Below are 57,671 nucleotides of genomic sequence, written 5' to 3'. Positions count from 1 at the left end.
TCTGACATTTGATGGAATGGTGCACTGAGGTTAGGCTCGATCATTACCGCATTGAAGCATATATGCCCGATAACAAGTTCAGAGCAGGCCTTGAACGCCCTTGAAGAGCATGAACAGGGCGAGGGCGGTGAGGATCAGCTTGAAGATCTTGCGGAACAGTTTCTCGTCCATCACGCGCAGGATCTTGCCACCGGTAATCGTGCCAAGATAACCGGTCGCGATCATCGCCACAATCAGACCGAGCCACGTTGAGAAAGCAAAGCCGACCATGCCGAAGGCGATGATCTTGAGACCATGCTGGATGGTCATGGCGGTGGCATGAGTGCTGACGACGCCCTGACGATCATCGGCCTTTCCCGCCACGAGCGCCGCAACCAGAGGGCCGGTGGCCCCCACAAACATGCTGCCCAAGGACGAAATCGCCCCGCCAAACGCATTGGTCAAAGCACCGCCGCGAATGAATTTCGGATTGGGTGCCCAGACCAGCGCCAGAATGAACAGGGCCAGAACCACTTTCAACAGCGCGTCTGGCAAGGCGATGACAATCTGCGAGCCGATGGCGGTGCCGATCAGGGCTCCGAGTGAGAAGGCGGCAATGAACGACCATTTGACATGTTGGCGCAAATGCCAGGCCCGACCGGCGTTGGAGCCCATCTGTACCATGCCATGAAGGGGAATGAGCGTGGTGACCGGAATGGCCATGCTGAGGATGGCTAGCAGCGCGACCCCTCCGCCGATGCCAAATGCGGCGGTGAGCGCAGAGGTGAAATAGCTGGCAATGACAAGGGTCCACAAGGTGCCCTCGCCAAGGCCGGTATTGGCAAAAAACGGCAGGGTTTCGAGCAAGGTGTCATCTCTCCCGGTTGCAATGGCGCATGAAGAGGCAAGTCTGCCTTTGCAAACGTGATTTGTCCAGCCAGTCAATCGACAGGGCAGGTCAACGACACAGGAAGGCAGACGAACGGGAAAGAAAGGCAGGCCCACTGCACAGAAAAGCAGGTCCATGGCACACAAAAAGCCGGGTGTGGGAAGAAACAGGCAGTTCGATTCTAGAGGAATTTGCCCCTTTGCAAGGTGCTTGTGACCCTTTTGATATGGGCTTTCATGGCATGTCTCGCCTTGCGCTTGTCGCCAGACTTGAGGGCTGAGAGGATATCATGGTGATCCTCGATCCAGCCAAGACGCAGGGAAGGATTACGGATATGCTTTTGTAGCGCCTGCCACATCGGATCTTCCATTTCCTTCCAGATCCCCACGACCACATCATAGAGCATCGAATTGCGGGCCGCTTCGGCAATCAGGCGATGGAATTCCCTGTCTCCCTGTTCGGTCTCCGTTTCCTTTGTTTGCTCGTCATGCATGACGGTGAGGCATTTGCCGATCGCTTCGAGCTCCTCGGGCGTTGCCCGCTCTGCGGCAAGGGCGCAAAGCTCGGGTTCCACAATCAAACGGGCTTCGAGTATTTCGCTGGGGCTGCGCTCGTCGGTGCGGACTTTCTCACTCGATGGCAGAACAAACACGCCCGAGCCGACACGGATGGAAACAAGACCGGAAATCTCCATCGCCAGCAAGGCCTCGCGAACACAGGTGCGCGAAACGCCATATTCGGTTGCAAGCGACCGCTCGGTGGGGAGCTTTCCTCCTTCGGGAAATTCTCCAGCCACTATACGATCCTGAAGATCGTCAGCCACTTGCCTGTAGACACGAACCGGAGCAGCAATACGGCGATTAGTCATTGTCATAATACTTCGAGGGATCGGCGAGTGGAACTTCAATATCGAAGTCCACACGATAGGACGCAAGAGTTGCCATGTCAAATTCAACACCCAGTCCCGGAATGGTCGGCAGAGTGACCTCACCATCCTTGATTTGCATGGTTTCAAATGCGATTCCTTGATCGACAAAGCTGCCGCCGTCGATATTTTCCACCGAAAAGCAACCCGGTATCGCGGGGGCAACGATCACCGAGGCTTCCAGCGCTCCGTGCGGAGCAATGAACAGATTGGCGCAATTGCCCAAATGGGCCAACTTGAGCCATTCGCTTATACCGCCAACCTTGAGAACATTGGGCTGAAGATAGTGAACGGCGGCGGCCGAGACATAGTTCCAGAATTCGAACCGGGTCGAGACTTCTTCTCCCAGCGCAATCGGTACCGGCGAGACCGCCGCCAGCCGAGCATGGCTGCCGGCATCGTCGGAGGCCATGGGCTCTTCCATCCAGACAGGATTGAAGCGCGCATAGGCATTGATCCGCTGCAAGGCTTCACCCGGTTTGAAGCGCTGGTTCGCGTCAAGCATCATGGGCAGATCGCCGATGACGTCGCGCACCGCAGCAATCCGGGACAGGTCTTCGTCGATATTGGGCCGTCCGACCTTGATCTTGAATTTCCTGTTGCCCGCATCGAGAAATTCGCGGGTTTGTTCAACTAGAGCCTTTTCGCTCAAATGCAGATTGACCGCGCTTGCGTAGATCTCGATCTTGTCGCTCTCACCACCGATCAGATGGCGCACCGGCATGCCCGCAAGCTTGCCACGCAAGTCCCAAAGGCAAAGATCAAAGGCGGCAACGGCCAGCGAGGCGATACCGCTCGGACCAGGCTGATGGCTGCGCCGCCACAGATTATTCCACAGAATTTCATGTTCATAAACGCTGCGCCCGATAAGCATCGGAGCCAAATAGCTTTTTGCCAAAGCGGTGACTGCGAGACCGGCATTTCCCATGGTGGAGGTCCAGCCGACACCCTTAACACCATTTTCCAGCTCGATTTCTACCAGAATATGTTCGTGGTGCGTGATGGCGTGAGCCGCAGAAACCCAAGGTTTTTTGAGCGGTACCCGATATGCGGAAACGTCTATATTCGCAATCCGGGTCCTTTTGGATAAATGGGACACTTGCTCCTCCTTGATGAAAAAATTGGTCAACCGGTCCAACCAATTTGTTGACACCAGCTTGTTTATTTGTCAAGTCTATAGTGTGCCGTCCGGTGGGGCGGTGGTTATCTAGGAGGAGTACAAACATGTCCAAGAGCGCAAAGTTGGCTTTGACGCGCCGCCAGTTGCTCAAAACCAGTCTTACCGGTGCTGCCATTTTGGGAGCCCCTGCAATTGTATCCGCAAAGTCCGCCGTAACGCTGCGCGCAGCGCACATTGAATCTCCGGAAAGTGCGACCCACAAAGGCTATCTTGAATTTGCGAAACTGACCAAAGAGGCCACGGGAGGCGCGGTTGACGTCAAGGTCTTCCCTGCCGGTCAGTTGGGAAATCTGCGCGATCTGTATGAAGGCCTCAAACTTGGCTCGGTCGATATCACCTCTTCAGGTCCCGACTACAGCGCCAACCTTGCGCCCATCATGGTGACCGCGGCCCTTTACTATTCCTACCGCGATGATGCCCACGTGGACAAACTGCTGGAAGGCGAATTTTCCGAACATCTGTCCGAAGCGATGTTCAAACAGGCTGGCATGCGCATTCTTGCCTGGGGTGAATTGGGATGGCGCTCTGTCTTCAACACCGTGCGCCCGATCACCGGCATTGAAGATTTCAAAGGCCTGAAATTGCGCGTTCCGGAAGCCAAGCTGCATATCGAGCCGATGAAAGCCCTTGGTGCTTCCCCGACACCGATCCCGTATTCCGAGGTTTACACCGCCATGCAGACCGGCGTCGTGGACGGGGCCGAAGGCACTCCGGCAGCGGTAACGCAACAGAAATTCAATGAAGTTTCAAAATTCTACTCATTGACCCGCCACCAATATAATCCCATTCATATGGTGATTGGCAAATTTGCATATGGGAAGCTCTCCGCAGACCAGCAGAAAGCCGTTGAATTGGCAGCCCGCGAAGCATTCCGAAAACAAAGAAGCGTTGCCCGTGCTGACAATGCCGCCTCACTCAAGGCGCTTGAAACGGCTGGCCTCAAAGTGAATGAGCTCAATACCGACCCTCTTCGGGAAGCCGTGCTGCCGGTTTGGGATCTGCTCACCAAGGATCTGGGACCAGACGGCAAAGATCTTGTGAAAATGCTGATTGCCTGATGTTGACCAGCAGGTCGGCAAGCCCATCGGCCGCCGGCCTGTTCATAGGAGTATGAAACATGCGCTTCCTTGAGCGATTCCTCAGCTGGATCATCACCGCCCTGTTTGTCTTTTTTGTTTCCATTACATTCATGCAGGTCGTGTTGAGATATGCCTTTTCCAATTCCCTTGGCTGGATTGATGAGATTTCGCGATACAGCTTCATCTGGATGGTTTTTCTGGCCGCGGCAGTGTGTGCAAGGCAGGGGACCCATATGGCCATCACCATTCTGGAAGAAATCCTGGGTGCCAGAGCCGAGCGCGTGTTGCTCACAATCGCCGATCTGGGGCTGATCGTCTTTGCCAGCGTCATCGGCATCGGTGGCTGGCAACTGATGCAGTTGAACTGGACCTCGACGTCGCCGGCAACAGGGTTGCCCATCGCCTGGGTTCAACTTGCCTTGCCCCTGTTCGGATTTTTTACCGTGATTTTCGCCTTTGAACATCTTGTCGGGGTCTTGCGTGCTCCTGCCGGGCAGGCCGGACAAGACAATGTCGCTGCCTTGGGCGAAGGAGAGTAACATGCTTCCCTATTTGCTGATTTCCTTCGTTGTTCTTCTTATTCTGCGCGTGCCGGTTTCCGCCGCCATGGGCCTGTCCGGTGCATTCGCGCTGTTGACTTCGGACATGCAAATCCCCTTCGCCGTGGTCCCGCAACGGGTCTTCGTATTGCTCGACAGTACGTCCCTGCTGGCCATTCCCTTCTTCATTCTGGCCGGTGCCATCATGGAGCAAGGCGGCATGGCCCGGCGCATGATTTCCTTCGCCGAGGCCATGGTGGGCCATTGGAGAGGCGGCCTGGCGCAAGTGGCCGTGCTGGCCAGTACCATTTTTTCGGCTCTTACAGGTTCGAGCGCGGCAAGCGCCACAGCCACCGGCTCGGTTCTCATCCCGGCGATGAAACGGTCCGGCTACTCGGCTGGCTATTCCGCTGCGCTTCAGGCCTCAAGTGCCGCCATCGGCCCGATCATTCCCCCCTCGATCATCATGGTCGTTTATGGCTCACTTGCCGGGGTCTCTGTTGGCAACCTGTTTCTGTCCGGCGTTGTTCCCGGCCTCTTCATTGCGATCGGTCTTTTCATCGTCAATGCCATCATGGCCCGGCGTCATGGCTGGGGCGGTGGCGAGAAAACGCTTTTCAAGGATCGCGTGACAGCGGCCAAACATGCCGCCGCCGCCTTGCTCGCCCCGATCATCATCGTCGGCGGGATTCTGGGTGGCATTTTCACGCCGACAGAGGCGGGGGCGGTTGCGGTTGTCTATGCCTGTATCGTCAGCCTTGTGCTTTATCGCGAGATCGGCATCAAGAAGCTGGGGCAGGTCGCCCTCGATGCTGCGCTGACCACGGGCATTCTGGGTCTGATCATCGCTTCCGCCGGGATTTTCGGCTGGGTGCTGGCGCTTGAGCAAGTGCCACAGATGGTCGTTGACTGGGTGCAGAGCGTGACTTCCAGCCCCAATATCGCCATTCTGCTCGTGGTGCTGTTCATTCTCGCCGTCGGCTGTGTGGTCGATGTGACTGCGGCAGTGATCATTCTGGTCCCGGTCTTTGCCCCGCTTGGCGCCAGCTATGGTTTTGACGCTGTGCATTTCGGCGTCATCATGTGCCTTTCGCTGGTCTATGGCAACGTCACGCCACCGGTCGGGCTCCTTCTCTTTATCACAGCCTCCATAGCGAAATGCCCGGTGAGCGAAGTGATGAGACATCAGTTGCCATTCTATCTGGTGCTCACCCTCGCTCTGGCCGCGACGGTTGCCTTTCCCGGGCTGGTGATGATCCTGACAAAACTGTAGCTCTCTCAGTTCCCCTCACTGAGCAGCTTAGGCCCAGACGCGGACTAAAAACCCCGCCTCTGGGCCTTTTTACCGGCGAGGAGAAGAAGGCGAAATGGCAGGGATTTGATGAAACGTCTGGCTCTGGTCGGGTGGGCCCGTCTTCCGCCTTAGGGGGCGGGCGATGGATGGAACCGCGAAAAGTCCCCGTCATCGACGCCTGAAGGCGACGCAAAGATTGTTGGCGGGCATATCGGTGACACTCTCCAGGGCAAAACCGAAATCGGCAGCAAGGCTTGCCACATCCTCAAGCTTGCGAATACCCCATTCCGGGTTGCGGGCGCGCAGTGAAGCATCAAACGCTGCGTTGCTGTCGACAAGGACCCTGCCATCTTGCCGATAGGGGCCATAAAGCACCACAGGTGCCCCGGAGGTCAGCAGTCTGCTTGCCCCCCTGAACAGGCCCTCGGTCGCAGCCCATGGGCTGATATGGATCATGTTGATGGCAATCATCGCGTCGGCCCGGTCTATCGGCCAGATATCGCTTGTCGTGTCGATATCAAGCGGTGGCATGATCGTGGCAGAGGCTGTCTCATCGAGCCATGCCGAAACCGAGGCCCGCGCTTCGGGCGAAGGATCGGAGGGCTGCCATGTGAGGTTGGGAAAGAGCGGGGCGAAGTGAATGACATGCTCGCCCGAGCCGCTGGCGATTTCGAGAACCGTTCCTTTCTCAGGCAGGATATCGCGTAGCCGATTGGCGATTGGTGCGCGATTGCGGAGGGCGGAGGGGCTGGAAAATTTCGAGTGTATTTGCGACATGTCCTGATCCTGACAAGGGGTGGCCTTGCCCGTATTTGATAGGTCTCTGAGGCATGCTTAGCAGAGAAAGAGCACCAAGGAAACGCAAAGCAGAATCAAGAGGTCTGGTTTGCCCGGGATGCGCCGACCAGAGAAAAGATTGCAAACAGGTCGGCAGGCGGCGTGGCGAGAATGACGGGCCCCGAAAAATGGCACAAGAGAACCCAGATGCAAGGAAGGCTTATGAGGCCTTCTTGAAATTCAGTCTTTCTTTTCGTTTGGGTCTGAACAGCCATTCCTCGATCTCGTGTCGTGGCACGGGTCTGGATATGAAATAGCCCTGGATTTCGTCACAATCGAGACGCCGCAATTTGTCCATCTGGGTTTCGGTTTCCACACCCTCGGCGATCACGCGAATGCCCATGCGTTGCGCCACTGTGATCATGGCCGAGACAAGGGTTTCGTCGGTGTTCGATGCGGTGATTTCATTGATGAAGCAGCGGTCGATTTTGAGTGCATCAGGATGGAAGCGTCGCAGATAACTCAGGGAAGACTGCCCGGTGCCGAAATCATCAAGAGCAATCGAAATGCCCATCTGCTGAAGACGCATGAGCGCCGTGCTGGCATAAGTGACATTGTTCAGAATGGCAGTCTCGGTAATCTCCAGCTGCAATTTTTGCGGCGGCAGGTTCGATTCCATCAAGATCGCATAAAGGCGCTCCATGGCGTCCCGGTTGTTCAATTGGACGGCGGACAGGTTGATGGAAATGCGCGGCAGATCAATCCCGGTTTCATACCATGAAATGGCCTGTTCGAGCGCCGCTTTGGTGATCCACTCGCCCAGACCGATGATCAGGCCGGTTTGCTCGGCAACGGAAATCACGATATTGATCGGAATGGACCTGAGGCTTTCACTGTTGCACCTGAGCAGGGTTTCCACACCATCAAGATGACCCGAACGCGCATTGATGATCGGCTGGTAATAGAGCTCGAACTCATTCTGCTTGATCGCGTCGCGGATACCTGCCTCGACAGTCAACTGTCGACGGGAATTCTCGTTCATGTCCTGGGTGAAAAACTGATAATTGTTGAGACCCTCATCCGTGCGAGCATGTTGGGCGGCAATCGCAGCGCGTTTGATAAGCAGCTCGGAGCTTTCACCATCATCGGGATAAAGGGCGATGCCGATGTCGGCACTCGGGTAGAAATGGCCCTGACTGAGGCTGATCGGAACTTCAAGGCTCTCGAACAGGTTCTTCACGATCCATGTGATCGGGCTGGTGTCCTGCAAGTCCGGAATTTCGACAATGAACTTGTCCTCGGAAACCTGAATGGGTGAGGGCAGGCACTCCGCACTGCCAATGAGCGAGAGGATTTCAAACTGGTTGAGCGCCAGTGCCAGACGGGTCTGGATTGTCTCGGTCACCTCTGTGCCTGAATCATTGTCGATGAGATCTGCATACTGATCGATCAGTTCGATCGAGATGGCCAGCACGGCAATTTTCCGATTGCCTTTCTGTGCATAGCTGATCGCATGGTCCAGCCGCGAGGAGAAAATGTCTTTCGCAGTGATATTGTCCTGTTCCGTCGCGATGTCTTTGCTTGTCTGCTGTTGCGGCACGATCTGACTGATGTGAGGAGAGGTGGTGTGGATGATCTCGTCTGTCTGCACAGATGGCAGACGCCTGTCATGAGGCTGGTCGTTCTCCTGCGCTTCAAGCGACAGACTTTCGATGGAAAGCTCTTCGTCCTTGTTCCAGACCACAACCTTGTTGCGCCCTGTTTCCTTGGCTTCATACAGGGCCTCGTCGGCCTCATCAACCAGAGCCTTGACGCGGCACTGCCGACCTTCCAGAAAAGACACCCCGATACTGGTCGTGACCGTCTTGTCACATCCCAGCCAGCCGCTTGAGCGCCGGATTACATTCTGCCGAATGGTCTCGGCCCAGCCGAGGCTTTCCGACGGGCTACAGTCAAACAGAATGATGCAGAATTCTTCCCCACCATAGCGACCGACCAGATCGCTGCGGCCCGTGCTTTCGCGCAACAGGGTACCAAGGCCCGAAATCACCTCGTCGCCTATGCCGTGGCCATATTGGTCGTTGATTTTCTTGAAATGATCGAGGTCGATCATGATACAGGTTAGGCTGATCTGTTTTTCAATTGCCTCATCAAGATAGCTTTCGAACCGCTTGAAGAAGGCACGACGGTTGAAACAGCCGGAAAGCGGGTCATGATCAGCCAGAAACTGCAATTCCCTGTTATGGCTGGAAATGGCCTCTTCCGACAGCTGCAACTTGCGAACAACCTGCACCAGGTCGTCGTTTTTCTGCTGAAGTGCCGTGACGTCATCAAAGGTCACGATGACCCCGGAAGCCTTGCCCTTGCCATTGAGGATGCATGTGGCGTTGACCATGAAGCTTCTCAGCCCGCCGGAACAGTCCTTGAGCGCGATTTTGGCATCGGTGACTTGCTTGCTGTCTCTGATGGCGATCTTCCAGGGTTCCGACAGGGAAGAGCTTTCGCCCCATGGGCGCCAATTCAGGTCATTCACATGCATACCCAGCAGGTCATCGGCGCTTTTGCCGACCGTTTTGGCAAAATTCTCGTTCGAGAGCAGGATAACCTGGCGCTCGTCAAGAATGAGCACCCCTTCAGCCAGGGTATTGAAAGCCGTCTTGACCCGCTCGGGCACCACGCCGGAAGGGTCGAATTCACGCAAGGTCCGGTGCAGGATGAAGCGAAAACTCGGGATGCTGGCAAGGACCATGAAGCCGGCAAATACAATGAAAGACAGAGGCAGGCCCAGAACCGGAGCGCTGCTCGAAAGCGGCTTGAAAGCGATTTCCACTTTGCCCCAGTTCTTTTCGCTCGATTTCAGCGGGACCTGCACATATTCGATTGTCGACTGCTCGTCATGTGGCGGTTTCCAGAATTTTGCATGATCCCCCGCCTGCATGATGATCGTTCCGTTCGCATCCCGAACGGCAATGGAGTTGACATCGCGGTTTCGCTCGACCACCGATAACATGGTCGCCTGCAACAGATCCGTATAGTCAAGGCTCACCGAATTGGCCAACTGGATGGCCAGCGCTTCTGCTGTCACCACGCGGGACTGCATTTCGAAGCGCGTCTCGTCAGGAATGATGTGCAATACGTCAGCAATGAGCAGCAAGCTGGCCGTTATGCCTGCAAGCCCCAGGCTAATTCTGGATAGGGGGGTCAGGGATCTACTCATTGTCTGCTTGCCTTGCTTGCTTGTCGGTGTGGGAGGCTTCGTCGAAAATGCGTTCCACTTGTGACGGATCCGCCTCCTGATCATCATCGTCACCTTCCCGGACGTCCTTGTTGGACATGACCACAAGCGGGTCGAAGCCCTGCCAGACCGGAACGCTGGTAAGGAAGGCCGTCGTCAGAACGCTGCTGCGGATCACCCAACTGACAAAGCCCGCACTCAATGCGGTGCCGAAGCTCAAGACGACGCTGTCGACATCGACATATTCAAGAGCTTCCTTTTTGTGAATGGACGCGAATGTCTGGTCAATTTCCCTGATGATGGCCTTTTCGCCAAAATCAATGAGCCCGAAGGAATATTGGGTGGTCTCGATCGAGGTAGGATGAAGAGAAAACGGCTCGATATTCTGGTTCGCTGTCGCTCTGTCACTGGAAATGGAAATATTATTATCCAGGAAAGTCTCTTTGTCCGGTCGATCACCTGCGGAATGATCTGATGCATCGGATTGAAACTGGAACCATCCGTTGGCGCTGCTTCCTTTTGCTGCGAGGCCATTCGGGGTGGCCCCTGAAGTACCCTGGGTGTCACTCGTGGTGAGGGATTCGCCTGTTCCGCTTGCCGAGAGCCCAGCCTGTGCATCGTCCGAGCCGGTTTCTTCCTGCTCCGAATTATCCTCGTCCCCATCACTCTCATAGGCGTCCTGCTGATCGGCATCCTCGCCCGAAAGATCCTCTATGATGACATGCCCCGTCTGGCTCTTGGCTTCTGCCACCTTGTCGGTCTTGGTCGAAGTGAGGCTTTCCTGAGTACCATGAGCGTCGTTATAGGACACTTCGACCGTTATGGCCGCGCCGACGTCATCGCTTGTAAGGGTGTAGCTTGATCCTGTCGCGCCACTAATTGCCGACCCATCCCGGTACCATTGATAGGCGAAGCTTCCCAACCCGTCGATGTCAGCGATCGAGGACGCATCGGCGGATAGCCGTTCTCCCTCAGTCGCCGTGCCGGAGATGGTCACCGACCCGGTCGGTGCGTCATTGACATTGGCAATGGCAGCGGTTGCATCGGAGGTGAGACTCTCTGGTGTGCCATACCCATCGGTATAGGATACACTAGCCGTTATTGTTGCCCCGACGTCATTATCTCCGAGCCTGTAAGTTGCGTTCGTCGCGCCGGAAATTGCCACGCCATCGCGATACCACTGATAGGAGAAGACCCCAAGACCATCCGGATCGGCAATGGTCGAGGTATCAGCATAAAGAAGTTGATCCTCAACGGGAGACCCCCAGATGATGACCGCTCCAGAGGGCTCTTCATTGACATTGGTCACAGCAGCCGTTGCGTCGGATGTGAGACTTTCCGCCGTGCCATTGGCGTCGGTGTAGGAGACACCAACCGTGATGGCTGCGCCAACGTCATCATTGCTGAGGGTATAGGTCGAGTTCGTTGCCCCACTGATCGCTACACCATCGCGGTACCACTGATAGGAAAAGGCCCCGAGACCATCGGCGTCGGCAATGGTCGAAGTGTCGGCAGACAGAACCTCTTCTTCGGTTGCTGTGCCGGAAATCGTCACCGACCCGGTGGGATCATCATTGACGTTGGTCACAGCAGCGGTCGCGTCGGAGGTGAGACTTTCCGCCGTACCATTGGCATCGGTATAGGACACACCAACCGTGATGGCTGCGCCAACATCATCGTTGGTGAGGGTATAGGTGGACCCGGTTGCCCCACTGATCGCCACGCCATCGCGGTACCACTGATAGGAAAAGGCCCCAAGCCCATCGGCGTCGGCAATGGTCGAAGTGTCGGCAGACAGCGTCTGATCCTCGGTTGCCGTGCCGGAAATCGTCACCGACCCGGTGGGATCATCATTGACGTTGGTCACAGCAGCGGTCGCGTCGGATGTGAGACTTTCCGCCGTGCCATTGGCATCGGTATAGGACACGCCAACCGTGATGGCTGCGCCAACATCATCATTGGTCAACGTATATGTCGACCCGGTTGCCCCAGATATCGCCACGCCATCGCGGTACCACTGATAGGAAAAGGCTCCAAGCCCATCGGCGTCGGCTATGGTCGATGTATCGGCAGTCAGAACCTCTTCTTCAGTTGCCGTGCCGGAAATCGTCACCGACCCGGTGGGATCATCATTGACGTTGGTCACCACAGCGGTTGCGTCGGAGGTGAGACTTTCCGCCGTGCCATTGGCATCGGTATAGGACACGCCAACCGTGATGGCTGCGCCAACATCATCGTTGGTGAGGGTATAGGTGGACCCGGTTGCCCCACTGATCGCCACGCCATCGCGGTACCACTGATAGGAAAAGGCCCCAAGCCCATCGGCGTCGGCAATGGTCGAAGTGTCGGCAGACAGCGTCTGATCCTCGGTTGCCGTGCCGGAAATCGTCACCGACCCTGTGGGATCGTCATTGACGTTGGTCACCGCAGCGGTCGCGTCGGAGGTGAGACTTTCCGCCGTGCCATTGGCATCGGTATAGGACACGCCAACCGTGATGGCTGCGCCAACATCATCATTGGTCAACGTATATGTCGACCCGGTTGCCCCAGATATCGCCACGCCATCGCGGTACCACTGATAGGAAAAGGCTCCAAGCCCATCGGCGTCGGCTATGGTCGATGTATCGGCAGTCAGAACCTCTGATCTTCAGTTGCCGTGCCGGAAATCGTCACCGACCCGGTGGGATCATCATTGACGTTGGTCACCACAGCGGTTGCGTCGGAGGTGAGACTTTCCGCCGTGCCATTGGCATCGGTATAGGACACGCCAACCGTGATGGCTGCGCCAACATCATCATTGGTCAACGTATATGTCGACCCGGTTGCCCCAGATATCGCCACGCCATCGCGGTACCACTGATAGGAAAAGGCCCCAAGCCCATCGGCGTCGGCTATGGTCGAAGTGTCGGCAGACAGCGTCTGATCCTCGGTTGCCGTGCCGGAAATCGTCACCGACCCTGTGGGATCGTCATTGACGTTGGTCACCGCAGCGGTCGCGTCGGAGGTGAGACTTTCCGCCGTACCATTGGCATCGGTATAGGACACACCAACCGTGATGGCTGCGCCAACATCATCATTGGTGAGGGTATAGGTCGAGTTCGTTGCACCAGATATCGCCACGCCATCGCGGTACCACTGATAGGAAAAGGCTCCAAGCCCATCGGCGTCGGCTATGGTCGATGTATCGGCAGTCAGAACCTCTTCTTCAGTTGCCGTGCCGGAAATCGTCACCGACCCGGTGGGATCATCATTGACGTTGGTCACCACAGCGGTTGCGTCGGAGGTGAGACTTTCCGCCGTGCCATTGGCATCGGTATAGGACACGCCAACCGTGATGGCTGCGCCAACATCATCATTGGTCAACGTATATGTCGACCCGGTTGCCCCAGATATCGCCACGCCATCGCGGTACCACTGATAGGAAAAGGCTCCAAGCCCATCGGCGTCGGCTATGGTCGAAGTGTCGGCAGACAGCGTCTGATCCTCGGTTGCCGTGCCTGAGATGGTCACCGACCCTGTGGGATCATCATTGACGTTGGTCACCGCAGCGGTTGCGTCGGATGTGAGACTTTCCGCGGTGCCATTGGCATCGGTATAGGAGACACCAACCGTGATGGCTGCGCCAACGTCATCATTGGTGAGGGTATAGGTCGAGTTCGTTGCCCCAGATATCGCCACGCCATCGCGGTACCACTGATAGGAAAAGGCCCCAAGCCCATCGGCGTCGGCTATGGTCGAAGTGTCGGCAGACAGCGTCTGATCCTCGGTTGCCGTGCCGGAGATCGTCACCGACCCGGTGGGATCATCATTGACGTTGGTCACCGCAGCGGTTGCGCCGGAGGTGAGGCTTTCCGCCGTGCCATTGGCATCGGTGTAGGAGACACCAACCGTGATGGCTGCGCCAACATCATCGTTGGTGAGGGTATAGGTGGACCCGGTTGCCCCAGATATCGCCACGCCATCGCGGTACCACTGATAGGAAAAGGCCCCAAGCCCATCGGCGTCGGCTATGGTCGATGTATCGGCAGACAGCGTCTGATCCTCGGTTGCCGTGCCTGAGATGGTCACCGACCCTGTGGGATCATCATTGACGTTTGTCACCGCAGCGGTTGCGTCGGATGTGAGACTTTCAGCGGTGCCATTGGCGTCGGTATAGGACACACCAACCGTGATGGCTGCGCCAACATCATCGTTGGTGAGGGTATAGGTGGACCCGGTTGCCGCAGATATCGCCACGCCATCGCGGTACCACTGATAGGAAAAGGCCCCAAGCCCATCGGCGTCGGCAATGGTCGAAGTGTCGGCAGACAGCGTCTGATCCTCGGTTGCCGTGCCGGAGATGGTCACCGACCCGGTGGGATCATCATTGACGTTGGTCACCGCAGCGGTTGCGTCGGATGTGAGACTTTCCGCCGTACCATTGGCATCGGTATAGGAGACACCAACCGTGATGGCTGCGCCAACATCATCATTGCTGAGGGTATAGGTGGAGTTCGTTGCACCAGATATCGCCACACCATCGCGGTACCACTGATAGGAAAAGGCTCCAAGCCCATCGGCGTCGGCTATGGTCGATGTATCGGCAGAAAGCGTCTGATCCTCGGTTGCCGTGCCGGAAATCGTCACCGACCCGGTGGGATCATCATTGACGTTGGTCACCACAGCGGTTGCGTCGGAGGTGAGACTTTCCGCCGTGCCATTGGCATCGGTATAGGACACGCCAACCGTGATGGCTGCGCCAACATCATCATTGGTGAGGGTATAGGTGGACCCGGTTGCCCCGCTGATCGCTACGCCATCGCGGTACCACTGATAGGAAAAAGCCCCAAGCCCATCGGCGTCGGCTATGGTCGATGTATCGGCAGACAGCGTCTGATCCTCGGTTGCCGTGCCGGAGATGGTCACCGACCCGGTGGGATCATCATTGACGTTGGTCACAGCAGCCGTTGCGTCGGATGTGAGACTTTCCGCCGTACCATTGGCATCGGTATAGGACACACCAACCGTGATGGCCGCGCCAACATCATCATTGGTGAGGGTATAGGTCGAGTTCGTTGCCCCACTGATCGCCACCCCATCGCGGTACCACTGATAGGAAAAGGCCCCAAGCCCATCGGCGTCGGCTATGGTCGATGTGTCGGCAGACAGCGTCTGATCCTCGGTTGCCGTGCCGGAAATCGTCACCGACCCGGTGGGATCATCATTGACTTCGTAGATGGTTATCGTGAGGCTATTGGAGTCACTGGGGGTTTGCAGGGCCAACGCAGCTATCTCATCGGCACTGAGCGCGGAGGAATAAACCCGGATGTCATCGACCTGGCCATCCAGATTGACGGTGGTCTTGGTGCCGTGAATGCCGATAAACGAGCTGGTCACCCCACTATAGGAGATGGAGACCGTCTCGCTGAGCGACGCAACAGCGACACCATCGATGTAAAGCGTTTGCGTGTTGGAATCGGCATCGAAGGTAAATGCGATATAATGCCAGCCAGTCCCCTCGATCGTAGTATCGGATTCAACATGGTGCCACTCTGTGCCATCGTAGAAACTGGCGACAACACCGCCCTTTATCGTGTCAAGGCGAAGCAGGACATTGCCTAGGGAAATCAGTTCACTACCCGAATTCCCCGACGTTTCCAGATTGACCCAGCCGGCGAGTGTCAGGCTCTCAGGGCTACCATATGTGCCGGAAATGGAACCGTAGTCGCCGGCGTCAAGGTCAAGCACACTGCCTTGATCATCGTCTGTGCTGCTTGCTCCGCCATATATCGTGATATCGTTGCCATTCCCGCTTGAATCCGCGCCAAGATCACTTGAATCGTCGAAGGTATAGCGAGCCACAAGACTGGCGTCATTTGTAGCCTGAAGCCATAAGGTGTCCTGAACCGAGATATTCAGGCTCGCACTGCCGACATAATCAAGGCTTGGTACGTAAGTGAGACCTTCAAGCGCGGCGTTGACATCTTCGACACTGCCGACAATCGTCAGGGATGCGCTGCCGTTGCTGCCTTCAGAAATTGTCAGGCCGGTCGTTTGAGACAGGGTCAGGGTCCCATTTTCGACGCTGAGGGTGACAGTCACACTCGAACCGGATTCCGCATCAACCGTTATTGCGTTGCTATTGCCTGAGCTGAAAGTGACGGTGTTGTCTTCCGCCAGTGTAAAGGAAGATGGGAGCGAGACAGTTGGCGCCTGGGTTTCATTGGTTACCGTTATCGTAAGGGTCTGGCTATCGGTGCCGCCTTCGCTATCGGAGACCTGCACAATGACCTCATAGACATTGTCGCCGTCGCTATCGGTTGGGTTTTCATAATCAGGAGAGCTGACAAAGGTCAGTGCGCCGGTTTCGCTGTCAATGGTGAACAGGTCCGCGTCCGCGCCGCCTGTGATGGAATAGGCAAGTGTTTCGTCTGTTTCCTCGTTGGTCGCGGTAACGGTTGTGACCCCTGTTTCCCCTTCTGCAAGGGAGAGAGTGGCGCTGTCGCCACCATCATCGGAGGTGATGACCGGATTTGACGTTGCGACTTCAAATGCGCCAATGTCTGCACTCGCGCCGCGCGTCACCCCGCGCTGGTCGGTGCTTGGTGCGCTGATGCCACTGGCATCATAGGCAATGGAGCTTTCCGTGATGGCATAGGTGAGGGTGTCCCCGCCATTATCCGAGAGGGTACCAAGGCCGGGGTCTGTGCCGGTTATGTCGGTCGCTTCGGTACCGCTCGTTCCGGTCGTATCCTCGATGATGTTATAGCCAAGGGACGTAATCGCTCCGTTGATGTCATTCGTGCCGTTGGACGCGCTGTTGTCCGCGACAATCGTGGCTCCCAATGTGAGAGTGCCTTCATTATGTATGCCGCCGCCACCTGTCGTGGAAGCGGTATTGTTGGCAATGGTCGAATAGGTGATGGTCACTGTCGAACCGCTATAGAGTCCACCACCAAAGTAATAGGCCGTATTGCCGCCAATGGTGCTATTCGTGATGGTCGCCGTACCGCTTGATACATAGATGCCGCCACCGCTGACACTTGACTCGTTGTTCACCACAGCAACGCTATCAAGCGTCATGGAAGCATTCAGGCTTTGAATGCCACCGCCGAGACCGCCGGTTATCGAGTTGTTGCGTACATAGCCACCGGTCATGGACAGGGTGCCTGTATTGCTGATACCGGCACCGCCGCCTGACGTCGTGATGGTATTGCCATTGACATCCACAGATGTCAGCGTGGCCGACGCTCCGGACTTGATCTTCAGACCGGCACCGAGCCCGTTGGACAATTCGCCACCGGTCAGGGTCACATCACTCAATTCAAGTGAGCCGCTACTGACTTCCAAGACACGGTCGATGCCGTTGGCATCAATGATGGTGGAGCCCATTCCCTCGCCCAGAATGGTAACGTCGTCCACAACGTCGAGATCGCCAGTTGCGCAGAGATCTTCGCTTTCACCTTCGATGCTTAATGTATAAGTGCCGCTTGAAAGGATGATCGTATCTGACCCCGTTGTATTATTGGCGGCGATAAGCGCTTCTCGCAGGGAGATCGCTCCATCATCGCCCATGTCGCTCAAAAGCGCGGAAATCGAGGATGTATCCCCATCCACAGTATCATCTGTCGTGGTGACGGTGATCGAACCTTCGAAGCTGTCGTCTGTCACGGTGACCGCCAGTGCCTGACTGTCTGTGCCGCCATTGCCATCGGAAACGGTCACGGTCACTTCATAGACATTATCCGTACCGCTATCTGTTGGACTTTCATAATCGGGCGCAGTGACAAAGCTGAGTTCACCCGTCTCGCTGTCGATCGTGAACAAGCTTGCATCCGCACCGCCGCTGATGGAATAGGTGAGGGTATCGTCATCATCGCTTGCCTCGATGGTCATGACACTTGTCGTGTTTTCCTCGAGGCTGATGCTGGCAGATTTAGAGCCGCTGTTCGATGTTATGGCTGGCCGATTGTTGAACTGTGTTGCAGCGCTGGTGACCGAAATGGTCTGGTCGGCAAATTGCAGATAGTCGACACCCGTGAGATAATCGGTGCCATCGTCCCCGGTGTTGTCCGTGACGATGATATATCCGGTTTCACTGTCATAATTGATTGTATAGTCGGAATAGTCATTGGTGAAGACAACGGTATCGTCGCCTTCTCCGCCAAGGATCAGATCATCGCCGCCACCCGATGTCAGCGTGTCATCACCATCAAAGCCATACAGAACGCTGTCATTGCTACTGTCTGCGGACAGACTGTCGGCTCCGTCCGTTCCAATGTCTATGCTGAAGCTTTCGACATAGCTGTTGCTGTTTGCATCCGTTGCCTGAACGGCAATGTCAAAGGACTGAGTGGTCGATATGTCGAAATCGGAACCGCTCCAGGAGACTTCGCCAGTATCGGAATCAATGGAAAAATTCCCGGAAGCATCATTTGTCAGCGCGTAGGATATTGTGTCATCCGCATCCGCATCCGTGGCATCGACATTGAAGGAAAGGCCTTCATAATCATAGGCAATCCAGCTTGCCGACGTATCATAGACCGTCAGGTCATATCCATTGACTGTGGAATCCGAGACCGTTTCGCCCGAGCCTTCGGTGAATTCATACAGTGCCAGAAGATTGCTTTCATCTCCATCAAGGTCTGCGCCCAGATAGTTTGAAATGTCAGTGGCACTCAAGGCCGTGTCCCAGATCCGGATTTCGCTGACCTGCGTTTCAAGTCCGGAGAAGAAATAAAGGTCCGCAGTGCTGTCACTCATGGCGGAGGATTCGGTGCCGTTGGCGACAAGAGTGCCATCAATATAGATAGAGACATCCGCCCCATCCACGACCAGCGCAATGGAGTGTTCTCCTGTCGTCAAATCTCCCACATCGGCCTTGATGGCCGTTGAAGAGTCGTTATTCTGGATGTAGGTCAGTTGATTGTCATAGATGTAGAGGTAGAAACCGGCATTTTCGGAGGTCGAATATTGTTCAACGATATTGCCTGCCCAGCCTGACGAGGAAAGCGTTTCAAGATTGATGGTTGTTTCAATGGTGAAGCTTCCCTGACCATCCACATCAAGCTCTTCGCTGATCAGAGCAGTGTTGTCTCCCGATGTGTCAAGGGCATATTGGGTTTGAACATTCCCACTTTCTGCGGTCAGGTCGGATGGGGAGCTGTCCAGCAGATAATCCCAGTCGCTGGCCGTATCACTATCCAGAATTTCATCCGTTTCGATGGATCCGCTCTCGACCTCCAGATCCCAATCGCCCCCCAGTTCGCTGGCCCCGGTCAGATCGTCCGAGGCTGCGATGTCGGCTCCGGTCAGCGCAGACAATTGCGCAACGGCCTGCTGTCCCACCTCTCCTTGCGCGAAGTTGCAGCCATAGACGAGAATGTCGGCATCATCCGTCAGCGCATCGCCGATGGCGGCAAGCTCGTCGGCATACTCGCCAGACATGCTGTCGATATCAAGGACCGCCGTGCCCAGATACAGTGTTCCCGCCTCGCTGTGACTGATGATATGGATCGAGTCTATATCGCTTCGGGAAGAGAGAATATCGGCAATCAAGTCGACGCCGTCGGTCTCGCTGTCAATGATGACAAGCTCGCAGGACGAGTCGATATCGGCAATCAGATCCTCGATATTGTCGACGCTGGAATCAATGAATACGATGCTGGTGGCTGTGTCGCTCTGCTCGACAAAGTCGGCCAGCGCGACATCCATGAGCTGATCCACCGCGCTTTCCTCGGAAGCTTCGGCGTTTTCGCCCGCATCAGCCGCGCTGCCAGCGTCATCCTGCTCTGCGTGGCTGGCATCAGAATGCTCCGCTGTATCGGCTCCCGCGTCCGTGCCGGAATCATCCGGAGATAGGCCATCAATACCAAGCGCATCGACGGTCACGCCAAGGGCTGCATCGAATACGATCCGGGACTCAAGTTCACGGTAAACAAAAGAGGTAACCCCTTCATCCCATGATGAGGGTTCTTTGCATTTCTTCGAACTGGTACCAAGACGCGAAAAACTGACCATACGCTCACTCGTGCCCACAACATTACAAAAAGGCAGCGATAGGGATTTCCTATAGTGAATCCATATATTTGAATATAAGGGTTAATTCAGTGGTAATTTTCGATATGTGCGCACAGAAAATATGCAACTTTTTGTATCTAAAACGCTCTCTTCCGTCCGTGGTTTGTCAACCCCTGCGGCTTTCTAGATGCCCAGTTCCTTTATCAACACCTGGGCAATGTGGCGAAAACTGTTTGAGGCAAGGCTCTCCCGACGAGCGTTCATATTGACAATTCCGCGGATCATGCGGTCGGGAACAAAATCGCTGGACAGGCACGAAAACTCGACCAGAAACTGCGCGCTGCGCGGGATGAGATGGTTCTTTTCATCTGGCTCGGCTGTGACGTCGCCACCAAATCGCGTTGTCAATTCCGGAAGGTCAAGCCGCGGGCTACTGGTCAGGTTGATCCTTTCGAGCCGCACCTTGATGGCCTTGCCAATCGCAAGATCGGGGATGAACAAACCGGTTTGCCCCGTTTTGAGCCGCGCGACAGCATATTCATCGACATATCCGTGCAATTTGGTCTTCCTGTCCTGGGAGATGATGGCGAGCAAATCATTCTCGCCGACCCAGCGACCGGGATGAAGATTTTCAGCAATTTGCAGGATGGAGGAATCGGGCGCGGCATAGATGTCCAGCCTTTCTCTTTCCCCGCGCAAATGCCCCAGTTTTGTGCCAATGGTGCCAAGCTCCTGTTCAAGAATGAGGCGTTCTTCAAGATGCTTTTCGTCGGTCTGGATACGGGCCAGCTCTGCCTTTATCTGCGCAAGCCGGATTTGGGAAAGCTTTATTTCCTTGTCAAGATCGGGCGCGGCAAGAGAGAGAATCCTTTTGCCATGGTCGATTTTTTCGCCTTGAGACAAGTCCACGAAAGTGATTTTCCCTGAATGCTCGGGATAAATCTGAATGATGTCGGCAGCTGTCGAAATGGCCGGAATGTCAACACTCGACTTCCAGGGGACGACAAACATCAGAAACACCACCGACAGACCAAGAACAGAGAAGGCCAGCCGATTGATTGAAACCACGTCCTTGTCGATTGAACGCCATTGCAGCAGTTCCTTGCCGATTGGCCGAATGAGCAACGACCAGAGTGTCAGCGCGAACAGCACAATGCCGAGGAGCTTGAAGGTGTAGGTATAGAAGAAGATGGCGAAGGCCCAATAGACCAGAAGCCTGTATCCCCAGGACATCCAGGCATAGGCGACAAGCAGCGCCTCTCTGTCTTTGGGAACATCTTCGGGTGCTTGAAGGGTCGGGCCGATCAGCCATTGGCGCAACTTCCAGCGACCGAAAGCATAGGAACGAGGGCGCAGATTGTCGATGCCCAGCCAGTCAGAAAAGATGAAATAGCCATCGAACCGCATCAGTGGATTGAGGTTGACCAGCAAGCTGGACACAAGACCGGTGGTCGCAAACACGAAAGCCGTCGTGCGATAGACTCCATCAGGCAGGAAAGGCCACAAAAAGAGGGCGATGATCGCGACCGCCAGCTCCGTGAGCAATCCCGCCGCACTGATCAGAATCCGGTTTTTGCGCGAGGGTATCCGCCATGCATCACTGACATCGGCAAACAGCATCGGTGTCATGAACATGAAGGCAATGCCGATGGCGGGAACGCGGCAGCCATAGTGAACTGCCGTGAAAGCATGACCCAGTTCGTGCAGGGCTTTCAGGCATACGAGAGCGACCAGCATGGTCATGATGCCATGCCGCGACATGAAGTGAGGGAAGCTGGCGAGAAACGCCTCCCACTGCCTTGAGGTCATATAGAGCCCCACCAGCAACATGGCGCCCAAGAGGAGGGCAGTTCGCCGGGTGATGATCGATTCCACTGTGGGCAGCAGGGTTTGCAAGAAGGCCTGCGGATTGAAAAGCGGAACCTTGAAGAAAAAGATCTTTTGTGGCAGTTGCTTCAGGTGCATCTTGTGGGTCGCATCAGCCTTGGCCGACAATCCCCGCCAATTGATGTTTTCGTCTTCGGCCGTCAGTCCGTTGCGGCGCAAGAAGGCAATCAGAGAGGTTATTTCACTCTCATCCACCTTTATTCCCGATTCAGCTTCAAAGCTGGTGCGCAAGTCTTCGGGGCTTTTGCACGATGGCCATGCCCTGACAAGCTGCATGGTAAGATCGCTGATCTGGAAATAGCGATGCTGAACGGGATCATGAATGATCCAGTTCTCGCCTGGCGCATTGTCTGTCCCATCTTTGTGAATTTCCAGTTCCTGACGCAGAGCCGGCAGGCTGTCCAAAGCCAGTGAGCTGCTCATGTCACAGCCCTGCCCATTGTCTGAAAGCGGAAATGGGGCGCCGGAACAGGAAGAGTCCAAGAGCCGTTTTGCCACCATGGATCTGAGCCACTCCGCGACTTCCTATTCGGGGCGGATTGGAGCTGTCGCCTGTCAAATGCGCTATGGCGCTGAACGCCATGGTTCCGTTGGCTGTCTCGTGAGCCTTGTAATCGGCCGAGACGATGCGAGCGCTTCGGGCATTCAAGGGATCGGTATCGAGATAGACTTTCACTTCGGCATCATTTTTCAGCACGATCGCATCACGGACCGGGATATCGATCCTGATATCCACGGTGCTCGGATCCGCCACTTGCATGATCTGATCCCCGGTCTTGACCGGTTTGCCTATAAGCTCCTGCTCGTTGGCAAATACGGCGATTCCGTCAAGTTGCGCCTTTATGCGGGCCTGCTCGAGCATATCGCGTGCAAAGGCCTGCTCCACCTCTTTCAATTCCTGATCCGCCATCGCCTGGCGCAATTGCTGTCGTTGCGTGTCATCGCCAAAGGCCAATTGGCCGATTTTTTTCAGACGCGCCTTGGCAACCTCGACCTCTCGGGTCGCGACATCATAGGCCTTGCGCAATTTTGTCTCGGACAGATTGAGAAGGGCCTGTCCTTTTTTGACCTTTTCGCTGGGATGGACAAGCACCGCCTCGATATTGCCATCAAAGGGCGCGGTGATGATAAAGGGCTTATGGGCGGTCACCTCCATGGGGGCCATGGTGGTGAGAGCCGTGGGATAGAGCATCAACTCGACAAACAGAATTGTTCCGACTATCAGGAAAAAAATGTTTTTTCTCAGACTCTTGAAGATGGATTGCCGGGCAATGATGGGCTTGCTGGACAAGAGCTGGATGGAGCGGGCAAAGGCTTCTGATACATGCGAGGCAGTGGCGATCTCACCTTTTTTCCAGTCCTGCTCCTTGGTCAGCAGCATCCCCCCGATCATCTCCCCGTCCTGGGTGGTGAAGGGGATCCAGAGCAACTTGTCAAACGGATAGGTCTGAAGCAATGAATGATGGGGCTTGGCCAAATCGGCTTTCTGGAAGCTCAGAGCGGTTTCAAGTCCGTGCCTGTCTTCCACGAGCTTGAGCAATGTACGAATGTCCTGTACGAGCTGAGAATTCTGATTGACCTCCGCCAGACCGGAAATAGCCTCCAGCTTGAGATGGGTTTTCTGACGAAAAACAAAGATCTGCCTGGCGCGATTGAGCTTGCGTGTCTCGTTGGCAATCAGGAAATTCAACGCTTTGGGCGTTGTTGCACGTCGACATTCCGCCTCGATTGCCAGTATGAGGCGCAAAAGGGCAACCTCCTCGGAGCGCACAACCGAAGGATCTCTGCTCTTGGAAGGGCCTGAGGCTGGAGTGTCTGCCTTTTTTGCTGGTCGCCTGATTTCTTGCTTTGTTGTGGGAGCAGAAGAGGCGAGCGCTTCATTTGTGTTGTTCACGGGCTTGCTCTACTCGTTCGGCTTTGTAAATTGTGCCACCCCACTCATTCCTACCAGAATGTTCGATGTGTCCGACGCAAAACGGGCATAGGCCTTGATCGTCTGGCTGCCTGCTTCGATTTTGGCTCCGAGCCGGTCAACAACCGCCCGAAACGTGTCCTGAGTCTCATCGACGCGGAACTCGAACTCGGTGCCCATTTTCAACCAGGCAAGCCAGTTCGAGGGTACGATCAACTCGATATAGGGATTGTTTTTCGACACGATGCTGAGCAATGGTTTTTCCAGCGCCGTCATTTCGCTTTCCATGATATTGAGTTCATAGACAGCCCCATCAAACGGAGCCTTGAGATTGCACTGCTCGATTCTGGCACTCAGAATCGCGACCTGCGCCTTGGCCTGTTCGAGCCGGGCTTCGGAGATTCCCAGCTCCTGCCGGCTGCCAGCTCCTCTCTTGACCAGAAAGGCGGTGCCATCGCGCTGCAATTGCGCCTCTTTCTGTTGCGCTTTGGCTGCCTGAAGCTCCGCCCGAGGTCCCCGACAGTCCAGCTCGATGAGACTGTCTCCTTTTTTGAAGGATTGCCCTGCTTCAAAGGCAATGCGGTTAACCCGTGTTCTCAACTCGGTTGAAAGTTTGGCTTCCTTTTCGGCGCGCACGACACCGCGGATTGGCATCAACGCCTCGGGTGGCATTTCAGGCAGGGCAGCATTCGTATCCTGAGCTGCACCAATCGAGAGATGCACAGTGGTGAAAAAGAGTGCGACACAGATCACTCCAAGAAGGATGGCACCGGACAGGCGTTGCTTTTTGTGCTTCAACATCAGCGTGCTTTCTTTCTCGGTTCAGAGGAAACCTGTTGGGGTTTCTTGGCCTTCATGTCCAGCTGGGATGTTGTCCAGGCGCGTTCAAGCTGAGCGGATAACTCCTCGACGCTCTTGCGGGAATCGTCGGGATGGCACGGGTCCCATCCGATCGATCTGAAAATCTGGGCATATGCACTCTGTAGGTCTGCATAGGCAAGGTCATATTTCGTTTCTGCGATCAAGCTGTTGAGTTCTTCATGCAGCAACTTCTGTTCCCCGACACGGTTGGCCTTGAACTCCAGGCGGATCTGGCGCAAAAGGCGGCGCTGAACATTGAGATATTCCGAAGCGATCTTGTAGCTCTGGCGTGCCTGCTGATACTGGATCTGGCTGATATGAACCTGCGACAGGATGCTCATGCTGAGGGCTTTGGTCTGCATGTCCAGCAGCTTGTCCTGTGCCTTGAGGCTGCGTCTCTGGGCCGGATACTGGAAAACCTGCAACAGATTCCAGCTTGCCGCCGCGCCCCAGTCGACCCAGTTGGCATTGACGAGGAAGGAATTGCTGCTTGAATTCTGGCCCGTATAAAGCTTGAGGCTGGGCACGAGCTGCAACACGGCTGCCTGCGCCTCTTGCTGGTTGATCCGTTGCTGGTAAAGCTTTTCGTGGATTTCGCTGCGGTCCCTGAGGGCGATCATCGTCAACTCGTCAGGGCCGAGGGGCAATGCCACCGGCATCTTTTCATGTTTTGGGGCCACGAGTTTGAAATCCGTACCGGGCCGGATATTGATGAGCGCGGCAAGCTTCGTCTTTGAATTGCGGATTTCTTCCTGCAAGCCGTTGAGTGCCCGCTTGATTTCCACCAACTCCCGTTCGGCGATGAGCGCCTGCAATCTCGGCGTCTTGCCGCTCTGAGAAATCAGTCGATTGTTATACTGATTTTTCTCGACGCGCCGATGCAAAGCCTTGAGCTGTCCATAAAGATGCTCATAGGCCTGGGCTCGCCAGAAGCTGGTGCGGACATCTTCAAGCAGCTTCTGCATGGCTTTGCGACGGGATTCCTGGCTTATCCAGTAGCGATCCCCCAACTGCTTTGCACGGATATAGGACAGGCCGAAATCGAGGATGTTCCAGCCAAAACTGATATCGGTCGTGCCGACTTCCTTGTCTTGGGAGGAGGAGGAGTCTCCGCTGCGTTCTCGGGTCAGCAGGTCAAGACTGTCAGAGGCCAGAATATTGTCTCTGCCGCTATATCCGGCATTCGCGGCGACTTCGGGAAGCATGGAGTAGCTGGAAACAACAAGCTCGGACTTGCGAAAAGCCGCTTCCTGAGCCTGTACACGATAGTCCCAGTTATATTTCAGGGCCCTGGCCATGGCTTCATACAAGGTTAGCGGTTCGGCAATCGGGTCCTGATGCGAGACGGAGTGATAGTAATAGTTGGCACTTTTGCTGAAAATGGAATCGGAGAGAGCGCGCGGCTTGTGCGAACATCCTGCCACTGTGACAAGGGCCAAAGACAAGACCAGAACTGAACGGGCTGATGTCATTGCGGCTATTGATCCGAACCTGCTTCTGAAACGTTTCAAACTCTTGATCTTTAGCCAGATTTCAGGCTCCATTTCTTGTCGAAATGGTAAAAAATGGCTCATGCAATCAAGACATTACAACCCTGTGTTTAAGGCTTTTATGGTTAATTTTTCATTGAAACTAGCTATGGAAGTATTTTAATTTTTGATTTCGATTGGGGTTTTTAACAAGTGCGTAAAACTCAAAAAAAGTTTCTGGCAGTTTGGCAGATATCCCCCGCATGTCGCCTCCAGAGAAAAAGCGGGCGCGAGGGAGATGACAAAAAGATCAGTAATTTTAACAGTGTAATTCTATACCGTGTCCCCTTGGCTCCCTGCGCGATCTGGCGCGGACATCACGCGCCAAGAGATTTGTTTGATGCATTTTAAATTGCAATGACTGAATCTTTCAGCCACTTCCGCGCTTGGCGCGTGGGATGTGTGGCGTTGGACTGTTAACGAAAACTGGTCAGGGCACAGTAAAACCCTAGCGTGTTTCCGTAAGGGGTTTTACTTTTTAAAATGTGATGGGTTGCAAATATAGGGTAAAAATCCTGCCTGCTTGCCTGCGAAATGCCATTGTGAGCATTTCAAGAGGCCAGAATGCCATTCCATGCAGCGTCACGCGTCTCGGATTGATGCCTGCCGGTTTCTGGTGCATGCCGGTTCTTCTGTCGACAAGTCCCGATTCTGAATGCGATGGGCGCTTCATCGCTGTTATGGGCAGGGAGCCCTATCCCGAATTCGTCAAAGGTGCCAGATATCAAAGGTGCCGGATATCAAAGGTGCCAGACAACTGGTTTCGCGGCAAAGCGCTTCACGGCAGCAAAATGGCCGTTCTCAGGCCATTTTGGCAGGTTTGACTCTTTTGGTTTTGGTCAAGAGGATAGAAATTTGTCAGACCGTTCGGCCGGTCGTATATGGATCATATAGGCCGAATGCACATGAAGAGGCGAGGCGAAGTTGCTCATGGGATTAGCCGCATGTCGGGTTGTCGGAATGTCATAGAGATGGTCTATTTTCTTGACGTTCAATGCCGATTTCCGCCCTTCGCTCGTCTCGATGGACCACCGTAGGGCTGGAGCATGCGGGAGGTTGGTTGCTAAATCTGGTGAAACCTGCCATCAAAGCGTCCACATTGTTCCTTCTTCCTTGACTCTGGCATTTCTGTATGACAGATATTTAAATATATATGACAGAAATAGTGCCGGATCACGCGTTCGGTATTTTCATTCAACCTGGGAGGAAGCGCATGCTTGCGTATAAGAACCAGCTAAGGGCCGCAGCAAGCAAGATTTCGACGATTGCTGTCACCTTGTTGGGCCTTCTTACTCTGACTTTCATCATCGGGCGTATCATGCCAAACGATCCGGTTCGCGCGATCGTGGGTGAAGAAGCGACACGCGAAGTCTATGAGAATGTCTATCGGCAGCTTGGCCTTGATCGCCCCATGTGGGAACAGTTCCTGATGTATTTGCGCGATATGGTCTCGCTGGATTTCGGCACATCCGTGCGAACCGGCCAGCCTGTGCTGGAGGACATCATTCACGTGATGCCCGCTACCATCGAGCTGGCAACCTTCGCCATCGTCATCAGTGCCACCCTTGGGGTGACCCTTGGTATGATCGCAGCGGTCTACAAGGATCGTTGGCCCGATCAGGTCATTCGTGTCTTCAGCCTGATGGGCCATTCCATGCCCATTTTCTGGACTGGCATGATTGCCCTCATCATTTTCTACGCAAAACTGGGCTGGGTTGGTGGTTCGGGCCGAATGAGCCAGTTCTATATCGGTCTGGAACCCAACGTCACCGGCTTCCTGTTGCTTGACAGTGCCATGACCGGGGAGTGGGATATCTTCTATAGCGCCCTAAGGCACATTATCCTGCCTGCGTCCTTGCTGGGCTATTCGTCTGCGGCCTTCATAACCCGTATGACGCGCAGCTTCATGCTCGACCAGATCAACCAGGAATATATCACGACTGCCCGGGTGAAGGGTCTCAGCCAATGCAAGACCATCTGGTTCCATGCCTTCATCAATATTCGTGTCCAGCTGATCACCATTGTCGCTCTCGCCTTCGGTACGCTCCTTGAGGGGTCCATTCTGATCGAGACGGTGTTTGCTTGGCCGGGCTTCGGATCCTATCTGGTCGGCAACTTGATGATTGGCGATATGAACTCGCTGATGACCTGCGTTTTGATCGTGGGGGTCATCTTCACCACGCTGAACCTGATTTCCGACATTCTGTACCGCGTGTTTGACCCGAGGACCCGATAATCATGACTGATCCCAATCTGACACCTGACATCAAAAAGTCCTCGAGACTTCCTGAACCCGTCATCGCCTTGCGCAATATCGTGATGTTTCTTCTGAAGCACCCAACCTCTGCCTACGGTCTGCTGGTTCTTGCGGCGCTGATCATTCTGGCCATCATCGGCCCACTGCTTGCAACTCATGACCCCTATCTTCAGGATCTGCCCAATGCCTTGCAGGCCCCGAGCGGAGAGCATTTCTTCGGCACCGATGAGCTGGGGCGTGATATTTACAGCCGCCTTCTCTATGGTACGCGCATTTCCCTGACTATCATCGGCATCGTGACGATTGTGGTTGGCCCAATCGGTCTGACAATCGGAACCGTGGCGGGGTATCTTGGCGGTCGGGTCGATACGGTCCTGATGCGGATTACCGACATCTTCCTGTCCTTCCCTTCGCTGATCCTGTCGCTGGCATTCGTTGCCGCCCTTGGTCCCAGCCTTTACAATGCGATCATCGCCATTTCGCTTACGGCATGGCCCCCGATTGCCCGTCTTGCAAGGGCTGAAACCCTGACTTTCCGCAAGACCGACTATATTGCGGCAGCCAAATTGCAGGGGGCTTCGGGGTTCCGCATCATCATCAAGTCGATTGTGCCCATGTGTCTGCCCTCGGTGATCATTCGTCTGACGCTGAATATGGCCGTGGTCATCCTGACAGCCGCCGGTCTTGGCTTCCTTGGTCTTGGGGCTCAGCCGCCGTTGCCGGAATGGGGTGCCATGATCGCCACCGGACGCCGTTACATGATCGACAGCTGGTGGGTTGTTACCTTCCCCGGTGTCGCCATCTTCTGTGTCTCGCTTGGCTTCAACCTGCTTGGCGACGGTCTGCGCGATGCGCTTGATCCCAAACAGCTGAACCGGAGATAAGCAAATGCAAGAGCCAAATTCAAAACCCATTCTCTCGGTTGAGAATCTCTCTATTCGCTATCGCGGAACGCCGCAGGATGCGGTGCGCAATGTCTCCTTCAATCTGGGCCGCGAGCGCCTTGGTATCGTGGGCGAGAGCGGATCGGGCAAATCCACAGTTGGCCGCGCGCTTCTCAAGCTGCTGCCAACCGCGGACATCAACGCAGATCGGATGCAGTTTCAGGATATCGATCTGCTCAAGACCCAGGAAAAGGACATGCTTCATGTTCGCGGTCGACAGATTTCGATGATCTTGCAGGATCCGAAATTCTCGCTCAACCCGATCCAGAAGTGCGGTCCCCAGGTGGCCGAGGCTTACCGGACCCATGTGAAATGCAGCAAGTCCGAAGCAAAGGCGAAGACGATCGCCATGCTCGAGTCGGTGCAGATCCGGGATCCGCAGCGGGTCTATGAGCTGTATCCGCACGAGGTTTCCGGCGGTATGGGGCAGCGTATCATGATTGCCATGATGCTGCTGACCGATCCCAAGGTGGTTATCGCCGACGAGCCGACATCGGCACTCGATGTGACTGTCCGTCTTCAGGTGCTCGATATTCTTGATGCTCTGGTCCGCGACAAGGGCATTGGCCTTATCATGATTTCCCATGACCTCAACCTTGTCCGCAACTTCTGCGACCGCGTGCTGATCATGTATGCCGGTCAGGTCGTTGAATCCCTCAAGGCGTCCGAGCTGGGCAATGCACAGCATCCTTATACCAAAGGGCTCTTGGCCGCCCAGCCTCATATCGGGGGCAGCCGCGACCCCTTGCCGGTTCTTGAGCGAAGCCCCGAATGGCTGAAAGATGTGAAGGTGATATAATGAAATCAATGTCTTTGGAAAATGTCAGAATCCAGCTTGGTTCTGCTGTCATTCTGCCAGACGTCTCCTTCGATGTGAAAGCGGGCGAGTGCTTCGGGCTTGTCGGGGAAAGCGGATCGGGAAAGTCCACGGTTCTGCGCTGCATTGCGCTGCTTTTTTCCAATTGGTCCGGCGACATCAAGATTGATGGCAAATCGATCCGCGAAATGGCCCCTTTCGAGCGGTGCAGCACCATTCAGATGGTCTTTCAGGATCCTTACGGGTCTCTGCATCCTCGCCACTCGGTGCGGACCACCCTGTCTGAGCCGTTGAAGATACACAAGCTCGATAATCATCAGGAGCGAATGGAACAGGCGATGATCGAGGTGGGTCTGCCGGTCGAGTTTCTTGATCGGTATCCGCACCAGTTGTCCGGTGGGCAGCGTCAAAGGGTGGCCATTGCCCGCGCTCTGATCCTGAACCCCGATATTCTGCTGCTCGATGAACCGACTTCGGCGCTCGATGTCTCGGTGCAGGCCGAGATCCTCAACCTGTTGGTCCGCCTGCGTGAGGAAAAAGGCTTCACCTATATCATCGTTAGTCACGATCTGGCTGTTGTCGATCACATGTGTGATCGCTTTGCTGTCATGCAGCAGGGCAACATTGTCGAGGTCCTGCCGCGGTCGGCCATACCAAGCAATGACGCGACAGCGCCTTACGCCAAAGAGCTGATCGAGGCGAGCCTTGTCTATGAGCGAAATCTCTGATGCCTCTGTTGCTCTTCCCGATTTTCTGGAAGAGCACAGGAAAAATCTGAGCCCAAAACTGACCTTTGCCGACTGGCAAGGGTCTTTTGCGTCCTGGAGAGAGGCGGCCATGGCCCTTTGGCGTGACGCATTGCCCCCCTTCGAGACCACAGCAAAAGGCGAGTGCCTTCCCACCAGTGAGCGGTTCGGGGCGAGCCATCGCCTGACCTTTGCCACGGGCGCGCAAAGCGAGGCCATTCTCTGCCTGCCCGAAAAGGGAACCCCGCCATATCCGGCCATCATCCTGATGCATGATCATGGCGGCGTGTTCGACATCGGCTGGAAAAAGCTGTTCAGGCGGGATGAAGCGACAGCCCTTCAACAGAAATTCTATGACGGGCAAAGCCCGGCTTCCCATTTTCTAGAGCGCGGATTTGCGGTTTTCTCAATGGACGCCCTTGGCTGGGGATCCCGTTTCTGCGGTGGCTATGAGAGTCAGCAGGCCCTTGCGGCCAACGCCATGGGCCTTGGTTACAGCCTTGCCGGCCTTGTCGCTGCCGAGGATTGCGAGGCCGCCCGCTGGCTTGCAGACCATCCCCGGATCGATGCCCGTCGTATCGGCACGTTCGGCTTTTCATTCGGGGGCTTTCGGGCATGGCAGTTGGCCGCTCTCTGCCCCGAGGTCCGCGCTTTGGCGAGTCTCAGCTGGCTGGCGTGCCGCAAGGATCTGATGGTCGCCACTGCGCCATTGTTGCGTGGCCAGTCAGCCTACTATTTTCTCTATCCGCAATTGGCTGGCGCGCTGGATTTTCCCGATATGGCAGGTCTGGGCGCAGGCAAACCGATGCTGTTCCGATCCGGGTCCGGTGACCGGCATATGCCTCTTGCAAGCGTTCAGACGGCCTGGGAAAAAGTGTCTCGCATCTGCAATGCGGGCGGCGGCCCACTTCCTGACCATGCCCTTCATGACAAAGGCCATACTTGCCCGTCAGACTGCCTTGTCGAGGCGGTCGACTTCCTTGAGCACAGACTGAGCTGACACCGTAGCCACAAACAGCGCTGCGGTAGATGTTGGCAAGAGCAAGGTCGAATGCGGCAGGGTAGGGCGCAAGCGGCTCCAACCACTCTCACCTCAAAACAAAAAGGGCGGATCCTTCAGGGATCCGCCACAAGGTGTTCTTGGGGTTTTGCTTTATACGTTCATGGAGGGAACGTTAGTCTTTTGTGACACCCTCGAAGCGGCAAACCCAAGGGTTGACGATCACATGGTGAACGTTTGCCTGGTAGGCCGCCGTGACAACGCGTTCAGAGAATGGCTGAATGGACGGAATGATGTCCTTTTCCATTTTCGTCTGAACAGATTTGTAAAGCTCGATCTGTTTGTCCTTGTCGGGTTCAACCAGAGCTTTCTCGATAATGCCGTTCAGTTCTTCATTGAAGAAGCTTGTGCGCCAACCCTGATAGTTGGTCAATTTTGCTTCATCGGCATTGTTGGGGTTGTAGATGAGAGCACGCAGGTTGCTGTCCGGATGCGGGAACTGTCCGCCACCACCGCGGCCAACGAGCAATTCGAATTCACGGTTGCGCATGGCACCATAGATCTGGCTGCCACCACCGGTGATGATTTCGGCTTCAATGCCTGCAAGGGCCAGTGTACCCTGAATGGCTGTTGCCGCATCAAGGAACTGCTGGGTGGAGATCACGCGAATGCTTGTTTTGAAGCCGTCAGGATATCCAGCTTCAGCAAGCAGTTGCTGTGCTTTTGGCAGGTCGATTGCAAAGCCCGGATCTTCCATGGCCGAGAAGGCTCCGGAGTTGATCGGACGCTGACGCTTGACACCGAAGTAAGGCATGATGGTTTCGTTGATGCCATCATAATCGATGAGATAGCGCAGTGCTTCGCGAACTTTCGGGTTGGCAAAGCGTTCGTCTTTCATAGACACGGCCAGATAATAGAAACCGGCACTTGGAACGGTTTCGATCTTCAGGCCTTCTTTGACTTCAAGAGCCTTGAGGTCAGGCGCTGCCAGAGAGAAGCCAACGTCGATATCGCCCTGTTCCAGACCCAGACGCTGGGTTTGAGATTCTGGCAGATGGCGCATCAACACGCGCTTCATTTCAGATTTGCCGCCCCAGAAGCCATCGTTGCGGTTCAGGATGACATATTCGTTTGCCCGCCATTTGTTGATGGCAAAGGCCCCCGAGCCAGCCGAATTGTTGGCAAGCCAATCGCGGCCCATGTCGCCGTCTTTTTCGTGGCTCATGACCAGTTTTGAATCAAGGATCGAGCCGGGACCAGCCTGAGTCAGAACCATGATGATGAGTTTGGGGTCATCTTCTTTCGGCAAGGTCAGGACGAAGGTGTTGGCATCCTTGGCGACAAAATACTTGTCGATATCTTCGGATTTGAAACCGCGGGATTTCAGATAGGAAGCCTGTGCCAGATTGAGCGTCAACAGACGTTTCAGGCTGAAGGCAACATCTTCTGCGGTGACCGGATTGCCAGAAGCAAATTTGGCATCCTTGCGCAGATGGAAGGTCACGGACATGTTGTCCGGAGCAATATCCCAGCTTTCGGCAAGGCGTGGCTCGAGCGCACGGGTTTCAGGGTTGAGCTGTGCCAGGCTGTCATACACGTTGTTGAGAATCTGAACAGCTTCACCGCCGGTGATGGCGGCCGGGTCCATGGTCAGCACGTTGTTCATATTGAAGGCAACGATCAGCTGATCCTTTGGCGTTGCGGCATCGGCAGCGCTTTGGAAGCCTGCGGCACCCGTCATAAGAAAGGCGCTCAAGGCGACGGTTGCAAGTAGTTTCTTCATGGTTCCTCCCATTGACAATCAATGAATTTGTTCAGGCAATCTGCAACCAGAGCCACGGTCTCTGACGGGGTTCGTCAGACATCGACTGGTTCAGCTCTTGAACTTGCTTTGCGTTTCTTTCCAAAAAACGTGCTTCCTGCACCGCAAAGCAAAGACGGCGTGAAAGGGAACTTCCATACACGCCGGACCTGTCGACCACCCACATATCGGGTGATCAACAGGAAAGGGGATCATCGAACGCGATTGTTTTCGATGTGTTCAAAGTTGATGTCTTCGCCAAGTCCCGGACGATCCGGCACATGGACAAATCCTTCGTTATCCATCGGATCCGACAGGGACTTGAGATAGTCGAAGCCATCATCATATTCGAGGAATGGATGCAGCAGACCGCGTTCATACCAGCGGCAGTTTTTAGAGGCAGCAACCACATGCAGGTTCATCGCGGTATTGCCATGCACCTCGCAATTCATGCCGAAGCTTTCAGCCATGCGCATGGTCTTGATTGCCGGCGTGATCCCGCCGACGTCATTGACGCCGGTGCGCAGGATGTCGCAGGCACCAAAACGGACCCACTCGGCGCGATGCCAGTGTTTGCCCGCAGCGCTTTCCGGCCCGATCACGGGAATGTCGAGATTTTCCGTCAACCACTTGTAGGAAGACAGGGATTGTTCATCGAGCGGTTCCTCGATCCAGTCGAAGTCCAGCTTCTCAAGACCCCGCCCCAAAGCCAGGGCATCGGTGCGTGAATACCAGTGAAAGGCATCGATCATCAGGCTGATGTCCGGGCCAACGGCTTCGCGAACCGCTGCGCAAGCCTTGAGGTCCATTTTTACATCCGGAGCCCAACTGACGGGGGGCATCCAGGTATGCAGTTTGATACCCTTATAGCCGCGTTTGACAAGCGTTTCGGCAAAACGGCCGTAATCGTCCGGCGTGGCAAGGCCACCTTCAAGCTCGTCACCGCACATGATCGAGCCATAGGCCAGCATCTTGTCGCGATAGCCGCCGATCAACTTGTATACAGGTTGGTTGAGCGCTCTGCCCGCAAGGTCCCAGAGGGCACAATCAACCACTGCAAGTGTTCTGTCAGTCAACTGGGCGGCGGAGCCGCGCTGCCAATGGGCGAGATCGTACCAGAGGCGCTCCCGATCCCGGCAATCCTGCCCGATCAGCACCTTCTTGACGAATTTATCAACCACATGGGGCCGAATAATCTCAGGAGGACAGAAGGAATAGCCCTCGTGGCCGTCTTCTGTGCGAATGGTGAGCATGGCTTGCTCGACTTGCTTTGCGGGGCCTGGATGTCCGTGTCCCGCGCTGTCGGAGTGCCGACGCGTCGTGGTCAAAAAGACTGTAACCGCAACGTCCTTGATAATCATGTTTCGTGATTCTCCCATAGCCGAGGGTGGCTACTAATCTATACGACACATTTGTAGATGTTTTTTCCGGGCAGGTCAATATTTGTCATACAGATATTGATATTATTCATATAGATTTTATGATAGCATGGAAAACAGGCGAACTGCACCGGGCTCGGAGCGTGCGACAAGTCCCCGAAACAAACCGATGTTGCAACAAGCGGGCAAAGGGGTGATGATCAACCGGAAACCTGAGTTGTCCGTGATGATTCAAAGGTTAACAAGAGAAGCGGATGAAAAATTCAAGAATTTGAAACGATAGAAAAACGTGGTAGACAATCATATGGGTTGCAAATCAGGCAGACAGACATCTGATCATGCGCCCTGAAAGTTAACTGGCATGTACTGGCGAGAGCTTTGGATATCTGCTGGCACAATCGGAAGAAGCCCCAAGGCAGCGCTAGCCGGTCCTGTTACAGTCTAGAAAGGCGAGAAATGGTCACTCAGGTTGCACAAAACAGACAAAAAGGTGAAAAGGCACAGACACTGGTTAGCCGCATCAGTGACCATTTACGCCGAGAAATCGTGACCGCCAAATATATTCCCGGTGACCGCCTGCCCAGCGAAGCGGAACTTGGCAGACAATTCGAGGTGAGTCGAACCGTTGTCCGTGAGGCCATCGCGATCTTGCGGTCAAACGGTCTGGTCGAGGCGAGAAAAGGGTCTGGCGTGTTTGTCCTTGACCCAAGAGATGCCAAGCAGGACCACCCCTTTGCCGATCTGTCTTCTGATCGCATCTCGGAAGTTATCGAACTTCTTGAAATGCGTTCGGCCTTTGAAATCCGGTCAGCCGGTCTCGCAGCTGCCCGTCGGTCATCCTCGCAAATCGAAAGCATTTTGCGCGCCCACAATGTGGTCGGCGAGTTGATGGAGGCTGAGGAATGGCCCTATGAGGCGGATTTCCAGTTCCATTATGAAGTCGCCGTCGCCACGCAAAATAAGCGCTTTCCGCAATTTCTGTCGATGATCCGCTCAGGTATCATCCCGCGCAAGGACCTGTCCGGGGCCGATGAAAGACGGCGCATTCATCCCAATCCGCATTTGCATAAAGAGCATGCGTTGATCTTGCAGGCGATTGTCGACGGAGATTCCGAGGCTGCCGAACAGGCCATGAAGGTGCATCTGGAAGGTGCGCTCGACCGCTATAGAAAATTGCTTCGGGAAAGCCTCATCGTTTAGGCTTTCTGTTGAATGGATGACCAACGGGAATAAGGATCTGTTAGCTGCAAGGTGCCTGTTTGGGGCAGGTCTTTTGACGAGCGGCTTGATCCCTCTGATATCCATTGCTACCATTATTTTCCAACACAGATAAACAAAAGCAAGTGCATGCATGCTGTAGGGGAAGGTGCGATGGAGGCTCAAGATTTTCTCTTCTGGATGGAACGGGTCGGTATCAAAACCGGACTGGATCTTGAAAAGACACTTGGTTGGAGTCGTGTGACAGCTCAGAAGAATCTGGCAGCGGCAAAATCCGGCGAACTGGTCACCCTAAAGGTGGTCGATGAGCTCGCCATGAGCGCCATTGCGCAGGGTCTTAAAAAGTGGAGCGATTACGACCGGTAGGTCAGGCTTGGGCCCGTCTTGGACATTGCACACCTCACCAGAAATGAAAAAGGGCGCAAAATGTTGCGCCCTCTGTTTTTGTGACCGCCTGTGTCCCAGCCCTCTTTGCCCGGTGGCACCAGCCCCTTGACGATATCGCCAGAAGGGTGAGCCGCGGCAAGGCCGCTTGATCAGGAAAAGGCGGGAATGATGGTCTCGCCATATTCGGCGATGATCTGCTCTTCCTTGCCATTGTCCAGATAGATGTTGAACTGGGTCACCCCGGCATTTTTCAGGATTTTCAGCTTGGAGATATGCTCCTCGGCGGATCCCAGAACGCTGAAGCCTTCGATGATTTCGTCGGTGATGAAATCGAGATAGGGATTATCGCTCTGGCCATGTTTGGAATAGTCATAGCCTTTGCGATCCTTGATATAGGCGGTGAGCGCAGGGGGGATGTCATCCCGCTCGGTGCCATATTTCTCGACGATATCGGCAACATGGTTGCCCACCATCGCCGGGAACCAGCGGGTGGCCGCGATGCACTCTTCCTTGGAGCCGAAATAGGCAGGCGCGGCAGACATGACCTTGAAGTCTGACATGTCACGTCCAGCCTTTTTGCCTTCTTCAATGGCGGTGTCAGCAAGCCATTTGACGATGCTTGGTTCGGCAATTTGCAGGATCAGGCCATCGCCTACGCGGCCGGCAGAGCTCAGGGCTTTGGGGCCATAGGCAGCGACCCAGACCGGCAGCTCATAGCCTTCGGCCCAAGGGAATTTGACTGGCTCGGGGCATTCGCCATATTGAGCCTCTTCACCGCGTACCAATGCTTTGACCACATGGGTGAATTCTTCAAGACGCTTGAGCGGAGCAGGCTTCATACCCATCACGCGCACGGCGCTGTCACCACGGCCAAGGCCGATATCAAAGCGCCCTTCGGACTGTTTGGCCAGCGAGCCGAACATCGAGGCCGCCAGCGACCAGTCACGGGTGTTGGGGTTGGTCACACACGGGCCAAAGCGCATCTTGCTGGTATGCTCCATGCACATGGCCATCGCCATGTAGCTTTCGCGCCAAAGAATGTGACTGTCATAGAACCAGCAGTGGGTAAAGCCGGCATTTTCGGCCTGACGCACCAGAGCCCGCGCCCGCTTGGGTTCTACAAAGCCTTTAAAGCAAATTGCAAAGTCCATCTCTCTCTCCAGGGTTTCGGTGATTTGATTGTTTGTTTTGGTGTTATCAGTGGTCTGGTGCCCAGATTTTTATGCCGGCATGGCTGAAAGGCACCTGTTTGGAAATGTTGGTCCGGATCAGGATCGGTGTTATGGCCTCGATGCAGCGGGCCGCCTCGGCGTCCCCCGCATTGTAGGGTGTGACGCCCAGCGCCTTGACGAGGCCCATCACCTTCTTGCGCGCCTCCAGGCTGTTGCCACAAACCAGAATGTCGCAATTGATCGCCCAATCCAGCCGGTTGAGGGTCGTTGCCGACACATTGTGAAGGGCGCCGATGACCGGAATGTCCGGGCCGAGCAGGGCCTGAGCCGCCTCTGTGGCAGAGCCTTCGGGCGGCATGTCGACCTTTTTGGGGTCGCCTTCCTTGAGAGGCACCACGATATCGACAAGGATCTTGCCTTCGAGCAGTGGTTTGATCGCGGCCAGCGTCTTGTTATGGCCCGAAAAGGGAACGGCCAGAAGGACCATTTCGTCAGCCGCCTTCACCGCTTCTTCATTGCCAAGTCCGGTGATGGTGGCAGCATCCTCTCCCAATTTTGCATTGAGCGCCGCGCCGATTTCGGCCGCACGGGCCGGATCACGGGAGCCAAGAGCCACCGGTATGCCTGCTTTTGCAAAGCGAAGGGTAAGACCCTGACCCTGAGGGCCGGTTCCGCCGATAATTGCGATTGTCATTTGAACATATCCTCTTTCTGGACTCTCAATAGGTCTCGTGCACTGCTTTGGGTCGGGGCCCAGTCGAGCCCGCGAAACAGGACGACCGGGGTTTTTGCTGCCTTGCGCACCACAAGGCCGGATGCCGCCGCCAGCTCATCTGCAAAGGCCGCTTCGGTGACCATCATCGGGCGACCCCAGGCGTCCACCTTGTCATGGTCCTTGAGGGTGGCCGGAACATCAGAAAGGCCGATGGCCACATTCACCTGACCGATACGCCAGGGCCGGCCAAAGGTATCCGTCATCACCACACCGACCCGGCAGCCAAAGCGCGCCTCAAGGGCAAGCTGCATGTCCCTCGCGCTCTTGTCCGGGTCCGGCGGTAGGGTCATCACCGCTTCATCCTGTTCAAAATTGCTTTCGTCCACCGCTGCATTGGCTGAAATGAAGCCAAGCCGGTGGCGACAAATCATGGTGCCGCTTTCCTTGCCGGGATGACGAAAGGCCCGCACGACTTCGGTGCTTTCCCGAAGCACCACCTCGATCTTGCGCGCATCCTTGTTAAGCTCATCGGCATAGCGCAATGCTTCCTCTGAGGGCGTAACAGAGGATAGCGGAATGATGCAGCCTTCTGCTTTGGAAAAGACCTTCTGGGCAACGCAAAGAATATCGCCTTCTTGCGGAGCGAGATCGCACGCAAGGAGACAGTCGCCGATAATGCGGGCGAGATCGTCACCATGTTCGATATCAGGCACATTCGGGATGGCGGTAATCGCAAGATTGGTCATCATCATGCCTCACTCCAGAACCGCTCGCCGGGGCGCAGGCTCTGCAAATAGTGCAGATCGATCAGCGTATCCACATCACGCCGCAAGCTCGACAGGGGCAGGACCACGGTCAATAGCTCCGCATCGATGCAAGCGCGATAATGATGGTGAAAGGATTTCTCCCCATAGGCGAAGGCAATCGGGCAGGGCAGCGGCACCAAAAGGGCATTGGTCCCAAGATCCACGGACGGACAAATGACGGCATCCTTGCTGTGCGAAGGATAATCGAGCAGCTGCGCAAGGTCGCACGGTTTTGGATCGGCAAGATCTCCGGGCAGAATGCAGAGGAAATCGTAACCGTCTTCACTGGCCATACTGGCTGCAAGCTCAAGCGAGGCATTGAGGCCCTTTGCCCCGGTGTCATCAATCCACTTCAAACCTTGCGCGTCAGCCAGCGTCTTGATAGTGGGGCTCGATGAGATTACCGCTATATCAATCGATCTCTGCGGCAGGCGCTCTGTGGCGACCTTGGCGCAGGCAACGACATCAAGGAAAAGCAGGATTGCAAGCTCGGCCCGCTGCCGAGACGTCAGCGCAAGACAGAGACGACTTTTGGCCTCGCGCGGATCCTTCATCGGGATCGCCAGAAGAATTTTCTGAGACTGCACGCTCATTCTGCCCCTCCCTCGCATGAGGCTGACAGAGCCCAGTCCATCACCTGACGGGCAAGCCGCTTTTTGTCCTCCGCGTCCTTCATCAGAATGTCGCAGCTTGGCGCCTTGATGCCCAAAGCTTCGATGTCACCAACAAGAGCCTTGTCCTGATCATCGATCACCAGTATGTCGATGAGACCCTGATATTGCTCGGCAACGCCAAGGCTGTCGGCTCTGAGGCCAAGAGAGGCCATGACCTTTGCGGCTGGCCCCTTGACGACCTTGCCCGCAATGAAGGGGCTGACACCGATCTTATGAGCTGATGACGCCTTGAGAGCCTCTGTCATGCCCGGTATGGCAAGGATCGGCGCAATGCTGAGCACAGGATTTGAGGGGGCCACGACAATAATTTCGGCCAAGGCGAGGGCCTCAAGCGCCTCATCGGTGGGGGTCGCCTTCGACGCGCCCACATAATGCAGAGCGCTGACGTCAGGCTTGCATTGCTCGCGTACGAAATAATCCTGAAAGCCAAGCTCGCCGATATCGGTTTCAAGCCTGGTCTGGACGATATCATCCGTGGGCAGAAGTATCTTTGGGCCCACTCCAAAGGCTCGAGCCACATCTGCCGCAATATCGGACGGACGGTCCCCTTGCCCGCGCCGCATGGTGCGGTAGATGTGAAGGCCGAAATCCCGGTCGCCCAGAAACATCCAGGTATCCTCACCCAGTGTCTTGAGCACATCAAGCGCCCGGTTTCCTTCATCGGCCACGCCCCAGCCCTTGCTCCGGTCGATGAGACCGGCAAGGCTATAGGTCAGTGTATCGATATCCGGTGACACCCACAGATCATGAAAGGCATCGTCATCGGCGACATTGCCGATGATCGTCAGATCGATATCGTCAAGGGCGGCGAGCCCTTCGGCCATTTTCGCCCCTCCGACACCACCGGCCAGCAAAGTCACGCGGGTCTTTTGCACCTCGCTCATTCAGCGGCCTCCATTTTGGCCGCAGCGACCGGAACCATCTCGAGAAAATCGAGCGGATCAGCTCCGGCCCGGTCGATGAGAGGCGCCAGAGGCACCGGATCGTGATGCTCATAGGTTTCCAGAATGCGATAGTCGCTCGCACGCTTGGCAGGCACCCGGCCTGATGCACGAATGATCTGCACCAGCTCGTAGGCCGTGATTTCCTGTCCGTGATCAGCTCCGGCTGAGCGCGAAATGCTCTCTTCCATCAGTGTGCCGCCAAGATCGTTGGCTCCGCGTGACAGCATCGCCATGGCATGGGCAGGCCCGAGCTTGGTCCATGACACCTGAATATTGTCGATCCAGCCATGCAGCATGATCCGCGCCACCGCATGCATCTTGTCGATTTCATCGAGGCTCGGCCCCTTGCGCACCTTGCCCGGATAGCTGGTGTAGAGCTCGGTTCCTTCATGCTGGAAGGAGAGGGGGACAAATTCGGTAAAGCCGCCGGTCTCCTTCTGGATGGAGCGGATGAGGTCGATATGGGCGGCCCAATGTTCCGGCGCATCGATATGACCATACATGATGGTCGATGTCGTCTTGATGCCGACCTCATGTGCGGTGCGGACGATCTCGATCCATTTCTCGGTGGTCAGTTTGTCCTTGGTCAGCTGCTTGCGGATCTCGGTGTCGAGAATTTCGGCGGCCGTGCCGGGCATGGTGCCAAGACCGGCATCCTTGAGCCTTTGCAGGAAGTCGCGATAGGGCATCCGGCTTTTCGTCGCACCATACCAGACCTCATAGGGCGAGAAGGCATGCAGATGCATGTCTGGCAGCTCCGCCTTGATCGCCTTGCACAGATCTTCATAATAGGAGCCGGGAAGCTTCGGGTGCAGCCCGCCCTGAATGCAGACCTCGGTCGCACCACGATCCCAGGCCTCGTGACACCGGCGCACCACCTCTTCCACCGAATGCCATACCGCATCCACATCCTCGGCACGCTTGGCAAAATTGCAGAATTTGCAGCCCATATAGCAGATGTTGGTGAAATTGATATTCCTGTTGACCGCAAAGGTCACCAGATCGCCCTTTGCCCGTTGGCGCAAAAGATCGGCGGTATGATAGATCGCGGTCTTGTCGGCTTTGCCATTTTCCTTGAAAAGAACAACGGCTTCGCTCTGGTTGATCTCCTCACCTGACAGGGCCTTGTCGAGGATCGCACGCACATGCGGGCTGGTCGTGGTGGCTTCAGGGGCAGGACCCGGAACCGGGGCAATATCAAAAGTGTCAGTCATGCGATGTTGTCTCCTTCAGCCAAGTGACGTTGATCGCTTGCCAGCCCCTCATGGGAGGCCATGGCAGCGACGCGGGCGGACAGACCGGGGGACAGAAAGCCCGATCCCGCTTTGAGAAAGGTGGGATATATGGTGAGGCGCTCGGAAAGCGTGAAACCGGCATCCGTGCAAGCGCTGGCCAACTGGTCGATTTGTGGCCAGGCATGCTGTGGATTGATGAAATCGATGGTAACGGGCGAGATGCCGCCCCAATCATTGATGCCCGCCGCGAGATAGGCGATATGCCGCTCGCTGAGATTGGGCGGAGCCTGAAGGCTGATGTCGGGCGAGAGAATGATGCGAGCCGTTGCTATGGTTCTCAGCATATCCTCAAGATCGGGCTCAGGATGGTTGGCCATGGCGATGTCCGGTTTACGCTGGAAATTCTGTATGATGACTTCCTGAATATGGCCATGGCGCTTGTGGCTCTCGTTGATTGCCTGCAAGGCCTCGATCCGCTCGGCAAAGGTTTCTCCGATGCCGATCAACAGGCCAGTGGTGAAGGCCACCTGATTTTGTCCTGCGCGTTCCAGCGTGCGCAGGCGCTGCAAGGGCACCTTGTCCGGACAGGCATAATGGGGTTGACCCTTTTGCGTGAGGCGTCTTGAAATGGTTTCCAGCATCATGCCCATGGAGGCCGCGTGGGGGCGCAAGGTCTTGAGTTCATCATCGCTGAGCGTGCCCGCATTGACATGGGGCAGCAGCGAGGTTTCCTCAAGCACCAGCGCGCACATGTCAGCCAGATAGTCAGTCATGCGCTCATAGCCCAGAAGGGCGAGCGCCTTGCGCGCTTTGTCGTATCGTAGCTCGGGTTTTTCACCGAGGCTGAAGAGCAATTCCTTGCAGCCCTGTTCTTCGCCCTTGCGAGCGGTCGCCAGAACCTGCTCGGGGGTCATGATCCGCGCTTCGGGATCATCCGGATGCTTGACAAAGGTACAATAGCTGCAAGTGTCCCGGCACATGTTGGTGAGCGGCACGAAGGCCTTGCGCGAATAGGTGATACGCTTGCCCCAATGGCTATCCCGGATGGCGCTGGCCCGTTGCATCAAACCCTCGAGCGGCGCTTCCTCGAACCGGCAAGTCTCTTGTGCAACGGCAAAGGCCTCGGCTACACCGGAATGCCCGGTGGTATGATCAGTCTCGAACAGTGTTTCGTCCAACATGGTCAACTCTTCCAAATGCTCGCGTATTTGCCAATTTGCTGTTGCATCACTTCGGTTTTGCCGGAATTCCGTGTGTTCTGAAGGCCGTCACGGCAGCGATCGCCAGATACAGCTTCCCCGTTGCGAGACTTTTGAAAAAGCCGCGCCGATCAGGGTCTTCATGCCTTGGATTCCGCTCGTCTCCGGCGATCTGGCCCGAAGCCGGACCGCCGGTGTCTTCCTCGAGGTTGGATTGCGCCCGGAATAACCAGGAACCGGGCGCAATACCGGACCTGTTCTATTTCAGAGCAGCATCCGTGATCTTGAGGGTATAGGCACCTTCAGGAGCCTTGGTGATTACTGGCGAGGAACCGCCGCTCATCAGGGTTTTGACGGTGCGTTCATAGTCGGCAAGATCAAGTGCGCCGTTGGACCCGGCGGTCAGCTTGGCGATCTCGCCCATCATGCGCTTCTGGTGCTTTTCGGTCTGGGCACCGGTTTCGTCATATTCCAGAACAATGTCCGCTGCTTCATCCGGATTGGTTTCGGCATATTTCCAGCCTTTCATGGATGCGCGAACGAAGCGAACCAGTTTGTCGACTTCGGCCTCGTCAGCCAGCTTGTCTTCCAGCACATAGAGGCCGTCTTCCAGCGTGGCAACGCCCTGATCTTCATATTTGAAGGTGATCAGATCGTCTGCGCTGATACCGGCATCGATAACCTGCCAATATTCGTTATAGGTCATGGTCGAGATGCAGGCGGCCTGTTTCTGGAGCAGCGGATCAACGTTGAAGCCCTGTTTCAGGACGGTTACGCCTTTGTCGCCACCTTCGGTCGGAACGCCAAGGATGCTCATCCAGCTCAGGAACGGATATTCGTTGCCAAAGAACCAGACGCCGAGGGTTTTGCCGGGGAAATCTTCCGGGCTCTTGACGCCGCTTTCCTTGAGGCAGGTCAGCATCATGCCAGATGATTTGAAAGGCTGGGCGATATTGACCAGAGGCAGACCTTTTTCGCGAGCGGCCAGAGCTGATGGCATCCAGTCGACGACGACATCGGCACCACCGCCTGCCAGAATCTGGGTCGGAGCAATGTCCGGGCCGCCCGGTTTGATGGTGACATCAAGATCTTCTTCTTCATAGAAGCCTTTTTCCAGAGCGACATAGTAACCGGCAAACTGAGCCTGGGTCACCCACTTGAGCTGGAGGGTGAAGGCATCAGCGGCAAAAGCCGAGCCCGCAGTAAACAGGGAAGCGGCAATGACAGCCCCTGAAGCAACGTATTTGAATGTCTTGATCATATGTGGATCCCTATGGTTTGCTTAGACAAGGTGATGCTATTTATTGTCGTTTTGTTGAGGTCTTTTTTAGCCTCTTTGAGATGGGTGCCAGAAGGTCACCCCTTTTTCGATCGCGGCAACAGCGCCGTAAAATACGGACCCTGCGATAGCCGCTACCGTGATTTCGGCCCAAACCATGTCGAGGCCGAGTTTTCCAACTTCTGTGGAAATGCGAAATCCCATCCCAACGATGGGAGAGCCGAAAAACTCAGCGACAATCGCGCCGATAAGGGCTGAGGTCGTCGAGATTTTAAGGCCGTTGAAAATGAAAGGCATGGCTGCCGGCAACCGCAGTTTCACAAGCGTGTCGCGATAGCTGGCGGCATAGGTCTTCATCAGGTCACGCTGCATGTGATCCGTTGCCGAAAGGCCTTGCACGGTATTCACCAACATCGGGAAGAAGACCATGATGACAACCACCGCTGCCTTTGACTGCCAGTCAAAGCCGAACCACATCACCAGAATCGGTGCGATACCGACGATGGGCAGTGCCGCCACGAAGTTGCCAACCGGCAAAAGGCCCAATTGCAGGAAGGGCACCCGGTCGATGAGGATCGCGGTGAGAAAGGCCGCGCCGCAGCCCATGATATAGCCGGTCAGAGCCCCCTTGACGAAGGTCTGGAAGAAATCTGCCCAGAGAATGCCGGTCGAGCTGGCGAGTTTGGTGGCAATGACCGAAGGAGAGGGCAGAATCACCATCGGAATATTCAGCCCTCTTACAAGAAGCTCCCACACGATGAAGATCGTCACACCAAAGATGAAAGGTACCAGAAAGCGCACCAGCAACGTTTTGTGAGCGGAGGAGCGCGACAGCATCACATTCACATAGGAAGCCGCAATCCAGATGGCAAAGGCAATCAATAGAAGGGTCATCGGATCATCCCCATTCTCTTCAAGACGGTTTTCTCGGTTGCCCCGACGATGGCCACAAGGCTCGCGGCAAGGATGGCGGCGGCGAACAGGGCGGCCCACATCTGAATCGTCTGGCCATAGTATGAGCCGGTCAGCAGGCGGGCCCCCAACCCGCGAATGGCCCCGGTTGGCAACTCGCCGACGATGGTTCCGACCAGCGACGCGGCAATACCCACCTTCATGGAGGTGAAGAGATAAGGCACAGAGGACGGCAGCCGCAGCTTGAAAAAGGCGTCGCTCTTGGAGGCGTTATAGGTCTTGAGCAGATCAAGTTGCATGTGATCGGGCGAGCGCAGCCCCTTGACCATGCCCACAAGCACTGGGAAAAAACTCAGATAGGCCGAGATGATCGCCTTGGGGATGAGTCCCTGAATGCCGACAGAATTCAGCACGACGATGATCATCGGTGCAATGGCGAGGATCGGCACCGTCTGGGAAGCGATGGCCCAGGGCATGACGCTCATATCCATGGCGCGGATATAGATGATCCCGACCGAGAGCAGAATGCCCAGAAGAGTGCCCACCGCAAAGCCGAGCAAAGTGGCTTCAAGCGTGATCCAGCCATGGAAAATCAGCGACCGTTTCGAGGTCACCTTTTTCATGACAGTCGTGCCCCAAAGTTCCTTGACCACCTGATGCGGGGCGGGCAGGACAGGGCGTTCCTGGCTCCATGTATCTTTAACAAGCTCGGAGAAGGACAGCTCCACCTTGGCGCGGGCGGCCTGATCGTAGGCCCATTTGGCATTCATTTTCACCGCAGCGGCATACCAGAGCGCCACAATGACCAGAACAACCGTGCAAATGGCAAACAACTTACGCATTGTCTGCTCCGTTGTCTCCGTGCCCGGCGCGCAAGCCTTCGCGCACCCGGTGGGCAATATCGATGAATTCCTTGCTGTCGCGAATGGATAACGGGCGTTCCTTTGGCAATGTGCTTTCAATCACATCGGTGATGCGGCCCGGACGCGGGCTCATCACCACGATTTTCGTCGACAGATAAACGGCTTCCGGGATGGAGTGGGTCACAAAGCCGATGGTCTTTCCGGTGCTCGCCCAGAGCTTGAGCAATTGCTCGTTGAGATGGTCACGCACGATCTCGTCAAGGGCGCCGAATGGCTCGTCCATCAAAAGGATGTCGGCATCGAATGACAGGGCGCGGGCAATCGAGGCACGCTGCTGCATGCCGCCTGACAATTGCCATGGAAACTTGTTGCCAAAGCCTTCCAGATCAACAAGCTTCAAGACCTTCTCGACCCGCTTGTTCTGTTCTGCCTTGGTAAAGCCCATGATCTCGAGCGGCAGCTTGATGTTTTTCGCGATGGTGCGCCAGGGATAGAGACCGGCGGCCTGAAAGACATAGCCATAGGCGCGATCCTGACGCGCCATTTCCGGTGTCGTTCCATTGACAGTCAATTCTCCGGACGTGGGGTGCTCAAGAGCCGCAATAGCTCGCAGAAACGTTGTTTTGCCACAGCCCGAAGGTCCGATGAAACTGACAAAGTCGCCCTTGTCGATTTGCAGATTGACATCCTTGAGCGCGTGAACCGGCCCGTCATTGGTCTGGAACGTCAGACACAAGTCCTTGGCTGAGACCACATGGAAGTCGTGATGCATCATGGTTTGTTGTTCCCGTAAAGCTGTAACACTGTTGTTGTCTTGATGATCTGCGGATTGCACCAGTGAAATCCGCAGATCTGTCTGTCAGACCTATACGCCGGAAGCCGGAATGCCCTTGCGTTCGATCGGACGTGGAGAGACCAGTTCCTTCCAGGTTGAAAGCGCCTTATTGACGGCTCCGTAAGGTTGGCGGGCAACGAATTTGCCGTGGCTTTCCTCGGCCTTCAATGTGCTCTCTTCGACCACAACCTTGCCGCGGGACAAGGTGAAGCGCGGCAGGCCAGTGACCTGTTTGCCTTCAAAGACGCTATAGTCGATGGTGGAAACCTGCGTAGCGGCGCTGATGGTCTTGGACAATGTCGGATCCCAGACCACAATATCGGCGTCGGAGCCGACGAGGATGGCTCCCTTTTTGGGATACATGTTGAGGATCTTGGCGATATTGGTCGAGGTCACCGCAACAAATTCATTCATTGTCAGACGACCGGTGCCCACACCATGGGTCCAGAGCATTGGCAGGCGATCTTCAAGGCCGCCGGTGCCATTCGGGATCTTGGTGAAATCGCTGAAGCCATAGCGTTTCTGGTCAGTGGTAAAGGCGCAATGGTCCGTTGCCACGCAAGACAGGGATCCTGCCTGCAATCCGGCCCACAAGCTGTCCTGATGCTGCTTGTTGCGGAACGGAGGGCTCATCACCCGGCGGGCTGCGTGATCCCAGTCCTTGTCGAAATATTCGCTTTCATCAAGGGTCAGATGCTGGATCAGCGGCTCACCATAAACGCGCATGCCTTTCTGGCGGGCGCGGCGAATGGCTTCGTGGCTCTGCTCGCACGAGGTATGAACCACATAAAGCGGCACACCGGCCATATCGGCGATCATGATGGCACGGTTGGTGGCTTCCCCTTCCACTTCCGGCGGGCGGGAATAGGCGTGTGCCTCTGGGCCTGTGTTGCCATCGGCCAGCAGTTTGGCGGACATGGAGGCAACCACATCGCCATTTTCTGCATGGACCAGCGGCATGGCACCCAGCTCTGAGCAACGTTGGAAGGAGGCAAACAGCTCGTCATCATTGACCATCAAGGATCCCTTATAGGCAAGGAAATGCTTGAAGGTGTTGATGCCTTTTTCCTGAACGACGGTCTTCATCTCATTGAAAACCTGCTCGCCCCACCATGTGATGGCCATATGGAAGGAATAGTCGCAGGTGGCCAAAGTGGATTTGTTATCCCAGCGCATCAGCGCATCCATCAGGCTCTGGCCGGGGTCCGGCAGACAGAAGTCGACGACCATGGTCGTCCCACCCGCAACGGCGGCGCGGGTGCCCGATGCAAAATCATCGGACGAATAGGTGCCCATGAAAGGCATTTCCAGATGCACATGGGGGTCGATGCCGCCGGGCATGACATAGCAGCCCGTTGCATCAAGTGTCTCATCGCCCGACAGGTTCGGACCGATTTCGATGATGACGCCATCTTCGATTTTGACGTCGGCTTGGTAAGTCAGATCGGCGGTGACAATGGTGCCGCCTTTGATCACAGTGCTCATGTTGCTGTTCCCAGTTTTTCGCGTAAATCGCGAATTCGCGTCTTTGGTGATTGCTAAGGGTCGGATCTTATGGGGCTTTTTGCCCTCTCTCTTGTTCTGGAGACCCGACCTCCATTCGCGTCTTCTGACAGCTTTACTCAACGATCTCCGCTGTTTCCAAAACCGCCTGCAACAGAACGTCTGCCCCCGCTGTTGCCCAGCTTTGTGAGATGTCCTCGGCTTCATTATGCGAGAGCCCATCAACGCACGGGCACATGATCATGGTCGTTGGAGCGACACGTGCTGCCCAGCAGGCGTCATGGCCTGCACCGGACACCAGATCCATGTGCGAATAGCCAAGATCAATCGCCGCATTGCGCACCCGCTCGACAAGGGTCGGATCAAAGGTGACCGGATCGAACTGGCCGACCTGTTCCACCGAACAGCCTACGCCCAGCTCTTCACAGATCTTGGCTGCGCGTTCCTTGATGCTGTCGCGCATGTTGTTGAGCTTCTCCGGATCGACGGTACGGATATCGACCGTAAAGATCACGGTGCCGGGCAAAACATTGCGGGAATTGGGGCTGAAGGTCACCTGTCCGACGCCACCCACGGCATTTGGCTGGGCGGCCATGGTGACCTCCTGGACCATCTCGAAAATCCGCGCCATGGCGAGACCGGCATTGACACGCATGGCCATTGGAGTGGAGCCGGTATGGGCTTCCTTGCCCGCGAGAGTGAATTCAAGCCACCACAGACCCTGGCAATGGGTGACAACGCCGATTTCCTTGTTTTCCGCTTCAAGGATAGGGCCCTGTTCGATGTGATATTCGAAATAGGCGTGCATCTTGCGCGCACCGACTTCCTCATCGCCCACCCAGTCGATGCGCTTGAGCTCATCGCCGTAGGTCATGCCTTCAAGATCCTGACGGTTATAGGCATAATCGAGCGTATGGATGCCGGCAAACACGCCGGACGCCAGCATCGGCGGCGAGAAGCGGGCACCTTCTTCATTGGCCCAGTTGGTCACGACAATCGGATGTTTGGTCTTGATGTCCGCATCATTGAGGGTGCGAACCAGTTCCAGAGCACTCAAGACCCCGAGCACACCGTCATATTTGCCGCCCGTTGGTTGGGTATCGAGATGGGAGCCGACATAGACGGGCAGGGCGTCCGGATCGGTGCCCGGACGGGTCATGAACATGGTGCCCATCTTGTCGACACCCATGGACAGGCCAGCCTCATCGCACCAGCTCTTGAACAGGGCGCGTCCTTCTGCGTCCTCGTCGGTCAGCGTCTGGCGATTGTTCCCGCCAGCAATGCCGGGTCCGATTTTCGCCATATCCATGATGGACTGCCAAAGGCGGTCTGAATCAATGCGAAGATTTTTCTTCATCTGTCTGTTCCCTGTCTTTCCTCTGGAAGCGCCCGGCCTTTCTGGCTCATTTGGTTTGGCGCTTGATGCAATAAATGTGCCCGATCCTGGCTAGAACACTCCCTAACTTGGGAAGGTGAAACTTGCCCCTTGCGAAATGCCCTCTGGCCAGCGGGTCGTGGTGGTTTTCAATCGGGTGTAGAAATGGACAGCCTCGGGGCCATAAATGCCGTGAGATCCAAAGGCCGAGCGCTTCCATCCACCGAAGGAATGGAAGGCTACCGGCACCGGAATCGGCACATTGACGCCAACCATGCCGACCTCGATGCCCATCGAGAATTTGCGGGCTGCGTCGCCATTGCGTGTAAAAATCGCTGTGCCATTGCCATATTCATGCTCATTGATAAGCTCAACAGCACTGTCGAAAGTCTGAGGCTCAAGCACCGAAAGGACCGGTCCGAAAATCTCGGTTTTGTAGATATCCATGTCGGGGCGCACCTTGTCGAACAGGGAGCCGCCCAAAAAATAGCCATTCTCATAGCCTTGCAGCGAGAAGTCGCGGCCATCGACCACAAGCTCGGCTCCCTGCTCAACACCGCTGTCGATGAGGCTGACAATGCGGTTCTTCGCCTCGGCGGTGATCACCGGACCCATTTCGGCGCTGCTGTCGCTGGATGGTCCGATCTTGAGCGCCTCGACCTTTGGCTTGAGCGCATCGACAAGGCGCGTCGCGGTGTCCTCGCCAATGGGAACCGCAACAGAAACGGCCATGCAGCGTTCGCCTGCGGAGCCATAACCGGCCCCCATGAGGGCATCGGCGGCCTGATCCATATCCGCGTCCGGCATGATGATCATGTGGTTCTTGGCACCACCAAGCGCCTGCACGCGCTTGGCGCTGTCCGTGCCGCGACGATAGACATATTCCGCGATCGGGGTGGAGCCGACGAAGCTCACCGCCTTGATGTCGGGATGATCGAGCAGAGTGTCGACGGCGCTCTTGTCACCATGGACGACATTGAGAATACCGGCAGGAAGACCGGCTTCAAGCAGCAATTCACTCACAAACAGGGCCGCAGACGGATCCCGCTCGGACGGCTTCAGCACAAAGCTGTTGCCACAGGCAATCGCCATCGGGAACATCCACATTGGCACCATCGCCGGGAAGTTGAAAGGCGTGATGCCCGCAACAACGCCAAGCGGCTGGCGTTCGGAATGGGTGTCGATGCCCGGTCCGACATTGCGGGAGAATTCGCCCTTGAGTAATTCCGGAGCGGCTGAGGCAAATTCGACCACCTCCAACGCACGGGCGACTTCGCCCAGCGCATCATCATGGGTCTTGCCATGTTCGCGGCTGATCTCGCGGGCGACATCATCGGCCCGTTCGCGTAAAAGCGCCGCGAAGGTGAACATCACCCGAGCCCGTTTGGCCGGGCTGGTTGCGCCCCATGCTGGCTGGGCCGCCTTGGCAACCGCAACCGCAGCATTGACCTCGTCTTTGCTCGACAGGCCAACCGTGCCGATCTGTTCGCCGGTTGCTGGGTTGAAAATGGCGCTTTCCCAGCCCGAAGTGGAGGCAACGGCCTCGCCATTGATGAGATTCTTTACCAGATACATGGCTCAGTCGAGCTCCTTGATAATGCTTGAAAGCGTGTCAAATATTTGATCTATTTGCGATTTTTCGATGATTAGCGGCGGTGATAGCGCAATGATGTCGCCGGTCGTGCGAATGAGCAGTCCCGCGTCGTAAGCCTTGAGGAAAGCTGAGAATGCCCGTTTGGTCGGCTCGCCTGCGATGGGCTCCAGCTCGATGGCTCCGATAAGCCCAAGGTTGCGCAGATCCTTGACCAGCGGCAGCCCCTTGAGGCTGTGAAGGCCATCTTCCCAATAGGAAGCCAGGGCGTTGGCCCGTTCAAACAAGCCTTCTTCCTTGTAGGTCTCAAGCGTCGCGATGCCTGCGGCAGAGGCCATCGGATTGCCCGAATAGGTGTAGCCGTGGAACAGCTCGATCACATGCTCGGGACCTGTCATGAAGGCATCGTGAATCTTGGCCGTCGCCAACACCGCGCCCATTGGAATAACGCCATTGGTCAGGCCCTTGGCGCAGGTTATAAGGTCGGGCATGACGCCGAAATAGTCAGCCGCGAAAGGCGCACCAAGGCGGCCAAAGCCGGTGATGACTTCATCAAAAATCAACAGGATGCCATGCTGCTCGGTGATTGCACGCAGGCGCTCGAGATAGCCCTTGGGTGGGATGAGGACGCCAGTGGAGCCCGAGACCGGTTCGACAATCACCGCGGCGATGGTTTCCGGCCCGTGCAGCGCGATGATGCGCAACAATTCATCAGCCAGATCCGCGCCATGTTCGGGTTGTCCGCGCACAAAACTGTTCTGCTCTGGCAGATGGGTTGCGGGCAGATGGTCAACGCCGGTCAGCAGCGAGCCGAACATGCGGCGGTTGCTGACGATACCGCCGACCGAAATGCCGCCGAAATTGACGCCGTGATAGCCGCGCTCGCGCCCGATCAGGCGGGTGCGCTGTCCTTCGCCTCTGGCATGGTGATAGGCAAGGGCGATCTTGAGCGCCGTTTCGACCGACTCCGATCCTGAATTGGTGAAAAACACATGCTCGAACGGCTCCGGCGCCATGTCGCGCACCATGCTTGCCAACTCGAACGCCTTGGGGTGGCCCATCTGAAAAGCGGGCGCATAATCCAGCTCGTCTGCCTGCGCCTTGATCGCTTCTGTTATCTTGGGTCGCTTGTGCCCGGCATTGCAGCACCACAGCCCCGCCGTTCCGTCCAGAATCGTACGATTGTCGGACGTTTTGTAATGCATGCCTTCGGCTGAAACAAACATGCGCGGCGCAGATTTGAACTGCCGATTAGCCGTAAATGGCATCCAGAAAGCTGACAAATCATTTTGCATTTTTCTCTCCTCGTGGCACATTTTTTTTGCCAAATGCGCCTTTCGTGTTAAGAACGATTACACCGCCTGCACGATCGGTCAATAATTTATCCGCACGATCGGTCAGAAAATTTGATGGATGCATTTCATTAGGGCAAGTGCTTAAAATTCAGCCGGTGGTTGGAATAAAAAACAGACGCTTTTTGTTGATGAAGCCAAGCTATCAACAGGGTCGGCCCAAGACTAAAGCGCGAAATTTGAAGTAAGCGGTGCTGTTGCACTGCAAAAGAAATACGGGATCTCTTATGGAAGCCTCACAGTTCTCAAAGCAGCAATTAAACAGAGAAAAGAATATTGAAAAGATCCTGACCGCCGCCGAGATCGTCTTTGCCGAATATGGCTATCGAGGGGCTTCCATAAGCAAAATCGCCGATGAAGCAGGGCTGCCCAAGTCCAATATTGTCTATTATTTCTCGACCAAGGAGCAGCTCTATCGCACCGTGGTGGAGGATATTTTCAATGTCTGGCGAGCTGCGGCGGACGAAATCCATGACCATGCCGACCCGGAAACCGCTCTCGGTGCCTATATCGACACAAAGCTCGAGCTGGCTCGCACCAGACCCTATGGCTCCAAGGTCTGGGCCAATGAGATCATTCAAGGGGCGCCCATCGTTCACGATTATCTGGAAACGGAATTGCGCTCATGGACCGAAGAGCGGGTCGCGGTAATTGAGAATTGGGTCAAGGAAGGCAAGATACGCCCGGTCAGTGGCCGTCATCTGCTGTTTGCCATTTGGGCAACGACCCAGCATTACGCCGACTTCAAGCACCAGATTTCGACCATCAACGAAGGCAGTGAACTCACTGAGCACCAGTGGGAAGAAACCAAGCAAGCGGTCAAGGCACTGCTGCTGTTCGGGATCTGCAAAAACGGCAAGCACTAAGAAGCCTGCTGTCACAGATCGATGTTCCCGATATTTTCTAGAGGGGCCTGATGTCTTTGAAGCTGTTTGATGTCTCGTCTTTGGAGGAGGCTGGGCTCACTCGGACCATCGCTCATGAGGGATCAGGTATGGCGGGTCGCGCAGGGGGCAACGCCACAGGCTTCAGCCATGAGCCGTTTCACTGACGATATCCTTGTGCTCGGCAATTTCCTTGCGTTCGGCGATCTCTTTGCGCCAGCGCCCCGCCTCGAACGCTTTTTCCGCCAGCATGGTCTTGCGTCGATGCTGATAGGTGCGAGCGGCCTGCCGGGTCAGATAGTAGAAAAACAGGGCGAAGGCCAGACCGATGGGAATGCCCCCTACCGCCATGATCTTTATGACCGGAAAAATCGACGATAGCGAATGTGACATCAAGGTATGCTTGAGGGCGTGGGCGCTCTGATGAACCATGGGCTCACCCAGAATGAGGCAACCGGTCGTATAGGTCGCCATCCAGATGAAGGGAAAGCTCAACGGGTTGCCAATCGCCGTGCCGACCGCCGCTGCGAGCAGATTGCCACCAATCAGAAAGGCAATTGTCCAGGCAATGAAGAAATGAAATCCGAGAAAGGGTGTAAACGAAGCGAAGACGCCAGCTGCCACCCCGGCCGCAATTGCATAGGGCGAGCGGTAAGCCGCAGAACCCGTTTGATATAATAAAGGCCAGAGCGTTTCCAGCTGCGACGTGGCCAAAGAAACACACGCAGTCTTTCCATGCTATTGGGTTTGTTCTTGCGGCCAAAAATCAAGGTTCGCTCTTTCTTGTTTTCCCAAATAACGAAATGTCATGGAGCAGTTGGGGATCCGCACTGAAGCTAATGATCCGACGCAGCCTTCACACTATCACACAATTTCTTTATTTTTTGCCCTCGAAGAGAATTATTTCAAAATTTGAACGAGTCATGGTTACGCCAATGGAACCGCGACGAAAAGTCCCAATCTTGCAAAAACTGGCTTATCAAATAGTGGGTGATCGTTCAACGTCACTTTTGAGAATAGCAAGGCTGCGTTATGAAAGGTGGTGTGGGGAAGGAATGTCGTGATCATTTGGGCAAACCCTTGAGAAAACTGACAAGATCTGTCAAGAATCGGCCAAACCACCTATCAAGATGATAAGGCGCTGCGATTTTGGATTATTTCAACAAAGGCGAAAGCTCCGGGCAATCCGCATTCCGAGCGATCCGCGATTGGCTTTTCTATCCCATTGTCCGCCCCCTGGCGTCTCTGGGCGTAACGCCAACCATGATCAGCCTGCTTGGGGGCCTGTTTGCTGCAATCGCCGTTGCCATACCGGGCCAGCATTGGCCATGGGTCGCGGCCGGATTTGGCCTTTACATCCTGATGGATGGGCTTGATGGGCCATTGGCCAGGATAACAAATGCCGAAAGCCAGGGCGGTTCGCTTGTCGACATCATCATGGATCAGTTCGGCGTATTTCTGGTCACCATCGGCGCGATCCACTGGCTGGGGGCAAATCCGGCCCTCAATATCCTGTTTGCTTTCTTCTATGCCCATACCATCTATTTGATGGTCGTCTGCAATCTGCTCAAATTGCAGCTTCCCTTGATCGTCCGGGTCAAGTATTTCTATTTCGCGATCTACATTGCATCGCTCTATCTGCATCAGAGCCTGTTTTTGGACGTCTTTTCGGCAATCTTTCTGGTCTACTATATTGGCTATTTCCTGTTTCTGTTCCGCACGATTTTCCGCCATTTGAAATAATGTGAAAGACGCCGCGGCAAAATGGAGGTGGCCACGAAGCGATTTTGGGAGTCAAAACCGAATTATGTGGATTGGTGCCGCGCCGCTTGCTAGACTTGGCCAACAAATGAGGCCCCTCTGAACAGAAAAATGCCTCAAATGGGTGTCACTCGAATAAACAATGGAAGCTTTTGTAACATCGCAAGCTTTTGAATAATCTGACACAGCCAGATAGATGTGAATTGACGTCTTCTTGCCATGGATATGAGGAATGGGCCTGAATGGGTGTGATTGAACCACAGGATGCTTTTGCAATCGACATGCATTTTCATGCCAATGTCTTTCGACGCTCCAATGCCAAAAGACGCAGGATTTCTCTTGCCTTGTCCAAGACAGTCATGCATCTGGATGGCCTTTGTTCAACAGAACACGCCTACAAGGATCCAATTGAAGCCTATGACTTTCTAGATGCCATGGTTCGGCACCATGGATTGAAGACCTGGGTCATTCCGGGTCTTGAAAATATCTCGAAGGAAGGGGTCGAGGTCATTCAACTTTTTCCGACCCGCAAGGCGCTTGTCGATGCGGTGGAAAAGGCTCCGGCTTTTTCCTGGTCCATCCATGATGTTCATGCCTTGCGTCGGAATGATGGCATCCTTGTCTTGCCGCACCCTTTTTCGCCCAGCAATACCGGCATCGTGACCGGAATAGGCCTTGAGAAAACACGAAGCCTGTTGCAGCATTTCGACTATATCGAGATGTCAAACGGTTCGTTTCTGGAGGTTCCGATCGAGATGCTGCCGGCCACACGCTTCAAGGAACGGATAGCGAAGACCACGCAGTTTCCCTCTGGCCTTGTTCCCGCAGGTGTTGGGCAATGTTACGGCTCGGATGCACATCGGCCCGAGGATCTCAACTTGTTCAGTCTGCTGAAAAAGGGCAGAAACGAGAGCATGTTCGAAACTCTGAGCAGGCCGCAAAAACTCAAGCCGATCTATCGCAGCATGGATGACATGCAGGCCGGATACAAGATCACGCGATCCCTTCTGACGTCCAGCATCGAATATATGCAGAAGCAGGACTACAAGCTTTCCTCTTCCGGCTTCAAGGCGAGCGGAGAACGCAGATCCCTCTCAAAATTCGCAAGAGACTTGTTCGTCGACTGATCAGAGCCATGACTGATTGGTGCCATGACTGATCTGTGCCATGACGGACCAAATAAAAAACCCGGCAAGATATCTCGCCGGGTTCGCCCTTCATGACTTGGTGTCACGAAGACATTCAAAGGTTCCTGTCACGAATGAACGGTTGACCGGGTGCCGGTTGACACCCGGACAGCTCAATCGATCTTATTTCAGGTCTTCAAGAATTTCAGTCAAACCAGCATGAATTTCTTCAGCTGCTTCGTCTGCGCTCATTTCGCCATAAGCGAGCATTTCGATGGTATCACCATAGAGTTCAACAACTTTCGGATGGTCGAAGAATGGTGAAATGGCCGGACCGGTTGCGTCCAGAACCAACTGGTGAGCTTTCATCAGCTCAGGCTCGATAGCGTTTGCGTCCTGAAGAACTTTCAGAGCAGCTTTCGAAGCCGGGATACCGCGAGTGGTGCCCAGGATTTCGACAGCGCCTTTGTCGGTCAACAGGCAGTTGACAACTTCAGCAGCCGCTTTCTGGTTCTTGGAGTTCTTGGAGATCGAGAACAGCATGGATGGTTTGCGGAACACACCATCGTTGGTCGCGTCAGCATTTTTCAGAATTGGTGTTGGGATCAATTCTGCATCTTCATTCATAGGATCTGCAATTTTGTGGTAAGTGGTATCCCACTGGTAGGTACCAGCGATGTGACCATCTGCCCATGCAGGGTTTTCGTGCAGTGGCATGTTGGCGCCAGCAGCAGCGACAGTTTTCCAAGGAACGATGACGCCTTTTTCAGTGAAACGCTGATACAGTTCCAGACCTTCTTTGAAGTCTGC

43 protein-coding genes and 1 pseudogene are annotated in these 57,671 nt (G+C 55.4%); 14 read left to right on the top strand and 30 right to left on the bottom strand.

Annotated features, from left to right (window positions below; genetic code table 11):
• Positions 1-78 precede the first annotated feature (78 nt).
• The 3 genes from ACHZB8_RS12945 to ACHZB8_RS12935 all read right to left on the bottom strand — a co-directional run bounded on the left by ACHZB8_RS12945 (position 79) and on the right by ACHZB8_RS12935 (position 2,892).
• Positions 79-846, bottom strand: a complete 768-nt coding sequence (locus ACHZB8_RS12945; protein WP_316860918.1) for a sulfite exporter TauE/SafE family protein — start codon at positions 844-846, stop codon at positions 79-81.
• A 203-nt stretch (positions 847-1,049) separates the two neighbouring features.
• Positions 1,050-1,736, bottom strand: coding sequence for a FadR/GntR family transcriptional regulator (locus tag ACHZB8_RS12940; RefSeq protein ID WP_316860916.1), 687 nt, complete (start codon positions 1,734-1,736; stop codon positions 1,050-1,052).
• Positions 1,729-2,892: a mandelate racemase/muconate lactonizing enzyme family protein gene (locus tag ACHZB8_RS12935; protein ID WP_316860915.1), complete on the bottom strand. Its 1,164-nt coding sequence runs from the start codon at positions 2,890-2,892 to the stop codon at positions 1,729-1,731. The genes ACHZB8_RS12940 and ACHZB8_RS12935 overlap by 8 nt, the downstream gene beginning before the upstream one ends.
• A gap of 125 nt (positions 2,893-3,017) precedes the next feature.
• On the opposite strand from ACHZB8_RS12935, the gene ACHZB8_RS12930 reads away from it, so the two are divergent.
• The 3 genes from ACHZB8_RS12930 to ACHZB8_RS12920 are packed head-to-tail and all read left to right on the top strand — an operon-like array spanning position 3,018 to position 5,864.
• Complete coding sequence (locus ACHZB8_RS12930; protein ID WP_316860913.1) at positions 3,018-4,031, top strand: TRAP transporter substrate-binding protein; 1,014 nt, start codon at positions 3,018-3,020, stop codon at positions 4,029-4,031.
• Between the two features lie 59 nt (positions 4,032-4,090).
• Positions 4,091-4,591 (top strand): TRAP transporter small permease, encoded by a 501-nt coding sequence (locus ACHZB8_RS12925; protein WP_316860911.1) that lies wholly within the window; start codon positions 4,091-4,093, stop codon positions 4,589-4,591.
• Position 4,592: 1 nt separating this feature from the next.
• Positions 4,593-5,864 (top strand): TRAP transporter large permease, encoded by a 1,272-nt coding sequence (locus tag ACHZB8_RS12920; protein ID WP_316860909.1) that lies wholly within the window; start codon positions 4,593-4,595, stop codon positions 5,862-5,864.
• A 189-nt stretch (positions 5,865-6,053) separates the two neighbouring features.
• On the opposite strand, the gene ACHZB8_RS12915 is transcribed toward ACHZB8_RS12920, so the two are convergent.
• The 8 genes from ACHZB8_RS12915 to ACHZB8_RS12880 form a co-directional block, all read right to left on the bottom strand.
• Positions 6,054-6,662 carry a DUF938 domain-containing protein gene (locus ACHZB8_RS12915; protein ID WP_316860908.1) on the bottom strand — a complete coding sequence of 203 codons (609 nt, stop codon included), beginning with the start codon at positions 6,660-6,662 and terminating at the stop codon, positions 6,054-6,056.
• A gap of 220 nt (positions 6,663-6,882) precedes the next feature.
• Positions 6,883-9,879: an EAL domain-containing protein gene (locus tag ACHZB8_RS12910; RefSeq protein WP_316860907.1), complete on the bottom strand. Its 2,997-nt coding sequence runs from the start codon at positions 9,877-9,879 to the stop codon at positions 6,883-6,885.
• Positions 9,872-12,421: a hypothetical protein gene (locus tag ACHZB8_RS12905; protein ID WP_316860906.1), complete on the bottom strand. Its 2,550-nt coding sequence runs from the start codon at positions 12,419-12,421 to the stop codon at positions 9,872-9,874. The genes ACHZB8_RS12910 and ACHZB8_RS12905 overlap by 8 nt, the downstream gene beginning before the upstream one ends.
• A gap of 107 nt (positions 12,422-12,528) precedes the next feature.
• Positions 12,529-19,896, bottom strand: coding sequence for a DUF4347 domain-containing protein (locus tag ACHZB8_RS12900; protein WP_316860904.1), 7,368 nt, complete (start codon positions 19,894-19,896; stop codon positions 12,529-12,531).
• Between the two features lie 183 nt (positions 19,897-20,079).
• Positions 20,080-22,206, bottom strand: coding sequence for a site-2 protease family protein (locus ACHZB8_RS12895; RefSeq protein ID WP_316860902.1), 2,127 nt, complete (start codon positions 22,204-22,206; stop codon positions 20,080-20,082).
• A 1-nt stretch (position 22,207) separates the two neighbouring features.
• Complete coding sequence (locus ACHZB8_RS12890; RefSeq protein ID WP_316860901.1) at positions 22,208-23,677, bottom strand: efflux RND transporter periplasmic adaptor subunit; 1,470 nt, start codon at positions 23,675-23,677, stop codon at positions 22,208-22,210.
• A gap of 9 nt (positions 23,678-23,686) precedes the next feature.
• Positions 23,687-24,496, bottom strand: coding sequence for an efflux RND transporter periplasmic adaptor subunit (locus tag ACHZB8_RS12885; RefSeq protein ID WP_316860900.1), 810 nt, complete (start codon positions 24,494-24,496; stop codon positions 23,687-23,689).
• Positions 24,496-26,028 carry a TolC family protein gene (locus tag ACHZB8_RS12880; protein WP_316860899.1) on the bottom strand — a complete coding sequence of 511 codons (1,533 nt, stop codon included), beginning with the start codon at positions 26,026-26,028 and terminating at the stop codon, positions 24,496-24,498. The genes ACHZB8_RS12885 and ACHZB8_RS12880 overlap by 1 nt, the downstream gene beginning before the upstream one ends.
• Before the next feature lie 599 nt (positions 26,029-26,627).
• On the opposite strand from ACHZB8_RS12880, the gene ACHZB8_RS12875 reads away from it, so the two are divergent.
• From ACHZB8_RS12875 to ACHZB8_RS12850, 6 genes are all read left to right on the top strand, one after another.
• The gene (locus ACHZB8_RS12875) at positions 26,628-26,909 is read left to right on the top strand and encodes a hypothetical protein (protein WP_316860898.1); all 282 of its coding nucleotides are present in this window, start codon (positions 26,628-26,630) and stop codon (positions 26,907-26,909) included.
• A gap of 389 nt (positions 26,910-27,298) precedes the next feature.
• Complete coding sequence (locus ACHZB8_RS12870; protein WP_316860897.1) at positions 27,299-28,321, top strand: ABC transporter permease; 1,023 nt, start codon at positions 27,299-27,301, stop codon at positions 28,319-28,321.
• Between the two features lie 2 nt (positions 28,322-28,323).
• Positions 28,324-29,226, top strand: coding sequence for an ABC transporter permease (locus ACHZB8_RS12865; protein WP_394706192.1), 903 nt, complete (start codon positions 28,324-28,326; stop codon positions 29,224-29,226).
• Between the two features lie 4 nt (positions 29,227-29,230).
• Entirely contained in the window at positions 29,231-30,085 is an 855-nt protein-coding gene (locus ACHZB8_RS12860; protein WP_316860896.1) for an ABC transporter ATP-binding protein, read from the top strand.
• On the top strand, positions 30,085-30,831 hold the full coding sequence (locus ACHZB8_RS12855) for an ABC transporter ATP-binding protein (RefSeq protein ID WP_316860895.1): 747 nt from the start codon (positions 30,085-30,087) through the stop codon (positions 30,829-30,831). Before ACHZB8_RS12860 ends, ACHZB8_RS12855 begins: the two co-directional genes overlap by 1 nt.
• Positions 30,815-31,849: a CocE/NonD family hydrolase gene (locus tag ACHZB8_RS12850; RefSeq protein ID WP_316860893.1), complete on the top strand. Its 1,035-nt coding sequence runs from the start codon at positions 30,815-30,817 to the stop codon at positions 31,847-31,849. The genes ACHZB8_RS12855 and ACHZB8_RS12850 overlap by 17 nt, the downstream gene beginning before the upstream one ends.
• Positions 31,850-32,024: 175 nt before the next feature.
• On the opposite strand, the gene ACHZB8_RS12845 is transcribed toward ACHZB8_RS12850, so the two are convergent.
• Both ACHZB8_RS12845 and ACHZB8_RS12840 read right to left on the bottom strand, forming a co-directional pair.
• The gene (locus tag ACHZB8_RS12845) at positions 32,025-33,632 is read right to left on the bottom strand and encodes an ABC transporter substrate-binding protein (protein WP_316860892.1); all 1,608 of its coding nucleotides are present in this window, start codon (positions 33,630-33,632) and stop codon (positions 32,025-32,027) included.
• 230 nt (positions 33,633-33,862) lie between these two features.
• The gene (locus tag ACHZB8_RS12840) at positions 33,863-35,011 is read right to left on the bottom strand and encodes a mandelate racemase family protein (protein WP_316860890.1); all 1,149 of its coding nucleotides are present in this window, start codon (positions 35,009-35,011) and stop codon (positions 33,863-33,865) included.
• A gap of 474 nt (positions 35,012-35,485) precedes the next feature.
• Here ACHZB8_RS12840 and ACHZB8_RS12835 point away from each other — a divergent pair, with 474 nt between their 5' ends.
• Together ACHZB8_RS12835 and ACHZB8_RS12830 are read left to right on the top strand one after the other, a co-directional pair.
• On the top strand, positions 35,486-36,229 hold the full coding sequence (locus ACHZB8_RS12835; protein WP_316860888.1) for a FadR/GntR family transcriptional regulator: 744 nt from the start codon (positions 35,486-35,488) through the stop codon (positions 36,227-36,229).
• A 171-nt stretch (positions 36,230-36,400) separates the two neighbouring features.
• Entirely contained in the window at positions 36,401-36,613 is a 213-nt protein-coding gene (locus ACHZB8_RS12830; protein WP_316860887.1) for a hypothetical protein, read from the top strand.
• A gap of 170 nt (positions 36,614-36,783) precedes the next feature.
• Here the strand turns inward: ACHZB8_RS12830 and ACHZB8_RS12825 are convergent, their stop codons facing one another.
• The 15 genes from ACHZB8_RS12825 to ACHZB8_RS12755 all read right to left on the bottom strand — a co-directional run bounded on the left by ACHZB8_RS12825 (position 36,784) and on the right by ACHZB8_RS12755 (position 53,053).
• Entirely contained in the window at positions 36,784-37,785 is a 1,002-nt protein-coding gene (locus ACHZB8_RS12825) for a TIGR03842 family LLM class F420-dependent oxidoreductase (RefSeq protein ID WP_316860885.1), read from the bottom strand.
• A gap of 46 nt (positions 37,786-37,831) precedes the next feature.
• Positions 37,832-38,500 (bottom strand): NADPH-dependent F420 reductase, encoded by a 669-nt coding sequence (gene npdG, locus ACHZB8_RS12820; protein WP_316860883.1) that lies wholly within the window; start codon positions 38,498-38,500, stop codon positions 37,832-37,834.
• The gene (gene cofE / locus ACHZB8_RS12815; RefSeq protein ID WP_316860881.1) at positions 38,497-39,273 is read right to left on the bottom strand and encodes a coenzyme F420-0:L-glutamate ligase; all 777 of its coding nucleotides are present in this window, start codon (positions 39,271-39,273) and stop codon (positions 38,497-38,499) included. Before cofE ends, npdG begins: the two co-directional genes overlap by 4 nt.
• The gene (gene cofC / locus ACHZB8_RS12810; RefSeq protein WP_316860879.1) at positions 39,270-39,920 is read right to left on the bottom strand and encodes a 2-phospho-L-lactate guanylyltransferase; all 651 of its coding nucleotides are present in this window, start codon (positions 39,918-39,920) and stop codon (positions 39,270-39,272) included. The genes cofE and cofC overlap by 4 nt, the downstream gene beginning before the upstream one ends.
• Positions 39,917-40,885 (bottom strand): 2-phospho-L-lactate transferase, encoded by a 969-nt coding sequence (gene cofD / locus ACHZB8_RS12805; protein WP_316860878.1) that lies wholly within the window; start codon positions 40,883-40,885, stop codon positions 39,917-39,919. The genes cofC and cofD overlap by 4 nt, the downstream gene beginning before the upstream one ends.
• Positions 40,882-42,159: a 5-amino-6-(D-ribitylamino)uracil--L-tyrosine 4-hydroxyphenyl transferase CofH gene (gene cofH, locus ACHZB8_RS12800; protein WP_316860877.1), complete on the bottom strand. Its 1,278-nt coding sequence runs from the start codon at positions 42,157-42,159 to the stop codon at positions 40,882-40,884. The genes cofD and cofH overlap by 4 nt, the downstream gene beginning before the upstream one ends.
• Positions 42,156-43,361, bottom strand: coding sequence for a 7,8-didemethyl-8-hydroxy-5-deazariboflavin synthase CofG (gene cofG, locus ACHZB8_RS12795; protein WP_316860876.1), 1,206 nt, complete (start codon positions 43,359-43,361; stop codon positions 42,156-42,158). Before cofG ends, cofH begins: the two co-directional genes overlap by 4 nt.
• Before the next feature lie 277 nt (positions 43,362-43,638).
• The gene (locus ACHZB8_RS12790; protein ID WP_316860873.1) at positions 43,639-44,640 is read right to left on the bottom strand and encodes an ABC transporter substrate-binding protein; all 1,002 of its coding nucleotides are present in this window, start codon (positions 44,638-44,640) and stop codon (positions 43,639-43,641) included.
• Between the two features lie 66 nt (positions 44,641-44,706).
• On the bottom strand, positions 44,707-45,552 hold the full coding sequence (locus ACHZB8_RS12785) for an ABC transporter permease (RefSeq protein ID WP_394706191.1): 846 nt from the start codon (positions 45,550-45,552) through the stop codon (positions 44,707-44,709).
• Positions 45,549-46,412 (bottom strand): ABC transporter permease, encoded by an 864-nt coding sequence (locus tag ACHZB8_RS12780; RefSeq protein WP_316860872.1) that lies wholly within the window; start codon positions 46,410-46,412, stop codon positions 45,549-45,551. Before ACHZB8_RS12780 ends, ACHZB8_RS12785 begins: the two co-directional genes overlap by 4 nt.
• Positions 46,405-47,208, bottom strand: coding sequence for an ABC transporter ATP-binding protein (locus ACHZB8_RS12775; RefSeq protein WP_316860871.1), 804 nt, complete (start codon positions 47,206-47,208; stop codon positions 46,405-46,407). Before ACHZB8_RS12775 ends, ACHZB8_RS12780 begins: the two co-directional genes overlap by 8 nt.
• Before the next feature lie 90 nt (positions 47,209-47,298).
• Positions 47,299-48,753: a dihydropyrimidinase gene (gene hydA, locus ACHZB8_RS12770; protein WP_316860869.1), complete on the bottom strand. Its 1,455-nt coding sequence runs from the start codon at positions 48,751-48,753 to the stop codon at positions 47,299-47,301.
• 133 nt (positions 48,754-48,886) lie between these two features.
• Positions 48,887-50,128, bottom strand: a complete 1,242-nt coding sequence (locus ACHZB8_RS12765) for a Zn-dependent hydrolase (protein WP_316860868.1) — start codon at positions 50,126-50,128, stop codon at positions 48,887-48,889.
• 102 nt (positions 50,129-50,230) lie between these two features.
• A complete protein-coding gene (locus ACHZB8_RS12760) occupies positions 50,231-51,721 on the bottom strand; it encodes a CoA-acylating methylmalonate-semialdehyde dehydrogenase (protein WP_316860866.1) in 1,491 nt (496 codons plus the stop codon).
• 3 nt (positions 51,722-51,724) lie between these two features.
• A complete protein-coding gene (locus ACHZB8_RS12755; RefSeq protein ID WP_394706190.1) occupies positions 51,725-53,053 on the bottom strand; it encodes an aspartate aminotransferase family protein in 1,329 nt (442 codons plus the stop codon).
• A gap of 263 nt (positions 53,054-53,316) precedes the next feature.
• Between ACHZB8_RS12755 and ACHZB8_RS12750 the strand changes: the two genes are divergently transcribed.
• Positions 53,317-53,955, top strand: coding sequence for a TetR family transcriptional regulator C-terminal domain-containing protein (locus tag ACHZB8_RS12750; protein ID WP_316860864.1), 639 nt, complete (start codon positions 53,317-53,319; stop codon positions 53,953-53,955).
• Positions 53,956-54,117: 162 nt separating this feature from the next.
• Here ACHZB8_RS12750 and ACHZB8_RS12745 read toward each other — a convergent pair whose 3' ends face one another.
• The gene (locus ACHZB8_RS12745) at positions 54,118-54,597 is read right to left on the bottom strand and encodes a DUF2062 domain-containing protein (protein ID WP_316860862.1); all 480 of its coding nucleotides are present in this window, start codon (positions 54,595-54,597) and stop codon (positions 54,118-54,120) included.
• A gap of 525 nt (positions 54,598-55,122) precedes the next feature.
• On the opposite strand from ACHZB8_RS12745, the gene ACHZB8_RS12740 reads away from it, so the two are divergent.
• Both ACHZB8_RS12740 and ACHZB8_RS12735 read left to right on the top strand, forming a co-directional pair.
• A complete protein-coding gene (locus ACHZB8_RS12740; protein WP_316860860.1) occupies positions 55,123-55,716 on the top strand; it encodes a CDP-alcohol phosphatidyltransferase family protein in 594 nt (197 codons plus the stop codon).
• 260 nt (positions 55,717-55,976) lie between these two features.
• On the top strand, positions 55,977-56,861 hold the full coding sequence (locus tag ACHZB8_RS12735; RefSeq protein ID WP_316860858.1) for a hypothetical protein: 885 nt from the start codon (positions 55,977-55,979) through the stop codon (positions 56,859-56,861).
• 183 nt (positions 56,862-57,044) lie between these two features.
• Here ACHZB8_RS12735 and ACHZB8_RS12730 read toward each other — a convergent pair.
• Positions 57,045-57,671: pseudogene (locus tag ACHZB8_RS12730) on the bottom strand (carbohydrate ABC transporter substrate-binding protein); the annotation flags it as partial.

Source organism: uncultured Cohaesibacter sp. (assembly GCF_963556055.3).
Classification (GTDB): domain Bacteria; phylum Pseudomonadota; class Alphaproteobacteria; order Rhizobiales; family Cohaesibacteraceae; genus Cohaesibacter.
Note: the sequence above shows the minus strand (reverse complement) of the source record. Positions and strands in the feature narration are given on the sequence as shown.

Coding starts and splice junctions, on each gene's coding strand:
- ACHZB8_RS12940 (WP_316860916.1), bottom strand. CDS start 1,736: ATGACTAATCGCCGTATTGCTGCTCCGGTTCGTGTCTACAGGCAAGTG.
- ACHZB8_RS12930 (WP_316860913.1), top strand. CDS start 3,018: ATGTCCAAGAGCGCAAAGTTGGCTTTGACGCGCCGCCAGTTGCTCAAA.
- ACHZB8_RS12925 (WP_316860911.1), top strand. CDS start 4,091: ATGCGCTTCCTTGAGCGATTCCTCAGCTGGATCATCACCGCCCTGTTT.
- ACHZB8_RS12920 (WP_316860909.1), top strand. CDS start 4,593: ATGCTTCCCTATTTGCTGATTTCCTTCGTTGTTCTTCTTATTCTGCGC.
- ACHZB8_RS12915 (WP_316860908.1), bottom strand. CDS start 6,662: ATGTCGCAAATACACTCGAAATTTTCCAGCCCCTCCGCCCTCCGCAAT.
- ACHZB8_RS12910 (WP_316860907.1), bottom strand. CDS start 9,879: ATGAGTAGATCCCTGACCCCCCTATCCAGAATTAGCCTGGGGCTTGCA.
- ACHZB8_RS12900 (WP_316860904.1), bottom strand. CDS start 19,896: ATGGTCAGTTTTTCGCGTCTTGGTACCAGTTCGAAGAAATGCAAAGAA.
- ACHZB8_RS12895 (WP_316860902.1), bottom strand. CDS start 22,206: ATGAGCAGCTCACTGGCTTTGGACAGCCTGCCGGCTCTGCGTCAGGAA.
- ACHZB8_RS12885 (WP_316860900.1), bottom strand. CDS start 24,496: ATGTTGAAGCACAAAAAGCAACGCCTGTCCGGTGCCATCCTTCTTGGA.
- ACHZB8_RS12880 (WP_316860899.1), bottom strand. CDS start 26,028: ATGACATCAGCCCGTTCAGTTCTGGTCTTGTCTTTGGCCCTTGTCACA.
- ACHZB8_RS12870 (WP_316860897.1), top strand. CDS start 27,299: ATGCTTGCGTATAAGAACCAGCTAAGGGCCGCAGCAAGCAAGATTTCG.
- ACHZB8_RS12865 (WP_394706192.1), top strand. CDS start 28,324: ATGACTGATCCCAATCTGACACCTGACATCAAAAAGTCCTCGAGACTT.
- ACHZB8_RS12860 (WP_316860896.1), top strand. CDS start 29,231: ATGCAAGAGCCAAATTCAAAACCCATTCTCTCGGTTGAGAATCTCTCT.
- ACHZB8_RS12855 (WP_316860895.1), top strand. CDS start 30,085: ATGAAATCAATGTCTTTGGAAAATGTCAGAATCCAGCTTGGTTCTGCT.
- ACHZB8_RS12850 (WP_316860893.1), top strand. CDS start 30,815: ATGAGCGAAATCTCTGATGCCTCTGTTGCTCTTCCCGATTTTCTGGAA.
- ACHZB8_RS12845 (WP_316860892.1), bottom strand. CDS start 33,632: ATGAAGAAACTACTTGCAACCGTCGCCTTGAGCGCCTTTCTTATGACG.
- ACHZB8_RS12840 (WP_316860890.1), bottom strand. CDS start 35,011: ATGATTATCAAGGACGTTGCGGTTACAGTCTTTTTGACCACGACGCGT.
- ACHZB8_RS12835 (WP_316860888.1), top strand. CDS start 35,486: ATGGTCACTCAGGTTGCACAAAACAGACAAAAAGGTGAAAAGGCACAG.
- ACHZB8_RS12830 (WP_316860887.1), top strand. CDS start 36,401: ATGGAGGCTCAAGATTTTCTCTTCTGGATGGAACGGGTCGGTATCAAA.
- ACHZB8_RS12825 (WP_316860885.1), bottom strand. CDS start 37,785: ATGGACTTTGCAATTTGCTTTAAAGGCTTTGTAGAACCCAAGCGGGCG.
- npdG (WP_316860883.1), bottom strand. CDS start 38,500: ATGACAATCGCAATTATCGGCGGAACCGGCCCTCAGGGTCAGGGTCTT.
- cofE (WP_316860881.1), bottom strand. CDS start 39,273: ATGATGATGACCAATCTTGCGATTACCGCCATCCCGAATGTGCCTGAT.
- cofC (WP_316860879.1), bottom strand. CDS start 39,920: ATGAGCGTGCAGTCTCAGAAAATTCTTCTGGCGATCCCGATGAAGGAT.
- cofD (WP_316860878.1), bottom strand. CDS start 40,885: ATGAGCGAGGTGCAAAAGACCCGCGTGACTTTGCTGGCCGGTGGTGTC.
- cofH (WP_316860877.1), bottom strand. CDS start 42,159: ATGACTGACACTTTTGATATTGCCCCGGTTCCGGGTCCTGCCCCTGAA.
- cofG (WP_316860876.1), bottom strand. CDS start 43,361: ATGTTGGACGAAACACTGTTCGAGACTGATCATACCACCGGGCATTCC.
- ACHZB8_RS12790 (WP_316860873.1), bottom strand. CDS start 44,640: ATGATCAAGACATTCAAATACGTTGCTTCAGGGGCTGTCATTGCCGCT.
- ACHZB8_RS12785 (WP_394706191.1), bottom strand. CDS start 45,552: ATGACCCTTCTATTGATTGCCTTTGCCATCTGGATTGCGGCTTCCTAT.
- ACHZB8_RS12780 (WP_316860872.1), bottom strand. CDS start 46,412: ATGCGTAAGTTGTTTGCCATTTGCACGGTTGTTCTGGTCATTGTGGCG.
- ACHZB8_RS12775 (WP_316860871.1), bottom strand. CDS start 47,208: ATGATGCATCACGACTTCCATGTGGTCTCAGCCAAGGACTTGTGTCTG.
- hydA (WP_316860869.1), bottom strand. CDS start 48,753: ATGAGCACTGTGATCAAAGGCGGCACCATTGTCACCGCCGATCTGACT.
- ACHZB8_RS12765 (WP_316860868.1), bottom strand. CDS start 50,128: ATGAAGAAAAATCTTCGCATTGATTCAGACCGCCTTTGGCAGTCCATC.
- ACHZB8_RS12760 (WP_316860866.1), bottom strand. CDS start 51,721: ATGTATCTGGTAAAGAATCTCATCAATGGCGAGGCCGTTGCCTCCACT.
- ACHZB8_RS12755 (WP_394706190.1), bottom strand. CDS start 53,053: ATGTGCCACGAGGAGAGAAAAATGCAAAATGATTTGTCAGCTTTCTGG.
- ACHZB8_RS12750 (WP_316860864.1), top strand. CDS start 53,317: ATGGAAGCCTCACAGTTCTCAAAGCAGCAATTAAACAGAGAAAAGAAT.
- ACHZB8_RS12735 (WP_316860858.1), top strand. CDS start 55,977: ATGGGTGTGATTGAACCACAGGATGCTTTTGCAATCGACATGCATTTT.